Source organism: Neorhizobium sp. S3-V5DH, assembly GCF_004343065.1.
In the GTDB taxonomy this organism is placed as follows: domain Bacteria; phylum Pseudomonadota; class Alphaproteobacteria; order Rhizobiales; family Rhizobiaceae; genus Neorhizobium; species Neorhizobium huautlense.
In genome coordinates this window covers 1-57,671 of record NZ_SMCL01000011.1, presented here as the reverse complement: position 1 = coordinate 57,671, position 57,671 = coordinate 1, and the positions used below count along the sequence as shown (strand labels likewise).

Sequence of the window (57,671 nt, the reverse complement as noted above, 5' to 3'; positions counted from 1 at the left end):
TGGTCGATGACGGGCTGCATCGCACTTTGCTCCGCGGCAAAGGCCGGTGAGCCGAAGACATCGTCGTAAAGCGCCATTGCCGCTTCATAGGCAATGGCGGACGCCACGCCTGGCGTGGTGGCGCCCTTGACCAGCCGCAAGCTGCAGTCGGCTAGGTGATCGATCGTCGAGGGCTGCAGCTTGAGCACGGGGCCGGCGAGTGCCAGGACCATCTTGTGGATCCGCAGCGTCTCTTCGCCATGCATCGAGATCCAGAAATATTCCCAGCGCTCGTTCTTCTCGAGCCAGTAGCGATGGTTGTGCGGCACGAGCAGGAGGAAGGTGTCGCCGGCTTGCAGCCGATAGTTCCGGTTCTGATAGCGCAGCCGGCCGGAGCCGCTGATCGTGTGTTGCAGGACCGTGAAAGGGATCTGGCCACGCTTTCTGCCGTCCCAGTCATAGACCTCGTTCTGGCGCACTTCATAACCGGCGCTGGTCGGCATGGCGTGCAGCCGCTGGCGGCCCCGCGGGAAGGAAACCGTTCTCATCGACTGTCCGTGGGCGATCAAATCCTGCAGCACAAATTTACCCTCAAAAGCATAATACTTCTCTGGCGACCCCTACCGAATTGCGCATAATCCACCGCATCGGAGGAAGGGGACCGCGGCCGGACGTCAAGCCGGGAGGACCAAATGCTCAAAACGAGGCATTTCCGGGCCGCGTGCGTGAGCGTGCCGTCTATCCACCTCTGCGCCACTCCAATCTAGCATTTCTCGGACCAGGGTGAAGGACATGAGTTTCAAAATCGCTATCATCGGAGCAGGCAGTGTCGGCTTCACCAAGAAGCTGTTCACCGACATTCTCTGCGTGCCGGAATTCCAGGACGTGGAATTCGCCCTGACCGATATCAGCGAACATAATCTGGAGATGATCAAGGCGATCCTCGACCGGATCGTCGAGTCCAATCGGCTGCCAACGAGGGTTACCGCGACAACTGATCGCCGCCGCGCGCTGGAGGGTGCCCGCTACGTCATCAGCTGCGTGCGCGTCGGAGGCCTGGAAGCCTACGCGGAAGATATCCGCATCCCTCTCAAATACGGCGTCGACCAGTGCGTCGGCGATACGATCTGCGCGGGAGGCATCCTCTATGGCCAGCGCAATATTCCGGTCATTCTCGACTTCTGCAACGATATCCGGGAAGTCGCCGCCCCTGATGCCAAGTTCCTGAACTATGCGAACCCCATGGCGATGAACACCTGGGCTGCCATCGAATATGGGAAGGTCGAGACGATCGGTCTATGCCACGGCGTGCAGCATGGCGCCGAGCAGATTGCCGAGGTGCTTGGAGCCAAATCTCTGAGCGAGCTCGACTACATCTGCTCCGGCATCAACCATCAGACATGGTTTGTCGATCTGCGCCTCAACGGCCGTAGAATAGGCAAGGATGAGCTGGTCGCTGCCTTCGAGGCACATCCGGTCTTTTCCCAGCAGGAGAAGCTGCGCATAGACGTACTGAAGCGCTTCGGGGTCTATTCCACCGAAAGCAACGGCCACCTCTCGGAATACCTGCCCTGGTACCGCAAACGCCCGGACGAGATTGCCAGGTGGATCGACATGTCCGACTGGATCCATGGCGAGACGGGGGGCTATCTGCGCCACTCGACCGAAACCCGAAACTGGTTCGAGACCGAATTCCCGCAGTTTCTCGCTTCCGCCGAAAAACCGCTCGATCCGGCCAAACGTTCGAATGAGCATGCCAGCCACATTCTCGAGGCTTTGGAAACGGGCCGGGTCTATCGCGGTCACTTCAACGTCAAGAACAGTGGTGTGATCACCAACCTGCCCGCTGACGCGATCATCGAGTCGCCGGGCTTTGTCGATCGCTTCGGCATCAACATGGTTGCCGGCATCACCCTGCCGGAAGCCTCTGCGGCGACCTGCATTTCGTCCATCAACGTCCAGCGCATGTCAGTTCATGCGGCCATCAGCGGCGATATCGATCTCCTGAAACTCGCTGTCCTGCATGATCCGCTGGTCGGTGCGGTCTGCACGCCAGAGGAAGTCTGGCAGATGGTCGATGAGATGGTCGTGACGCAGGCCCGCTGGCTGCCGCAATATGCCGATGCCGTCCCGGCGGCAAAGGAGCGGCTCGCCCGCAGCACGGTGAGGACGCGCGATTGGGCGGGTGCGGCACGCCGCAACGTGCGCTCCATCGATGAACTGCGCGCGGAAAAGGAGACGCTGAAACAGGCTGTGTGAAAATGCTTCGGCAAAGCCGGCTAGGACCGGATCTTCGGGAGGAAGGTTGTCGCCCGGAATTGGCTTTGCGATCGTTCGAGGAGAAACGGAGACGCTGCGGCGCTCTGAACAGGAGGGAGAGGCGATGAGCAATTTCAAAACTGCCGGCATGCTTGCCGGACTGGCACTCGGTGTCTCGGTCGGGGCGATGAGCGCCCATGCATCCGAACCGACAACGCCGCCGGTTCCGCCGCAATTTCCGGCGGAAGGCAAGATCAAATATGTATCGCGCGACTCCATCGTGGAGTTCAAGGCGCTGTCCGAATATCACGAACCGGATTGGCTAACGAAGAAGTTCGTCTCCGCCGGGAAGCTGCCTCCGGTCAAGGATCGTCTGCCGAAGGAGCCGCTGGTCTTCAAGACGGAGAACATGCCGGACGGCGCGGGTATCTATGGCGACACATTGCGCCATGTCATCGGCGGACGGCCGGAAGGCTGGAACTACGGCGCCGGTCAGACCCAGGGCTGGGGCGGCATCGACATCGGTCTCTCGGAATGCCTGACGCGCACGGCGCCCTTGTTCCAGGTCGAGGCGAAGGATACCGAGCCGCTGCCCAATCTCGCCAAAGGCTGGGAATGGTCCTCCGACGGCCACAAGCTCACCATGCATCTCGTGGAGGGCGCCAAATGGTCCGACGGCGATCCCTTCGACGCAGACGACATCATGTTCTATTGGGAAGACGAGGTCATCGACCCGAACGTCTCGCCGCTCGGCGGCGGCGCATCCCCGGAGGCCTTCGGCGAGGGAACGACCCTCAAGAAAATTGACGCATATACCGTGGAGTGGACCTTCAAGGAGGCCTTCCCGAAGCAATATCTTTACACCATGGCCTATCCCAACTTCTGCCCCGGGCCGTCGCATCTTCTCAAACCGCAGCATCCGAAATATTCGAAAAACACATACGACCAGTTCAAGAACGCCTTCCCGCCAGAATTCCTGAACATGCCGGTGATGGGCGGCTGGGTGCCGGTCGAATACCGGCCGGACGACATCATCGTGATGCGGCGCAACCCCTACTACTGGAAGGTCGACGAGAAGGGAAACCAGCTGCCCTATCTCAATGAGCTACACTACAAGCTTTCGACATGGGCGGATCGGGATGTGCAGGCAGTCGCCGGCTCCGCCGATATTTCAAATCTTGAACAGCCCGAGAACTTCGTCGCTTCGCTGAAGCGCGCTGCCGAAAAGACTGCACCTGCACGCCTTGCCTTCGGACCCCGGCTGATCGGCTATAACATGCGCATGAACCTCTCGGGCAACGGTTGGGGGGATCCCGACGAGCGCGGCCAGGCAATTCGCGAGCTCAATCGCAACGAGGACTTCCGCAAGGCGATCACCATGGCGGTCGACCGCAAGGCGATCGGCGATTCCCTCGTCAAGGGTCCGTTTACCGCCATCTATGCGGGCGGCATTTCTTCCGGCACGAGTTTTTACGACCGCAACTCGACTGTCTATTATCCCTACGATCTTGAGGGCGCCAAGGCCCTGCTTGCCAAGGTCGGGCTCAAGGATACAAATGGCGACGGCGTCGTGAATTTCCCGGCCGGCACGGCCGGTGGCAGGAATGTCGAGATCGTTCTTCTGGTCAACAACGGCTACGCGACCGACAAGAGTCTGGCGGAAGGTGTCGTCGGCCAGATGGAAAGGCTGGGCATCAAGGTCATCCTCAACGCGCTCGACGGACCCAAGCGCGACGATGCCCATTATAGCGGACGCTTCGACTGGGCAATCCAGAGAAGCACGCCGGAACTCGCTTCGGTCGTGCAGAATACCGAGCAGCTTGCCCCTGTTGGCCCGCGCACGAGCTGGCATCACCGTGCAGGCAAGGACGGCACGCTCGATCTCATGCCTTACGAGAAGCAGCTCATCGAAATCGTCAGCAAATTCCAGACCAGCCAGAACAGCGATGAGCGCGTCAACCTGATGAAGCAATATCAGAAAACGGCGACGGAGCATGTCGATACCATCGGCCTTACCGAATATCCGGGCGCGCTGATCATCAACAAGCGCTTCTCGAATGTCCCGCAGGGCACGCCGATCTTCATGTTCAACTGGGCCGAAGATTCCGTCATCCGCGAACGGCTCTGGGTCGCGGCGGACAAACAGGGCAAATACGAGCTTTTCCCCGAGCAGTTGCCTGGAAAACCCGGCGACAAAGGCCCGATGAATTAACCGAGTCCCCCTCCCAGTGAAGCAACCGGCCGCGCGTCGTGACGCGCGGCCGGAAAGATCCCGACAACAGGCCGGCTGCGGCCATCAGGAGAAGCGAACCGTCCGATGCTACGATTCCTGCTCGTGCGTATAGGCTCGGCGATCCCCGTCCTCGTCATCCTGAGCGTGGTGACCTTCGCGATCATCCAGGCGCCACCCGGTGACTATGCCGACTATATCCGTTCGCAGCTCATCAATCAGAGCGGCGCCTCCTTTGCCCAGGCGGAGGCCCAGGCTCAGGCATATCGTGCCGAGCACGGCCTCGATAAACCACTGATCATGCAGTACCTTAACTGGATCAAGGGCATCGTCACCGAAGGTGATTTCGGGCATAGCATGTATTACAACAGGCCCGTCGCGGATGTTGTCGGAGAACGTCTGCCACGCACGCTGGCGCTGGCGCTTGTCTGCCACCTCCTCGCCTCGCTGCTCGGTATCGGCTTTGGGATCTGGGCGGCGACGCGACAGTATAGCTGGATCGACAATCTGCTTTCGGGCATTTCCTTCCTCGGCATGACGGTGCCGCGCTTCCTGATGGCGCTGATCATCGTTTACCTGCTCGTCTTCCAGTTCGAAGTCTCGGAGATAGGCAGCTTCTTTTCACCCCAGTATGGCGGAGCGCCGTGGTCCTGGGCGAAATTCGTCGATCTCGTCAGCCATGTCTGGCCGGTCGTGGCGATCGCCACCTTCGGCGGGCTGGCCTACAATATGCGGGTCATGCGGGGCAACCTGCTCGACACGCTGAATGCTCAATACGTGGAAACGGCGCGCGCGAAGGGCTTGTCCGGCGGTGCGGTCATCATGAAGCATGCCGTCCCGAACGCACTGCATCCGCTCGTCATGTATCAGGGAGTCGCCCTCCCCTACATGCTCACCGGCGAGATCGAGACGGCCATCATCTTCGCCCTGCCGACCGTCGGTCCCGCCATAGTCGGCTCGATGGCGATCGGAGATGTCTACGTCACGGCGACGTTCATGATGGTGCTGTCGGCGACGCTCATCGTCGGCAATATCATCGCCGACCTGCTGCTCGTCATGCTGGACCCGCGTGTCCGCCAGTTCGCGGGGGCCTGATATGCTCGCTTTCGATACCGCACCGACATCGACGCAAGAGGAAACAGTGAAGCACGGGCCGGACGGCAACGAAAGCTACATGGCCCTTGTCTGGCGCCGGCTGAGGCGCTCCTGGACAGGCTTGATGGGTCTCGTCCTTGTGGCCCTGCTGATCGTGATGGCCGTCTTTGCGGATTTCTTTGCGCCGATGGACCCCAAAGCCACCCATGTGGGCTTTGCGCCGCCGCAGATGATCAGTTTCCATGACAAGGACGGTAACCTCGCCTTTCCGCCGCGCGTCTACGCGCTGGCTGAATCCGACGAGCTGGATCCGGTTACTTTCCAACCGGTCCTCGGGCCGGATTACGACAATCCGCGCCTGCTCGGCTTCTTCGTAAAGGGCGCCGAATACAGGCTGTTCGGCCTCATACCTCTCGACCGGCATTTCTTCGGCACGGTCGACGGGCAACCGGTGCATTTCCTCGGCACCGACAAGTTCGGCCGCGACGTGTTATCGCGGGCAATCGTCGGCTCGCGCATTTCCTTGATGATCGCGCTCGTCGTCGTTGGCATCGTGACCGTTATCGGCACCACGGTAGGCCTGGTATCCGGCTATTTCGGCGGGACCTTCGACGTCTGGGTGCAGCGGTTTGTCGAGCTGGTACTCGCCTTCCCGCAACTGCCCCTCTATCTGGCCCTGACTTCGCTCATTCCGATCACCGCCCCCACCAACGTCTTTCTGGGCTTCGTGATCATGGTGATGTCGGCATTGGGCTGGGCGCAAATGTCGCGCGAGGTGCGCGGCAAGACGATGGCGCTGGCGCGCGTGGACTATGTGCGGGCGGCGATCGCCGTCGGCGCAACCGACCGGCGGATCATCTTCCAGCACATCCTGCCGAACGTGATGAGCCACGTGATCGTCGCGGTCACCCTGCACATCCCGAGCGTGGTCCTGCTGGAATCCTTCCTGGGTTTCCTCGGCTTTGCGGTGAAGCCGCCGCTGATTTCCTGGGGCCTGATGCTGCAGGATACGGCAAACTATTCCGTCATCGGAACCTATCCGTGGATCCTGGCGCCTGTTTTCTTCGTGCTAGTAACCGTCTTCGCATTCAACGCGCTGGGCGACGGACTGCGCGACGCAGTCGATCCTTATTGAGGTGATGACAATGGCTCTTTCGCTTGTGAATTCCCTCGCCCCGCCGCTCCGGCACGATCACGATCAGCGCATCGACAGACCGATCATGGATGCCCGCAATATCGGGGTGAGCTTCAAGGTCGAGCACGGCAATGTCCAGGCGGTGAAGGACATTTCCTTCCAGCTCTATCGCGGAGAGACGATTGCCATCGTCGGCGAATCCGGTTCGGGAAAATCGGTGACGGCGCGCACCGTGATGGGACTGTTATCCAAACGGGCCGTTGTTTTGCCGAAATCGAGCATCGACTACGACGGCAGCAATATCTTGAAGCTTCCGGAACGAGCCCGCCGCAAACTGCGCGGTAACCGCATCTCGATGATCTTCCAGGAGCCGATGAGCTCGCTCAACCCGATCTATTCGATCGGGAGCCAGCTTGTCGAGGCGATCCGCGTCCACCGGAAGACGAGCCGCAGGCAGGCCGAAGCACGTGCGCTGGAGCTTTTGAAGCAGGTCCAGATTCCCGATCCCGAGGCGCGGCTGAAACAATATCCGCATCAGCTTTCCGGCGGCCAACGCCAGCGCGTGATGATCGCCATGGCGCTTGCCAATGAACCGGACGTGCTGATTGCGGACGAACCGACGACCGCGCTCGACGTGACGGTGCAGGCGCAGATCCTCAATCTTATTCGCGATCTTCAGGAAAAGTTGCGGATGGCGGTGATCCTCATCACCCATGACCTGACGGTGGTGCGCAAGTTTGCCGACTACATCTATGTGATGCAGCATGGCGAGATCCGCGAGCACAATACCAAGGAACAGCTCTTCGCCAATCCGCAACATCCCTATACGAAACATCTGCTTGCCTCCGAGCCCCGAGGCCGCGCCAATCCGCTTCCGGAAGGCTCTGACGTGATTTTGAACGCGAAGGGCGTGCGGGTGTCCTTCATGCTGCGTCACGGCGGCTTTTTGAAGCCCGACCTGCGTGAGCTGGTGGCCGTCCACAGCCTGAACCTGGTGCTGTGCCGGCACGAAACGCTCGGCCTCGTCGGAGAATCCGGTTCAGGCAAGACCACTTTCGGACAGGCACTGGTGCGGCTCAACACGCCGCAAGCAGGCGAGATCACCTTCGACGGGCAGCCGATCCACCAGCTCTCGCGGGCCGGCATGCGCCCGTTGCGCTCGCGCATGCAGATCGTCTTTCAGGACCCCTTTGCCTCGCTCAATCCACGCATGACGATTGGCCAGATCATCGAGGAGGGCCTGGTCGTCAACGGTCTTGGCGTCACCAAGGCCGAGCGCCTCGAGCGCGTGCGGGCCGCGCTTTCCGCAGCCGGCATGCCGGGCAATATCCTTTCGCGCTTCCCGCACGAATTTTCAGGCGGCCAGCGCCAGCGTATCGCGATTGCCCGCGCCATCGCACTGGAGCCCGAATTCATCCTGCTCGACGAGCCGACCTCGGCGCTCGATCTCTCCGTTCAAGCGCAGATCATCGAGCTTCTGCGCAAGCTGCAGGACGAGCGCGGCTTGAGCTATCTCTTCATCTCACACGATCTGAAGGTCGTGCGCGCCCTCTGCCACCGGGTGATCGTCATGCAGCACGGCAAGATCGTGGAAGAAGGTCCCGTCGACGAGGTTCTCACCCATCCCAAGACCGCATACACCGAACGGCTGGTCAAAGCCGCTTTCGATGTCGCCTAACTGCCGAATGCCGGAGGTTTACATGGCAGCTCATCCCAAGATCGCCTTCATCGGAGCCGGATCCACCGTCTTCATGAAAAATATCGTCGGTGACGTTCTTCAGCGTCCCGCGCTGTCGGGCGCAACCATCGCGCTGATGGACATCAACCCGCAACGGCTGGAGGAAAGCGCCGTCGTCGTCAACAAATTGATCTCGACGCTTGGCGTCCAGGCAAAGGCAGAGACCTATTCCGATCAGAAAAAGGCGCTGGCGAACGCGGATTTCGTGGTTGTCGCCTTCCAGATCGGCGGCTATGAGCCCTGCACCGTCACGGATTTCGAGGTGCCGAAAAAATACGGCCTGCGGCAGACGATTGCCGATACGCTCGGGGTCGGCGGCATCATGCGCGGGCTTCGCACCGTGCCTCATCTGTGGAAGATCTGCGAGGACATGCGTGCTGTCTGCCCGAATGCGATCATGCTGCAATATGTGAACCCGATGGCGATCAATACCTGGGCGATCGCGGAGAAATATCCCGACATAAAACAGGTCGGCCTCTGCCACTCGGTTCAGGGAACCGCGATGGAACTGGCGCACGACCTCGATATTCCCTACGAGGAGATCCGCTACCGTTCGGCCGGCATCAACCACATGGCCTTTTTCCTGACCTTCGAGCACCGCCAGAAGGACGGCTCCTACAGGAATCTCTACCCGGATCTTCATCGTGCCTATCGCGAAGGCCGAGCGCCGAAACCTGGCTGGAACCCGCGCTGCCCGAACAAGGTGCGCTATGAGATGCTGAAGCGGCTTGGCTATTTCGTTACCGAGAGTTCGGAGCATTTCGCCGAATACACGCCCTATTTCATCAAGGAGGGCCGCGAGGATCTGATCGAAAAGTTCGGGATCCCTCTTGATGAATACCCCAAGCGCTGCATCGAGCAGATCGAGCGCTGGAAGGGGCAGGCGGATGCCTATCGCAGCGCCGACAAGATCGAGGTGGAGTCATCGAAGGAATATGCCTCATCCATCATCAACTCGGTCTGGACGGGCGAACCCTCGGTGATCTACGGCAATCTGCGGAACAACGGCTGCATCACCTCGCTGCCGGAAAATTGCGCGGCGGAGGTGCCCTGTTTGGTGGACGCTTCCGGAATACAGCCCACCTTTATCGGAGATTTGCCGCCGCAGCTCACCGCGCTGATGCGAACCAACATCAACGTGCAGGAACTGACGGTGCAGGCGCTGATGACCGAAAATCGCGAACACATCTACCACGCCGCGATGATGGATCCTCACACCGCAGCCGAATTGGATCTCGACCAGATCTGGTCCCTCGTCGACGACCTGCTGGATGCTCATGACACCTGGCTACCGGATTGGGCGCGCTCCACCCAGAAGGCTCGGGTTGCCTGAACCGGAATCGATTGGCGACTCTCCCGCCCTGCCAAAGTCCTCCGGGAATGGAACCAGGCCATAGCAAGGCTGGAAAGTCGATACCTCCCAGTGACCGCCAAATGATACATGCACTCTCCCTTGTAACAGGGAGAGTGCATGTGAAGTGGTTCGTCGGTTCTCGCTATCGTCACGCAGGCCGTTCGGAGGCGCTTGGCCGCCACTTGATGAGATGCTTTTCGGCGATGTCCAGCATGCTGTCGATAATCAGCACAAAGATCGCGAGGATCAGGATGCCGGCAAAGACGCCGACCGCATCGAAATTGCCTTCCGCCTGAGCGATTAGATAGCCAAGCCCGGCGGAGGAGCCGAGATATTCCCCGATGATCGCCCCGACGACGGCAAAGCCGACCGAAGTGCGCAGCGAAGACAGGATCCAGCTTGCCGCCGCGGGGAAATAAACGTGACGAAGCAGATCCGACCGCTTGGCTCCCAGAATGCGGGCGTTCGACAGCACCACCGGGTTCACTTCACGGACGCCCTGCATGGCGTTGAAGAAGGTGACGAAGAACACCAGCGTCACGGCGAGCGCCACCTTGGACCAGAGACCGAGGCCGAGCCAGAGGACGAAGATCGGCGCGAGCACGACGCGCGGGATCGCGTTCAGGCCCTTGATGAAAGGGTCCAGAATGCGCGCCGCCGAACGGCTGAGACCGAGCCAGACGCCTGCCGCCACGCCAAGTGCCGTTCCGACCAGGTAACCGAGCACGGTTTCCGTCAAGGTGATGGCCACATGGCTATAGAAGCTGGCGTCCATTATCCAGGATACCACCTGATTGAAGATGTCGACCGGAGCCGGGAAGAAGAAGACATCGATGACCCCGATGGTGACACCGAGTTGCCAGCCGCCAAGAATTGTTATCAGCAGCGCGACCTGAATGAGACGTTCAGTCATGGCGTTCATAGCTTTTCTCCACTTCGCCGCGCAGCGACGACCAGATGTTGCGGTAAAGATCCATGAAGCGCGGATCGAGCTTGATTTCAGCGACATCGCGCGGACGTTCGAGATCGACGGGGAAGCTGTCGATCACCCGCGAGCGTGGCCCGGCGGCAAGCACCACGACCCGATCTCCGAGCGCGATTGCCTCCTCAAGGTCGTGCGTGATCATCACCACGGCGCGGCGCTCTTCCTGCCAGAGACGCAGGAGTTCGTTCTGCATCAGGTGCCGGGTATGGATGTCGAGCGCCGAGAAGGGCTCGTCCATCAGGATGACCTTCGGGCCGGTGATCAGCGCCTGCGCCATCTGTACGCGCTTGCGCTGCCCGCCTGACAACTGATGCGGATAGCGGTGCTCGAAGCCCTTCAGTCCGACTTTCGCCAACCATTTCATCGACTGCTCGCGTCGCTCCGCAGTGCCCACACCTTTGAACATCGGACCGAGTTCGACATTCTCCAGCGCGGTCTTCCAGGGAAGCAGGGCATCCTGCTGGAACAGATAGCCGATATCGTTCTGAACCCCGCGTACCGGCTGACCGTCGATCGCGACGGTACCGCTGGAGGGTTTCAGCAGCCCGGCGATTGCGTTGAGAATCGTGCTTTTGCCACAGCCGGTCGGTCCCACGATGGCGAGAAACTCGCCATCGGCAACGCTCAGATTCACATCCTGCACGGCCACATAGGAGCCGAAGGACATGGTGACCGCGTCGATTGAGACCATCGGCTTTGCCTGATGCGGACTTTCCGTCGGGGGGGTGGGTTTTAGTACGGCCAATGCCATCTTCTCCTCCTGTCAGTTGGCGGCGACGTTCGGGACCTTGCCGACGAACTCGTTCGTGTAGGTTTTCGTAAGGTCGATTTCGGCCGCGGCGACTTTTTCGTTGAAGCTCTTCAGGACGGCGAGCGGAGTCTTGATGTCTTCCTCGTCCATGCGGCCATCCTTCGAAAAGATCGCCTTCGCATTCTCGACCGCCTTGATGTAGGTATCACGATCGCCGGAGATGAACTCCTTCGGCAGCTTATCGACGATCTCTTCGGCAGAGTGGCTATTCATCCACTCGAGCGCCTTGACCGTCGCATTCGTGACCTTCTGGACGGTTTCCGGATTGTCTTCGATATAGCTCTGTGTGGCATAGAGGACGGAAGTCGGATAAATCCCGCCATAGATCGCCTTGGCACCTTCGTCGCTGCGCCCGTCGATCAGGATCTTGCCGACGCCTTTGGCTTCGATGAAGGTTGCTGCCGGATCGTAATTGACGAGCAGGTCGACCTTGCCTTGTTCCAGCGCCGCCACCGCCGCGGAGCCGGAGCCGACACCGATCAGCGACACGTCATTTGCGGACAAGCCGTTGCGCTGCAGGTAATACCGAACGAAGAAGTCTGAAGACGAGCCTGGCGAGGTGATGCCGATTTTCGCTCCCTTGATTGTTTCCGGTTTTGCCGGATCAAACTTGCTGTCCTTGCCGCCCGCCAGCACGAGCCCGGAGTTGCGGGCCAGTTGGACGAAAGCGACAACTGCCTTGTTCTGGGACTGCATCTGGATGGTATGGTCGTAAAAGCCGACTGCGATATCCGTCGAGCCGGCCACAAGCGCCTGAAGCGTCTTCGATCCGCCCGATGCGAAGTTCTCGACGGTCACCTCCAGGCCTTCCTTTTCGTAAAGGCCGAGCCCCTGGGCGACCGGAAAAGGCAGATTGTTGAGGTTGTAAGAGCCGACACTGATGCGGACCGGATCTGCCAATGCGGAACCGGCAAAAGCGACAGTTGCCGCGAGGGCGAGCATGAATTTGCGCATGATATTCTCCTCCTGTTGGTGGCGCCCTCCTGGCGGCCACGGTTATTATGCCGCACAACCCAGTTGCGTGACAGGTTTTGCGAAGACTTGTCCGTCAAACAGCCGCCTGGCTGTTCGAAGAATCCCGGCAACGACTTTGCCGTCTCGTTCATAAAGCTTGACGTCCAGGTGGCCGCTCGGGTGCTCGATCGAGAGCACCAGCGGCGGCTTCTGCGTGCCGACGAGGAGCGAGGCAACGGTGCCCTCTTTGATGCACGCGGTCGCGATTCCCACCGCCCCTGTGGTCGCGAGCGACGGGTGACATTGATGCGGCATGAAATAGCGCACGTTGATTTTTCCTCCGGAGTTCGGCCTCGATATGAGGACGGGCTTCGGCGTCACCTGATTGCGCACGTCGCCAAGGCCCATCCGTTCGCCGGCTGCTATGCGCAGCATTTCCAGCCGTGCCAGCAATTCCCTGTCAGCATTGAGTTCAGCCGCTGTCTCGAAGCCGGTCGCGCCGACGGAGACTGCTTCGATCAACATAATCGGCATTGCGCAGTCGATGCAGGTGACAGCCACACCGTCGATCAGGTCCACTGGCCTGCCGGTGGGAAAGAGCTGTCCGGTGCGAGCCCCGGCCGCGTCCATGAACGTCAATGCGATCGGCGCAGCACGACCGGGCACGCCGTCGATCGCAGCATCACCGAGATAGGAGACGCTGCCGTTTGGAGTAGGAACTTCGGCGTCGATCAGCTTGCCGGTGTTGACGTTATGGATCCGGACGAGCGTCGTTTCTCCACGAACGGGGACAAGTCCGGCTTCGATGGCGAACGGGCCGACCGCAGCCAGCATATTGCCGCAATTCGGCGAGGTGTCGACGATCTGTTGATCGACACGCACCTGCGCAAAGAGATAGTCGACATCGGCGCTTGGAATACTCGATGGCCCGACGATCGCCACCTTGCTCGTGACGGGGTTACCGCCGCCAATGCCATCGATCTGCAGCGGATGACCCGAACCCATCACGGAGAGCAGGATTCGGTCGCGCTCACGAGTATCGGAGGGAAGATCGCGGGCCAGGAAGAATGGCCCCTTTGAGGTGCCGCCTCTCATCAGTACGCAAGGGATCGCGAGCAGATCGTTCATCGCTTGTGCTTCCATTGGAATTATGTCATCGCCGTATCAATCGACGCTGTTTGATCCAATTATCGGAATATGCGTTTATTTGTGAAATGCGAAGAATCGGAGGATTGATGCAGGATGAGCATTAATTGCGAGATACTTGATCTTCGAGCCTTCCTGAGCGTCGTGGAGTTGGAGAGCTTTCATCGCGCGGCCGACGCTCTGCATCTGTCACAGCCGGCGCTGAGCCGCCGCATTCAAAAACTGGAGCAGGTTATCGGAGCACCTCTCCTGGAACGGACAACCAGGCATGTGTCCGCGACGGCCCTCGGTACGGAGCTCGTGCCGCTCGTCCGGCGCATGCTGGAGGAGTTCGACGGTTCTCTGTTTGCGGTCCGTGACGTCGGACCCAATCGAGGCGGACTGGTGACGATCGCATGCCTTCCCACGGCGGCATTCTACTTCCTGCCGACCGTCATCCGACAGTTCAACGAAGAGTATCCGAACATTCGCTTTCGAATCCTCGATCTGCCGGCGACCGACGGTCTTCAAGCCGTGGCACGCGGGGAAGTGGAGTTCGGCATTAACCTCATGGGCACGTCGGATCCCGATCTGACCTTCGAGCGGCTTGTGGAAGACCCTTTCGTGCTGGCAGCGCGCAGGGATCATCCCCTCGCGGCCAAGCCTACGGTCGGGTGGGCGGACCTGGAACCCTATCATCTGATCACGGTTCATCGATCGAGCGGCAACAGAACGCTGCTCGACGCGGCACTGGCAAAATCAAACATCAAGCTTCGCTGGTTCTACGAGGTGACCCATTTGTCCACCTCCCTCGGATTGGTGGAGGCGGGCCTCGGGATTTCGGTGCTGCCACAAATGGCAACCCCGCGAGACGATCATCCGTTCCTGATCACCCGGCCCATCCGCAATCCCGAGATATCCCGCACGATCGGCGTGGTTCGCCGCCGCGGCGGCACCTTGTCGCCGGCGGCAGAGCGATTTCTCAAGATGCTGATGGGTGTATGGGGAGGTGATTGAGAAACGCGAAGAGCGCGACAGCCGCAAAACCAGAAGTCTCATGTGACCATAGCCTCTTTTTCCGCGCACCGCGAAAAAAAGCAAAACCGATGAAAAAAAACCGTTGGCCGATCGTCTTTGGGTCTGGAACGCATGCCGCGCATGCGCCGGAACCGGGATGATCGAGAACGAGTTCGTGCCATGAAATCTCATCTTCATGCATTGCAGGGAAGACCAATTCTGCCGCGCTCCTTCTCCGGCCCGGCCTCATCCGCACGAAATCAGAAGCAGTTCGAAGTCTCCATTCTTCGACCGGAAGCCAACAGGGCCAAAACCCGGCAACCGGATCACTGTCGGCACAAGCCGCGCTGAAAGCCCGCAGCCGCCGGCTGTCAACGGGCAAGGCCAAAACGGAGCACCATTGCGTGATCGCTATATGCGCGATGGGGATGGAGAAGCATGCAATCGTCAAGGCAAGCGGCGGAAACGGCGACATTCCAAAGTTTCGCGAACTGCTATCTTCGCGAAGTGAACCCCGGCACGCCCGTCGTGCATCGCACGGCCACCGGAACGGTCGACGGTGTGGAATGGTCGCTGCCGCGTCAGCACATGCTATTGCGCGCGGAGATCGTGTCGGCGTCGATCTGCGGGCCGCAATATTTCGGCAGGCTTTGGTCGCGGGCGATTTCCGAAACCTCCTGGCGTCAGATCGAACCTCTGCCAGCTCTCACGGCTCTCATTCACGAAGCCTACCGCCGAATGGACGGGGGTGAGCGCGATGAGCTGCGTACGTTCGAAGTGGAGCTGCTGGCGCGGGTTTTGGACAGCTATCAGCAGATGCACAATTATATCGAGAGAGCAGAACGGGGATATCGAGAAGAGGATCATTTCATAAACGCCGAACAGTCGCTGGTGTTCGGCCACTGGCAGCACCCGACGCCAAAGAGCCGGCAGGGCATGACTTATTGGCAGCAGGAGAGTTATGCGCCGGAACTGCGCGGGCACTTTCGGCTCCACTATTTCGCCGCCAAGGCAGATCTTGTGCGCCAGGCTTCCGCAGGTGTGCTTCAGACCGACGCAATAGTGCGAGGCCTGCTCGGGCCGTCAAGCGAAAGCCTTCATATTGGCGCTGATGAATGCCTCATCCCCATGCATCCGCTTCAGGCGGAAGCGCTGCTCCTCCAACCCGATATCCAGGCGCTGGAACAGAGCGGCAAGCTGCGGTCCATAGGTCCTCTGGGGCTCCCTTTCACGGCGACTTCCTCGGTACGGACTGTCTACAGCGACGGCGCCGACTGGATGGTAAAATTCTCGCTTCCCGTGCGGATTACCAATTCCGTCCGCATCAATCGTCGCCAGGAGCTCGATGCCGGTGTCGCCATGGCGCGGCTCATGCAGCGCATCCGCCTAGTAGAACGGGTCACCGACTTCCGCGTCATCCACGATTCCGCCTATATCACGCTCGACCTGCCGGATCGCGAGGAAAGTGGCTTTGAGGTCATCCTTCGCGAGAACCCGTTCCGGGGCAAGAAGGGACTGGGCGTCGTCACCGTAGCCGCGCTGACCGCCGATCCCCTCCCCGGCAGGCTTTCGCGATTGGAGCGGATCATCCGCGAACTGGCGGTCAGAGGGGCGAGCGGGGTCTCCGACATTGCGCTCGCATGGTTCAATCGCTACCTCGCCTGCGCCGTCGAGCCGCTGATCCGGCTCTATGACGATCACGGTGTGGCGCTCGAAGCCCACCAGCAGAACAGCCTTCTGGATATTTCGTCAGGCTACCCTTCGGTCAGCTATTACCGCGACAATCAGGGCTTCTATCTCTCCGAGCGTCATCGCGGCCAGCTTGCAGGCCTTGTCCCGGAAACGGAGACGATCGCCTCTCTCTATTTCGCCGATGGTGAAATCCGCGACCGCTTCGCCTATTACCTGATCGTCAACCAGGTGTTTTCCGTCATCAGCCGCATGGGGCATGACGGTCTCTGCGACGAGGGCACGCTTCTTTGCGCGCTGCGCGCGCATCTCGAAGAGTGCGCACGAACCATGCGCGGTGTCGGCAGGGAGTTTGCAAGGCATGTCCTCGATCTTCCGACCATCACCTCCAAGGCCAATCTGACGACCAGGCTGTTCGACGTGGACGAACTGCAATCCAGCGGCAGCACCTCTCTCTATCGCCCCATCCCGAACCCGCTGAGGGTTCCAGCCGCGCTCGCCGCATCGAGGGTTGACCATGCCATTGCCTCTTGAAGAACCGGGCCGGGCCCGCGACCGGGTCATCCGCCAGCTCGTCGCTGCGCTGCTCTTTGAAGGCCTTGTGGAAGCGCGCACCAGCATCAGCAATGGTGAAATGCAATTCGATTGGTCGCTTGGCGGGAAGAGGTTCCGCTGCCGCGGCGAGATCGGGGCGTTCGGACGTATTCGAATCGCGCCGGGTTCCGTCGAGATGCTGGGCTCCGGCAATCATTGGGAACCCGCCCCGCTTTCCGCAATCGTTCCGGATCTGCCCGGGACAGGCGTCACGCGCGGCAGACTGTTCAGGGAACTGGAACAGACGGTCATCTTTTCCGATTGGAACCATGACCATATTCCTCCGAAGGATCGGCGCGGGATGTCCTTTGCGGCGCTGGAAGGCGCGTTGGACGAAGGGCATCCCTACCACCCGTGCTTCCGTGCGCGGCTGGGGTTTTCGCTCGCGGACCACGCGGCCTACAGTCCGGAAGCGGGGCAACCGTTTCAACTTGTCTGGCTGCTGATTGCCCGAAAACATCTCCGCCTTGCGCTTCCGGAACGTGAAGAGGACTTCTGGCTCCGGGAGCTCGGCGAGGAGACATGGGCGGATGTCGAGGCAAAACGGCGGGCGTTACCTTTGCCGGCCGAAGATTTCGGCCTCGTGCCGTTGCATCCATGGCAATGGAAGGATCTCGGTGAAGCCATCGCTGCGGGTTGGATCGCCGCTGGCGAGGCCCATTATCTCGGTGCAATCGGCGATCGGTATACGGCAACTCAATCGGTTCGCTCACTCATCAATCTCGACCGACCGGGGGCGGCGAGCGTCAAGCTGCCGCTGAACATCGTCAACACCTCCTCGCGCCGCACGCTCGAACCGCATTCGGTCTGCACGGCGCCGGTGCTGTCAAGTTGGATCGCCGAGATCATCGCCGGTGACCCGGCGTTTCAGGAACGATACCCGCTTACCATCCTGCAGGAATATGCCGGCCTCATTGCCGATGCCCGCGGGCCGTTCGCCGGCCAGATCGGCGCAATCTGGCGGCAGAATGCTGAAGCGACCTTGCAGCCTGGTGAAGCCGTCGTCCCCTTCAACGCCTTGATGATGATCGAAGGCGACGGCAGGCCGTTCGCTGACGAGTGGATCACGCGTTTCGGCCTGATGCCTTGGATGAACAGGCTCCAGGAGGTTGCCATCCTGCCCGTATGGCATCTGCTCGTCGTGCACGGCATAGCGGTGGAGGCGCATGGCCAGAACATGCTGCTGGTGCATCGCGACGGTTGGCCGGTGCGGCTCATCCTGCGTGATTTTCATGAAAGCGTCGAATTTTCCTCAAGCTTCCTGCGGGAGCCGGACAAGGCGCCGGATTTCCTCTCATTGAACCCGGTCTATCGGGACGCCGAACCGGACCAATATTACTGGACGGACAATCTCGATTCGCTGCGAGAACTCGTCATGGATACGCTTTTCGTGTTCAACCTCAGCGAAATCTCGCATCTCCTCGACGTCTGCTACGGCCTGCCGGAGTTTCGCTTCTGGGAAAGGGTCGAAAAGCTGCTGGCAGCTTACGCGGAGGATTGGCCGGTCCAGAACCGCCTGGCTGAACTCGGACATGACCGCCCGTTCATCCGAACCGAATCCCTGGTTACCCGAAAGCTTCTGGCGCAAAAGCCGGAATATCACCACGAAATTCCGAATGCCCTGGGCCGCGGGAATAACCGAACGAAGGAGAAAGCCATGATCCAGATCGATGGACGGCTCTACGACCGTACCTATTTCGAGGAAGCAGGAGATCGGATCGGCAGGCAGGTCGGCCTTAATGGGGGAAAAGCCGGTCGCTATGCCGTCTGCTTCGGCAACACGGCCGAATGGCTCTCCTTTTTCTTCGCCATCCGCAAGGCGGAAGCCAGTGTGCTGCCGATCCATCCCGGCACGCCTTATCCGGCCGCGCGCAAGCTCGCGATGACCGCAAATTGCGATCGGCTTTTCTATAACAGCCTGACGGCGGAAGTGCTGGAGGCGCAGGAAGAAGCGCTAGGACCTGGCCGGCTGCTGCATATGAGCTCCGGCACGACAGGGGCTGCGAAATGCATCGCCAGAAGCTGGAACGATATCGACCGGGAGGTTAAGAGCTATGTTTCAACCTTCCGCGAGCCGGAAGGCATGACGCCGGTGATCGCCTGCCCGACGACCCATTCCTATGGCCTGATCTGCGGTATCCTTGTTGCCCTCAAACGCGGGCAGGTTCCCGTCGTGGTGGAGACGGGAAACCCGAAACATCTCCTCAAGGTGTTGCGTGAGATCGATCGGCCGCTGCTCTATTCGTCGCCCGCGATCCTTCATACGCTCTCCCGGCTTCTACCGGAGGGGGAAAGGCTTTATGCCGCCATGACATCCGGTACGCTGCTGCCCGACCCATGGTTCACGCAGATCCGCGCGAGGAGCGAGCATCTCTTCCAGCAATACGGCTGCTCGGAATCCGGCTGCATCGCGATCAATCCGGACATGCGCGCCGCCGCGGACATGGGCTTCGTCCTGCCGCACCTTGAAATCTCGACGGGGACAAGCGCCGAAGACGCCGGAGAGATCGTTGTTCAAAGCGACGGCGGCGCGGCGATCCACACCCGCGACCTCGGTTATCGGCGCAAAGACGGCATGCTGGTTTTCATGTCGCGCATGGACGACATGATCAACGTGTCTGGCCTTAACGTCTATCCCGGTGACGTGGAGGACGCGGTGATGGCGATGCCTGATGTCACGGACGCCGTTGCCTTCCGCAAGACCGACCGTTTCGCCGGCGAGCGGGTCGCCCTCCTCTACAGCGCCAGCCGGCCCGTGTCGTCGCGGGACATCCGCGAATGGTGCAGCCGCCATCTCGCAAGCCACCAGTTGCCCATGGAGATGGTCCAGGTCGGCGAGATTCCCCGCCAAGCCAACGGCAAGATCAGTCGCCGCGACGTCGCGGCCCGCCATGCTGCGGGCGAGTTCGCAGTTCTCGGAGCAGGAGTTGTCTCATGAATCGCGACGAAATTCTGGAAGCCGTCCGTACGGTGCTTTCCGAGCAGATGGCTCATCCGCATATGCAGGGCTTTGCCCCGGAAGCCCGCCTCAACGAGGATCTCTATCTCGATTCCGTGCTCATCCTGCAGATATTCCTCAATCTCGAGCTGGAATACGGGCTTGCCATGCCGGAAGAGGCAATCGCCCGACAGGAACTCGCCACGGTGGCCGATCTTGTCGCGCTCTATACGCCAAAAACCGCCATTCCGTCATTTCCGATGACCGGTGGATCCACGGATGAAGGCGTCCATGGCGAGGCCTATTATGACATCAAGGTTCATTGCTTCGTCAGTTGCGTCTGCGACGGGCTGAAGCGCAACGGCCTCGATCACAGGCCTTTTTACTTTGGCGTCTGGGACGCAAAGTTCACGATCAGCGATCGGTTCGAGCTTCTCTACCATTCGCCGGAAATCACCCAGGATTTCTTCCGCGACTGGTTCTCCCGACTTTACCGGGTCCCGATCCGTGAATGGTACGATCCGAGGGTATCCAAGCTCGAAAATCTCGCGACTCTCATCGAACTCGTCGAAACCCGCCCTGACACCGGCTCGGTCATGGTGATGCTGGATATGTTCCACCTTCCCGAGCGCGAGAACAAGTTCAACCAGAACCCCTTCCCTCACTACCTGATGCTGCAGAAGACCACGGATCCGGGAAAATGGTTCGTGCACGATCCGGACTATCGTTGGGAAGGAGAGATCGAACGGGAGAAGGTGATCCACGCGATCCAGCAGCCGACCGTAGGCGGCGGGTACGTTTTCGACAACGCGCTCGCTCGGCAGCCGGAGCCAGACGACTTGAAGGCCTATTTCGAGGCTTGTTTCGTCGCCCACCGCAACCCGCTCGCAGATGCGGTTCGCGCCATCGTCACGGCGCATCTTGAGGGCCGCGACGGACTAAGGCTCGCCGAACTGGCCTTGGCGGTTCGGGAATTGCCGGTGATCACCATCCGCAAATATGCCTATGAGCACGGCTTCGCCTTTTTCTGGCGCGCCCTGAAGCTTCCAGCCGCCGAGTTCGAGACCTGGTGCGAGGAGATCGAGGCGCTCGTCCAGGCTCTGAAGAACCTGCACTATGCCTGCATGAAGCTTGCTCAGACGGAGGACCGAGCCCAGTCCGACGCTGTCTTCGAGCGGATTGCCGAGGCTGACCGGCTGGAACGCAAGCTGAAAGATTGTCTGGGGGAGGTCTTTGCAATGTGGTGCGGTCAGCAGGAAGCAGACACTGCCCCGGACCTGAAGAGGGCAATGGCATGAAACTGTCCATCTGCAGCATCAGCTTCCGCCATCACCTGATGTCGCTCGGTGAAATGGCTGCCTGGGCGCGATCAGCCGGCTTCCAGGGCATCGAACTTTGGGGCGTGCATGCCCGCAATCTTGCCGCTCATCCCGAGCGGAATGGCGCTTGGCTTGAGGACTATGGCCTATCCGTGCCGATGATCAGCGACTACCTGCCGCTCGATGCGGATGCGCGCTCGGTGCGGCAAAAGACGAACGAACTTTGCCAATTGGCCCGAAATTGGGGAACTTCGAAGATAAGGACCTTTGCGGGCAGCACGGCAAGCAAAATGGCTTGCGCCGAAGAACGAAGCCTGATTGCGGACCGGCTGCGCGACGTTTGCGACGTCACGGCAAATTACGGGATTTATCTGCTTGCGGAAACCCACCCGAATACGCTTGCGGATACCTCTGCCTCGACGCTGCAACTGATCTACGAGGTGGACCATCCGTTCTTTGCCATCAACTTTGACGCGCTGCATGTCTGGGAGGGCGGAGACGATCCGGTTGCCATACGCCAGCGGATGGGCGCCGCGATACGCCACTATCACCTGAAAAACGTCCGTCATCGCAAGGATCTCGGCGTTTTCGAGCCTGCCAACGTCTACGCGCCAGGCGGCGACCGCCGCGGGATGACATCTCTGTTCGAAGGCGCTCTCGACTATTCTCGTTTTCTCTCCGATCTTATCGGGGATACAGGTGCCGAAGCCTCGTTGGAATGGTTTGGAGACGACTGCCTGGAAATGCTGCGCAACGACTTGACGAAGGTACGGCAATTGGCAAGCAGGCAACCCAAGAGCGCCTCAAACCACCATCGTCTTGAGGCAAGCCTCCCGAATCTCTGATCCCCCTCGTGCTACCCAGAAGCGCGCCGCTTTGGCGATCTCAGCGACGCTGCATAATATGACTATTGTTATCATGTTTTTGATGCTAGATGGACCCGCGAGCGCGATAAAGCGTGCTCGCGGCGCAGGCTCAGATACATCCGAAGCTGCGTCCGGTCTTCTACGGGGCACCTGACAAGCCGATCAATGACGCTGAAAATTGACGATCGACATAGTCTTTACCTAACCCATCGCCCCGCGCTGGTCGACTATGCAGCGCGCATTCTCGGCTCACGCGAGGCAGCAGAGGATATTGTCCAGGAGGCTTATCTGCGATTGGCGCCCGGTAAGATGACGGGTGAAACGGCGCGGCAGACGATTGCCTATCTCTATCGAATCGTTCGCAATCTTTCCTTCGACGTCTTGAAACGCCGCAAGATCGAATATCGGGGGCAAGCCAACGAGGCGCCGTTCTGGACAGTGCCGCAGCCTGTCGAAACACCGGAACAGACGGTCATGTTCTGCGACGAAGTTCGCATTGCCGCCGAGGTGCTCAACTCGCTGCCGAGCGAGATTCGCACTGCGGTGGAGATGTATCGCTTCGGCGGGCATACGCTTGATAGTATAGCACAACATCTCGGTATCTCGGTGGCGACCGCACACCGGCATGTGCGCACAGCCATGATGAAGATCGCCACGGCGCTCGACAGAAAAACTATCTGAAACCCACATTGCGCGAAAAATCCGGACCGATCGATCGTTCCTACGAAAGGAAAGAAATTTCGGGTACAAGCAGCGAGATATCCGAAGCAGGTACGACTTGACGCGGCACGACGAGACAGACGAGAGCATTCTGGAAGAAGCCATGGACTGGTTCCTGCGCTTGCGCGAGCCGTCTCGTTCACCCGCTGACCAGCGCGATTTCGCTGCCTGGCTCCACCGGTCTCCGGCGCATCGCAATGCCTGGATGAAAGCGTGCAAGACCTGGTCGCTGATGGGCGCGACCAAGCCTGCCGACGAAAGGCGCTCGCACGAGACGAGCCGAACGACAGTGCCTCTCCCCCGCCGGCGAAGTGCTTGGGGGACCACAGCGGCGCTCGCACTGGCGGCCTGTCTTGTGCTGGCTTTCGCCGGCCCCCCGCTTCTCCTTCACTACCGGGCGGATTTCACGACAGGCACAGCCGAGCTGCGCAAGATCACGCTGGAGGACGGCACGGTGGTCCAACTCGGCCCGAGGAGTGCGATCGATACGGCCTTCACCAAAGGCACACGTAGCGTGACGTTGCTCGCAGGCGAGGCCTTTTTCGACGTCAAGCACGATCCGGCGCGGCCTTTCACAGTCGATGCCGCAGGCGTCAAGGTCACGGTGCTGGGCACGGCATTCGACGTTAACATGAAACCGGGAGATACGACCGTCGAGCTTATGCGAGGCGTGGTCGGTCTCACGGTCAAAGGAGCCGCACATCCGTTCGAGCTGTCGCCCGGCGATTCCGTCACCGTCGGTCATCGAGAAGGCCGGATATCGCGCAGCCGGATTGCACCCGAGGACATGGCGGCCTGGCGAAACGGCCGCCTGTTCGTTAACGACGTGAGCATCGCGTCGGTGGTCGAGGAATTGCAGCGGTACCATTCGGCGTGGATCAGCATTCCAAGCGCAGAGCTCGCCGATCGCCGCGTGACAGGACTCTACGATCTCTCGGACCCGGACCGGGCGCTCGAAGCGCTCGTCCAGCCGTTCGGCGGCAAGATGCACCGTATTTCGCCCTACCTGCGCGTGCTTGCCCTCTTCTAGGCTGTTAAACTTTCATAAAAATTTTCGCAAGCGGTGAAAAAACCGCCGTCTGCAGTCGTCTCTACCCTGAAACGCTGGCCGGGGGGCTTGGCGAATAGTTTATAACAGGAGACGGGGCGGATGGGCTTTCCGGCAAGTAGGGTTTTGTGTGGAGCGGAGACCAGGGGCAGGAACAGGGCGTTCGCAGTGCGCTTGTTGGCAACGGTCACCGCCGCAGCGATTGCCGCAAGCTCGATCATCGTCAGCCCTGTCCTGGCACAGACAGCGACGCGCAGTTTCGATATCCCGGCTCAGCCGCTGGCCTCGGCTGTCAATGCTTTCGGCCGTCAATCAGGGCTGCAGGTTACGCTCGCCGCCTCGACCTCGCGCGGCATCAATGCCAAGGCGGTCAGCGGCAACCTCACTCCGGATCAGGCGCTCGCTCGCATGCTGGCCGGTACCGGGGTCAACTATCGGATCGCCAACGGGACTGCCGTGATCGGCGCTCAGGCGTCTTCTGGCGGCGACCTCCCGGTCGAAGGCGCAACCACGCTCCGACCAATCGTTCTGCAAGGACAGACGGGTGCGGAAGGTAACGTGGGCGAAACGGTCATCGGTCCGGAGCAGCTGGAACGGATCAATCCGATCGACATTGCCGATGTTTTCCGTGAAGAGCCCGGCGTGCAGGTGGGCAGTTCGCTGCCCATGTCCCAGAAGGTCTATGTCCATGGTGTTGAGGAAACCAATCTCGCGGTCAGCATCGACGGCGCGCGCCAGAACAACAAGGTCTTCCACCACAATGCCACCAACCTGATCGACCCCTCGATCCTCAAGGCGGTCGACGTCGATGCCGGCATCGCGCCGGCCGATGCCGGCCCCGGCGCGCTTGCCGGCTCAATCAACTACGAGACCAAGGATGCGATCGACCTTTTGGCGCCTGACCAATCGATCGGCGGCTTCGTCACCTCCACCTACAATTTCAACAGCGACACCGTCACGACGGGCCTTTCCGCCTATGGCAAACACGAAGGCTTTGAGTTCCTGGGCTATTTCACCTTCGGTAAGGGTGACGAGTTCGTCGGTGGAAACGGCGAAGAGGTCCGCGGCACAAAAACAGACCTTTTAAGCGGCCTGGGCAAGATTGCCTATGAAACCGATGACGGGCACCGCTTCGAAATCAGCCACGACCGGATCGTTGACGATGCCGCTCGCCCATTCCGGCCGAACGTCGGTTCCATTCCGAGCCGTCCGGCCTGGGAACCGCGTGTTCGCGATATCCGGATAGACCGCCAGAATACGGTCCTTACCTACACTGACACATCCCCGGAAGGTTGGTGGGATCCGACGTTCATGCTCGCCTACAGCAAGACCGAGGTGGATACGCTTGGTTACTCATGCCCTCGAGGCTGCCCTGCCCCATCGATTCCGATAACCTATCCGTCGATCGGCGAGACATCGAGCTTCAACGGAAAATTCCAGAACAAGTTTTCCTTCGACATGGGCAATATCGTGGCGGGTGTCGACTTCTACAGCGATCGCGCCAAGCTCGATGCGGAGAGTGCAGTGCTCCGCTTCTCCGATTCGGGCCGAGAGAAGGCCACCAATGTCGGCATCTTCGCCCAGGCGCGATTGGAGCCTTGGGAGCGGACGCGGCTTTCCTTCGGAGCACGGGCAGATCACCAGTGGTTCACCGGCGTCGACGGCTCCGAGTTCGACAATGGCGGGCTGAGCGCCAACATTTCCGGCGAGTACGACCTGACCGATTTCCTGACCGCCAAAGCCGGTTTCTCGCATGTCTGGGCAGGCATTCCGCTCGCTGAGAACTTCATCATCAATCCCGCGTGGGACTATGGGTCGGATGGACCGGACGTCGTCACCGCCAACAACTACATGTTCGGCCTCGAAGCCAACTACGAAGGTTTCACGGCCGAGGGCAGCATTTTCCGGACCGACATTTTCAACGCCCGCGACGCCAGCTACAGCCCGGCCGCCGGTGGAGCCGTCATCAGCCGCGACGTGGAGTCCAGGGGCTTCGAGATCGGCCTCGGCTACGAGTGGACCAGCAGCTACGTGAAGGTCAAATATGCCCATATCGACGTCGATATCGACGGCGCCCCGGCCGATACCGATGCGGGCAACTATCTGGCAACTCCCGTCGGCGACATCATCACCGTCACGGCTGCACATACATTCGCCGACTGGGGCCTGACCATCGGCGGCGATATCGAGCTTGCCCCGAAATACGACCACGTTGCGGCGGGTATGCCGGATTACAAAGCCTATGAGGTCGTCAATCTGTTCGCCGAATGGAAGCCGGAAACGCTGCCGAACTTCAGCTTCCGGGCCGAGATGAAGAACATCTTCGACGAGACCTATGCCAATCGGGCCACCTATGGCCAGGAGTTTGGGACCGTTAATCCGCTCTATGAACCAGGCCGCAGCTTCCTGCTGACCGCGAAGGCTACATTCTAGGCGGGTGATCGCTGTTCACGTCGGCGTGTAGCGGCGGCCTTTCCGGTTGCCGCCATACGCGCTTCGCGATAAGTGGAAGATAATAGTCATATTAAGGAGCGACCGTTGGTGCAGGCAATCGCAGAATGGCAGACCGAACACGGCGCGAAATATCTCGTCCAGCTCTGCAAACATTTCGCCCACAAGATCGAGACCACCTATTTCGAAACCCGTGGCGAATGCCGCTTTTCCTGCGGAACCGCTGTGTTGGACGCCGATCCCGAGAGGCTGAAGATCGTGGCGATCGCGGCGGACGACGAGCAGCTCTCGGAAACGGAATCGGTGATCGAGAGGCATCTGGTTCGCTTTGCATTCCGGGAAAACCTGGAAGCGTTGCAATGGCAGGTTCAGGATAACGGCTGAGACGCCAGGAACGACGGGGACATGGTGAGGCGATGAATCTCGGGATGATCGCGGCGGCGGCCGCTTTTGCTTTTTCTGCGCTGTCGGCGCATGCGGCCGATATCAACACTGCCAAAGGTCCTGTTACCATCGCGAGGACACCGGAAAGGATCGCGGTCTTCGATATCGCCGCCATCGACACGCTTGACCGGATCGGCATCAAGCCGGCCGGCGTGCCGGAAAATCTCTATCTTTCGCCGTTGAAGACTCTCAAGCAGGATGCGGAAGTCGTCGGCGACCTCTTCGAGCCGGATCTCGAGGCGCTGAGCGTGCTTTCGCCCGACCTCATCATCGTCGGTGGACGATCCTCTACAAAAGCGGATGCTGCTGCCAGGGTGGCGCAGACCATCGACATGACGATGGATGGCGACGATCTGGTGGCCGAGGCCAAGGAGCGGCTGGCCGCGTATGGCGCTCTTTTCGGCAAGCAAGTGGAAGCCGAAAGGGCTGCAGGCGAGCTGGACGAACAGATCAAGGCCGCAAAGGCAGCCGTCGCCGGCAAGGGCAAGGCGCTCATCATCATGACCAATGGACCGAAGGTGACGGCCTATGGTCCCGGCTCGCGCTTCGGCTGGGTGCATGCCGCGCTCGGCCTGCCGCCGGCCGTTCCCGACGTAAGGGCGGCGGACCATGGCGAAGCGATATCCTTCGAGTTCATCAGCAAGGCCAATCCCGATTGGCTGCTGGTTCTGGATCGCGCCTCGGCGATAGGTTCCGGCGAACAGGGCGCCAAAGCGACGCTTGACAACGAACTGGTCGCCCAGACGACCGCGTGGAAGAAGGGACAGGTCGTTTATCTGCCGGCCGCGGAATTCTACATCGCCGCCGGCGGGATCCAGTCGATGCAGCGCGTGCTGGCAGCCATCGCCGAGGCCTTTGCCGCCGCCAGATGAATACAGCCGCTCGCCAGAACCCGTCACCTATCGGATTGGCCGCGGGTTTCGTACTTGCGGTTCTCGTCATGTTGAGCCTGTTCGTCGGCGTCATCGACATGCCCTTTCGGCGAGTGTTTTCCGACGCCGGGGCGCTGGAACTGCTGCTAATCAGCCGCCTGCCGCGAACGCTGGCGGCTCTGCTTGCCGGATCGGGTCTGGCGATCGGCGGCCTCATCATGCAGACGCTCGCCCGCAACAGTTACGTCGAGCCCTCGACAGCCGGTACTGCACAGAGCGCCGAACTTGGCGTGCTTCTCGTCACGCTGCTGTGGCCTTCGGCAAACCTCTTCATAAAAAGCATCGTCGCGACCACGACCGCGCTTCTCGGTACGTCGATCTTCCTGATGACGGCGCATCGGCTGCCGCCGACCCAACCCTTTCTGGTTCCCCTGTTCGGCATCGTCTATGGCGGCGTCATCGGGGCAGCGGTTACCTTCGTCGCCTGGCAGGCCGACCTGCTCCAGTATCTCTCAGTCTGGACCAACGGAGATTTCTCCGGGGTGCTACGCGGGCGGTATGAACTATTGTGGGCCGCCGCGGCCATGCTGGTGGTCGCATGGATGATCGCCGACCGATTGACGATCATGGCGATGGGCCGCGACGCCAGTATCGGGCTTGGCATCGATTATTCCCGCATGCTGCAACTCGGTCTCGTGATTGTCTCCGTCCTCTCGGCCCTTAGCACCGTGATCGTCGGAATGATCCCCTTCGTCGGCCTCGTCGTACCAAATATCGTATCCCGGCTGATGGGCGACAACCTGCGCGGTACGCTGCCCGTCGTCGCCATGAGCGGTGCGATCCTGGTGCTTGGCTGCGACATCCTCGGCCGGCTGATCCGCTATCCCTACGAAATACCCGTCGGTACGGTCGTGGGCTGCGTCGGCGGCGGCGTCTTTCTCTGGCTTCTCTTTCGACGGCCGGCCCATGCCTGACCGTCGGCTCCTTTGTCTCGGCGCGGCCGCGATTGTCTGCATCGTCGCCTATATGACAATCGGACTGCGCGGCAATATCGGCTTCGTGCTCTTACTGCGCGCAACGAAACTCGCGGCCCTGCTGCAGGTCAGCCTGTCCATCGCCCTGTCGACGGTGATCTTCCAGACGGTGACCAACAACCACATCCTGACGCCCTCGATCATGGGGCTCGACGCGCTCTATCTGTTCGGGCAAATGCTGCTCGTGTTTCTGCTGGGCGGGCTCGGCTACTCGGCGCTCGATCCCCAGCTGAAATTCGCCGGCGAAGTGATGCTGCTCATGGGCCTGGCGACCGCTCTCCTGCTGCCGATGCTGAGGCGCCGCACGGATATGGGGCTGATGCTGCTTGCGGGCGTCATCTTCGGCATCCTTTTCCGCAGCCTGCAATCACTCTTGGCCCGCCTTGTCGATCCCAATGACTTCGCCGTGGCACAGAGCGCGAGCTTCGCCAACTTCAACGATGTCCGCACCGACGTGCTGATCTTTGCAACAATTCTGACCGCCGTGGCCGCGGTGATCGCCTGGCGGGCGCGGCATCTCCTGGACATCGTGGCGCTCGGCGCCGACAGCGCGACCGGACTTGGGGTCGCCTGGGCGAGAACGGTCGCCGGCCTTCTACTGCTCGTCTCGTCGCTGGTAGCCGTATCAACCGCACTGGTCGGGCCGATCGCCTTCTTTGGTCTCCTGGTCGTCGCCATCGCGGAGCGGGTTGTCGATAGCCGGCGCCATAGCATGCTGATGCCTGCAGCGGCCTTCACCGCCGTGATCATCCTCGTCGGCGGCCAGACATTCTTCCAGCATGGGCTCGACAACAGTTCCACGCTCGGTGTCGTCATCGAATTCGCCGGCGGCCTTGCCTTCCTCATTCTCCTCTTCCTCGGGAGCCGCAGATGATCCGGGTGGAAAAAGTCTCGCTGAAACACGGTTCGACGAGGATCCTGCACGATATCTCGCTCGAGATCCCGAAAGGCGGCATCACCGCGCTGATCGGTCCAAATGGGGCTGGCAAGTCCTCGCTCCTCTCGCTGATCGCGCGGCTTCAACCGCTGCAGACAGGAAAGATCAGCGTCGAAGGCTTTCCGGTCGACATGACACCGAACCGGGATCTCGCGAAGATCATCGCGATCCTGCGTCAGGACTCGATCGTGACAAGCCGGCTGCGTGTCCGCGAACTCGTCGGTTTCGGCCGTTTCCCGCATGGACGCGGCCGGTTGACGGAGGAGGACCAGAGGATCATCGACCAGTCGCTGCAGCAATTCGACCTGACCGATCTTGCCGGCCGGTTCATCGAGACCCTGTCCGGCGGGCAACGTCAACGGGCCCTCGTCGCCATGGCTTTCGCGCAAGGTACCGACTATCTGCTCCTCGATGAACCGCTTAACAATCTCGACATGTATTTTGCCCGTGAGCTGATGCGGTCGCTGCGCAAGATCGCCGATGGCAAGGGCAAAACCGTCGTCATCGTGCTGCACGATATCAACCAGGCGGGGGTCTATGCGGACCGCATCGTGGCGATGAAATCCGGCCGCATCATTGCCGATGGCCCGCCCTCAGGACTGCTCACCCCGGAAACGCTGCATACCATCTTTGGATTCGGGATGCGGGTGGAAACGATCGACGGCATTCCGATCGTGGTGCATCTTCGTTAAGCAGCCATTCCCGAAGCCTGACAATTCCACCGGCCTGGGACGCGTTCAAGATACTGATGCTAATCGGGAGTCGCTTTCAGATCTTCACTCGCTCCGGCTACTCTCAGATGTCCTTTGCCAGCCGCAGCGCATCATATATGGCAGCATGCGTATTGCGGGCCGCCACCGCATCGCCGATGCGGAAAAGCTGATAGGAGCCAGACGCGTTGCGTTCGATCGTTTGCGGTGCGCCGGAAAGCAGCTCGTCATAGGAGACCTCGCCCAGGTTTTTCGAACCGGGCTTCAGCTCGAAGTATAGATCATCCAAGGGAATGGTCCCGTGATTGACGACGATCTGATCAACCATCCGCTGCCTGGAAACCCCGACGTAGTCACTGCCGATGTGGGCGATGAGCTGGTTGCCACGCCTCTCCGCCGCTTCCAACCGATAGGTGACCGTGAAAGTCACGTCGAGCTTTTGAAGCGACCGCATATAAGGCACAAGGTTCATCGCCATGACCTCCGGAGCGAATGAACGGTCCGGCGTCATGATCTCGACCTTGCCGCCCGCCTTGGCGATAAATTCTGCGGCCTGCAGCCCTGCATGGTCACCCGCGTCGTCGAAAACGAGCACGTTGATGCCGGGCTTCACGTCGCCCGAAATGATATCCCAGGAAGAAACGACGAGTTCGTTGCCCTTCGAAAGCACCTCGGTATGCGGCAGTCCGCCGGTTGCGATGATGACAATGTCGGGATTTTCCGCCGCAACCGTGTCCGCTTCCGCCCAGGTGTTGAAATGGAAGGTGACGCCGAGCTTTTCGCATTGGCTCATCCGCCAGTCGATGATGCTGATCATTTCCCGCCGACGTTCGCTCTGCGCCGTCAACCGGATCTGGCCGCCTGGATCGTTCGCCGCCTCGAAAACCACGACGTGATGGCCACGTTCGGCCGAAACGCGTGCGGCCTCCAGGCCTGCCGGCCCTGCCCCGACGATCACCACCTTCTTGCGCAGGGCGGCTTTTGGAATGGTGTGCGGCATGGTCTCCTCGCGACCTGTCGCGGCATTATGGATGCAGAAGGCCATGCCGCCCTGGTAAATGCGGTCGAGACAGTAATTCGCGCCAACGCAGGGACGGATGTCGTCTTCCCGCTTCTCGATGATCTTTCGCACGATGTGCGGGTCGGTCATGTGCGCACGCGTCATGCCAACCATGTCGACCTTGCCCGCCGCAATGGCATGACGCGCTGTGGCGACGTCGGGGATTTTCGCGGCATGAAAGGTCGGGAAGTTCGTGGCCGCGCGGATCTCGCCGGCGAAATCGAGGTGCGGAGAGTTCGCCATTCCCTGGATCGGGATAACGTCCGTCAGGCCGGGATCCGTATCGATATGGCCGCGGATGACGTTCAGGTAATCGATCAGCCCGCTGTCCTTCAGACGTTTCGAAATCTCGATGCCGTCAGCTTGTCCGGTACCGCCCGGAAGACATTCGTCGGCGGTGTATCGGACACCGAGAATGAAATCGTCGCCTACCCTTGCGCGGATCGCCTTGAAAACCTCCAGACAGAAGCGCAAGCGGTTTTCAACGGATCCGCCATAGGGTGCATCAAGCTCATTTGTGAGCGGGGAAACGAACTGATCGATCAGGTGGCCATAGGCCTCCAGCTCGACGCCGTCCATCCCGCCTGCCTTCATGCGCTCGGCCGCATCAGCGAAGTCCTTGACGATGCGCTCGATATCCCAATCTTCGAGCTTCTTCGGGAAGGCGCGGTGCGCAGCCTCGCGATGATGGGAGGGGGCCACGACCGGCAGCCAGTCACCCTTGTCCCAGCGCGTGCGGCGGCCGAGATGGGTGAGCTGGATCATGATCGCTGCCCCCTCCTCGTGCACGGCATCGGTCATCTGCCGGATCCACGGTACGATTTCGTCCTTGTAGGCGAGCAGATTGTTGAAGACCGGGGGGCTATCCTTCGACACAGCGGCGGAACCCGCCGTCATGGTCAATGCCACGCCGCCCTTCGCCCGCTCGACCGTATAGGCCCGGTATCGCTCCTTCGGCATGCCGTCCTCCGGATAGGCCGGCTCGTGCGATGTCACGATGATACGGTTGCGCAAGGTCAGATGCTTCAGCTTATAGGGCTGAAGGAGTGGATCGTTCGACATGCGCGGGCTCCGGCCTAGGGATGTTCGCGCAAAGTTAGGTGGGAATGTACATATATGTCAACGATGAAAACAGTAGTGTCTTTTGCCTGGGCAGATATGTACATTCGGCTTGTAGCTCTCGCTTGGATTGGTTAGGAGGATTTATGGATCAAGCGACAAGTGACAGCGGCTGGCGGGGCTCCTACGAGGGGTGGCTCGAAGCTGCCTACGTTTCTCTGCTCGAGTCCGGTGTGGATTCGGTGAAGATCCTGCCGCTTGCAAAACGGCTCAAGCTTTCCCGGACGAGCTTCTATTGGTTCTTCAAGGATCGCGAAGAGCTGCTGTCCGCGCTGATCTCGCGCTGGCGAGAGAAGAACACCGGCAACCTTGTGAAGCAATCCGAGGCCTATGCGGAGACACTCGCCGAAGCGATGCTGAACGTCTTCGACTGCTGGCTGAACAAGGAGCTTTTCGATTCCCAATTCGAATTTGCCGTCCGCAGCTGGGCGCTTCAATCGCCCGAGATCCTGGCTGACGTGCAGCAGGCCGACCAGGTGAGAATGGAGGCGCTCAGCCGAATGTTCATGCGGTTCGGTTGCGACGAAGGGTCCGCGGATGTTCGCGCGAGAACGACCTATCTGGTACAGATCGGATATATCTCCATGCAATCCAGGGAGGACATCACCCTGCGCATGAAACGCATCCCCGGATACGTCGCGATCTATACCGGCCAGGCGCCCCAGCAGCGGGAACTCGACCGCTTTTTCGCCCGGCATGGCTACAGACAATAGCCCCCGCGCCGTAAAGGGAGGTCAAGACGACCGATCAAAGCGGGAGATGCAATCGTCGTTCATGATCCCGATGCGGCTGCAGCGTATTCCTTCTGCAGTTCCAGCTGCACCGCATTCATGAAGAGGCTCGCCTGATGGGAGATTTCTTCCACAGATGCGCCTTGCGCTGAGAGTTCCGCGGAAAAAAGCGTCATTTCCGATCGCCAGAAAAGGTTTGCTTCTTGGCCATGGAGTGTCCGAAGGGCTTGCGCGCAACGTCTCACTTCGGCCGCCCGCCGGTCGGCGGGGAATTGCATCAGGGTCATGCCGTCTCCGTCATTGCCAAACGAATCGCTTGGTGTGGCAGAAGACTGGCCGCCAGTCCTTCACAAAAAGTGAACCTGCCCATCGGTCAGCCGATCGTAACCGTCGAGGCGATCCAGGGAGCCGGAAATGTCGATCCTACAAAAACACCTTGAAGTAATCGACGCGCATTTCCGTCAACCTGTCCTCATCCTTCAATGGCTGCGGGAAAGGCACGTCGGTGCGCAGGGCGAGCGTCAAAAGCGGCCAGAAGATGTCATGTTCATCGTTGAGTTGACCTGAGCGGGTCAACCGCCAGTCGGCAGGCCTGCCCGTTTTCTTGTCGATCACCGGCTTGCGTTCAAAGAAGGGAACGCAACGGCTGTCATCGATGAGCATGCCGTAGCGATAATATCCTTTTGTCATGTCCACCGGTGTATCGACGCCGGTACTCCTGCTGTTTTCTCCCGGCTGTCCCCATTCGTGCATATAGGTTCCGTAGACAGTCGGCTCCCATCCCTTATGCTCCACAATGTCCAATTCGATGCTGGTCTTGGGGGCCAAGATGCTCTTGCCGTTCAACATCCAGAAGGCGGGCCAACTGAGGGGATGCCGTGGAAATATCATGCGGGCTTCAAAATAGCCGTTGCGCCATCCTTTGAGGATCGTGCCGTCTTTCATCGCCATCTGAAGATTGCCGGAAATCCACTGGAACTCTGCTAATGTATTTCCGTAGTATTTCCGGACGTTCATCGTGCGACCGATGTATTTTGCCGATAATTTTAAAGCTTTGCCGCGTTCTGCGACGGGGTCGTCGACGATGGCATAGGGATCAAAACCCTCTTCGCCGCCTTTTTTGGCGAAGGCCGAGCGCCCATAAAAGCCGGTGTCGGATGTGGTTGCCTTCGGGCCTGCGTTCCAAATTGACCAGTCAAGCGTCTCGAAATTGTCTTCGAAGACGAGTTCGCGCCCCAGCGTAGGATCGTCATCTTTTTCAGCTGCGATTAGCTTCCCAGCACAGGCCAGATCGCATCCGATAAACGCTGCGCCATGTTTCAGGAGACTGCGCCGCGACAATGAAGGCAACATGGCTGATCTCCCTGGTTGAAATGCTGCTTATGAGGGCTCTTTGGCTGCGGCGCGCAAAGCCTCGGCGTGTATGTCAACCACCCGCTCGGGGCTGTAGCGATCTATAAACTTCCGGCGAAAGGCGGCATGCGACCTCTCCGCGGCCAAGTTGTCGCAGTAATATGCCATGGCCTGCACCAGTGCTTCGCCGCCGCCTGTCGGCACCAGACGGCCAAGCCGGGTATCGACGAGGATATCGCTGGGTCCAAATTCGCAGTCAGTTGCAACAACAGGCAGGCCGAATCTCAAGGCTTCGCATATGGCAAGCGACCAGCCCTCCCAGCGCGATGTCGATACATAGACGTCGCTACTGGCAAGCGCCGGCTGCGGATTGACCGGATGATGTTCAATGGAAACAGCATGGGCCAATTGCAATCGCTCGATCTCGGTTCGCAAGGCCGTTTCGCCGGCACCATATCCAACGATCTTCAATCTGACATTGGAGCGGATCTTGATCAGCTCCGCAAAGGCGGCAAGAAGGATATCTTGTCCTTTTTGAAAGGCAAAGCGCCCGACATTGACGAAGGTGACGGGGCCGGCACTATCCGTAACGTCATTCGCGGTATACTCGAAGTTCCGAACCGGGTTGGGAACCCAGACCTGCGGCACCTGACTTCGAAACATGCGCTTGAAGGCGTCCAACTGCCTTGGTGATGTTCCGAAGACGTAAGATACCCTTTTGAGGAAATAAATCCGCATCAGGAAGAAGAGTATTTTTGCCTTGGCATGGCTGCGTTCACGCTGAGGGTTGCCATGCAGGTGAATTGCAAAGCGGCGATCAAGGCCAATGCACGCAGCCATGCATATGACCGTAGGCTCGATCTGCGGCACCACCACAAGCGCGTAGCTTTTCGCTCTGACGACGCCCCTGAAAGCGCGGATGAGGCCAAGGCGGGATTTCACCACCCGGTCAATGATATTGTAGCCGCGAGCATCCAAAGGACGATTCTTATGAATCGAGGTGTAAAGAACGTCGATCTCGAAGTCCTGCGAATACCTGTCGGCCAATAGCGAACAGACTGAATCGATCACTCGCTCGATCCCTGCAAACGAACTCGTGCCCGGTTGTATGTAAAGGACCTTCAGGCGTCCCATTCGACCCTGATCGTTCCGCTGACGATGACCGGCTGTAATATCCATTCGTTTACATCCTCCGGCCCAGTCGGCAGCAGGGTTGAACCGCCCGAGGTGCCCACGGGTTGTTAGATTGCACGTTAACAGGCGACCTGTCCGGAAAACGAACAGGCGTTCTCAGAACACGGCTGACCGTGATCGGACGGACATCATCCGAGAATAAAAATCTTAGTACTTAACCAATAACGTCATAGCTCGCCATCCAGGTCTGACAAGGCAATGATGATTTCGGTCATTAATATTTGTGCGTTTCTATGGACGTATTGCGATGCACTTGCTATGCTGCTTTGCAACATAGACTTAACGGAGAAGGTTTGCAAGATGATAAATCAACATCCACTTCTCAGCGTTATCATCACTTGCTACAACTATGAGGCCTATATTGGGGAGTGCATAAGGAGCGTTATTTCCCAAGACTATCAAAATCTTGAGATCGTCGTGGTCGATGACGGGTCAACCGACGGCTCCTGGGAAGAGATCCAACAATTCGAAGGCCAGATCGTTGCGCTGCGGACTGAAAACCGCGGCCAGCTCAAGACCTCTTTCACCGGTTTTTCGCTATCCAGAGGCGATTTCGTATATTTCCTCGATGCCGACGACCTGCTTCTGGAGGGAGCCCTCACCCAGATCGCCGGCTATCTGCGGCCCGACGTATCCAAGATACAGTTCATGCTCGCTCCCATCGACAAGGACGGTAGATCGATCGGCAACCCCTTCCCCTCTCTTCAGCGGTCCGAAGATTCCGTTCCCCTCATCCAGTCGATCCGTTCAAGAGGCTATTACGAAACGCCGCCGACATCGGGCAATATCTACAGGCGCGATGTCTATATGGGCCTCGGCGAGATGACCTATGAGCGGGGTATCGATGGAGTGCCCTATCTTCTGGCGCCATTTGTGGGGCGGGTCGTATCGTTGGATGAGGTTTTGGGAAAATACCGGATCCACAATTCCAACCAGTCAGCGTTTTCGGTTCTAACGTCCACACGGATGAAAGGCTATATCGACCGCTTCGTGGGGCGCCTGCACCACCTCTCGCAGCTGGTTCAGGAGCGCTGCGAAACGGCGGAGAAGATCGAAGTTCGCGATGACTACGCTTACGTGATGGAGCTCAAGGCGATGAGCATGGTTGTCGATGGCAAGCGGCCCGATATGCTTCAGACCAGAGCCTATATAGGCGCCGTCATGCGCGAAAACTCAGGTAAAAAACGCCTGGCGCTTTCTCTTTTCGCAATCGCGCTTTTTATTTTGCCAAACAATCTGGCGCGTAAGGCGGCGGCGATACGGATCGATCCGTCGCGATCCAGGCAATTGCGATCGCGCTTGAAGCGAGCTTTTTCCATCTAATGTGCAAGCGGCGAACAACGGATGATCGTTTATCCGGCCAGTCGCGCGAGGCCGCTTGGAAGCGCTGATCGATAGACGTCCAACGTCTCTCTTGCAACGCGCTCGATCGTCAGCTTCTCTATCTTGAACTGACTTTTTTGCTTCCAGACCTTGATGTCTTCGGGCGCGTCCAGGAGTTCGATGATCGCATTTGCAAGCGCTTGCGGATTTCGCGGCGGCACGAGCATGCCCGCCTCACCGTGCTCCAGCAATTGCGGTATCCCGTCAACCGCCGCCCCGATTACCGCACATTGGGCTTCCCGGGCTTCGGAAAGAACGAGGGGCGCTGGGTCTGCGTGGGAGGGAAGCACGAAGATATCGGCAGCCCGCATATAGGGGTATGGGTCGCTCACCGAGCCTGCAAAGGTGACGGCGGCGGCACATTTCAAAGAAGCAGCCAGTTGCATATAGGTTTCGCGAAACGGGCCGTTGCCAACGATATACAGGTGAGCTGCAGGAAATTTCTCGTGGACCACGTCGAAGGCGTGAATGAGGTCCGGCAGACCTTTTCGCGGGTGGAGACCGCCAACAAACAAGATGCTTGGCGACCTCAGCGCTTTGGGCTCCTCGACACGCTCCAAAAAGCGGCTTGATCCGATAGTGCCGTTAAGCACCACCTTCAATTTAGATGCCTTCACACCCCGCCGCCGCATCGAAGCACCGACGACATCGCTGACGGCGATAACCCGTGTCCCGAGCCCCATCAGCGTTGCACTTTTCTCGAATTCATTATGAACCGTGGTCACCAAGGGTATGCCCTTGAGTTTGCAAACCGGAAAAGCAAGGACGGCGCTCGTCATCATGTGAGCGTGAATGACTTCAATGTCTAAAGCACGCGCTTGCCGATAAAGGCCAAACAGGGATTTGAGGAGTTTTGCCGGCTTCCTCTCATGGTCGATCGTCAGGGTTTCGATACCCTGCGACTGAAGGAGACCGTTGAAGTCGCCACCTCCGCTTGCCAGGTAAACCTGATGCCCAAGCCTTGCTTGCGCACATGCAAGATCGACCGCCGCATGAACGTTGCCGTTAAGTCGCCTGGTATGATTGAGGATATGCAGAATTCGCATTCGTCCACCTCCTTCGATCGAGTTCAGCCCTGACTTTTCTTGAACGAAGACGGCACCGGGTGCCGCTTGGCCAAGGCAGACGCGCTATTAGTTGCCGTCAATTGCGACTTCGACGTCTATCGTGGAGACCCTCGCGGTCGGCTGATAGTTGAAAGCGCCCTGCCGGCCCATTGACTCAATCCCAAAGGCCCGCAACCTTTGAATGGCATCGGCGGCGCTGGCGGCTGCTCCCTTGCTGTAGATCGGATAGGCATTCGTCAATGTCTGGCTGCCCTCGAGCTTCAGATCCCCTAGAAACAGGTGATTCTGACGGGCGTGCAGCCGGAAATCAGTTTCCGCTTGTTCTGGGGATGTAACGGCACCAGCGATCACCTCTACCGCAAAATACTCCCGGTCATTCACCCGCCCGTAGAAATCGGAATAGACCGTGAGCCGTTTCCAAGCTCCCTCGTAAGAAAAGTTGTAGATAATCGATTGTCGAAAGCCGCGGTCACCGGAAAAGGAAAAATAGAGCGTAATCAAGGTAATCGTGTTGAGACCGCAGGACGTCGACGTTCCACACAATTTCTCTGCAACCTCGATCGGGACGGTCGAGACGATCCTGGTTGTCGTAATGCTCGAATCGCCGAGGTGAAGTTCGAAGCCAAACACCGTCTTGCAGATCTGGTGCATCTCGGCCGAGAGCTTGAAGCTTACACCGGAGCTTTCGAGCTTATCTACTGACGGCTGATAGAGGGTTGCAAACCCTTCCCTGGGCCGAGCCATCTGACGGTTCTTCGCACGCGGCTTCTTTCGAGTGAGGAGCCGCCGCAAAAGGTTTTTCAACGAGGCGTATTCTGCAATCCAGAGCATGCGTTTTCGCGCAAGCTCCAGATCGATTTTGTCGGCAGCGACCCCATAGAACCGCCGCATATAGGTTTCTAACCCAGAGCGGTGGAGCAGGTATGCGCCAACCCAGAAGCGGGCGAAATCTTTGGCATTGTCCATCCGCCTGCAAAAAATGCGAGCGTAGAGCACCGAAGCGAAGATTCGCGCAACGCCGAGTGGGCCGGCACCGATAATGTCATCGCGGATCGATATCGGATAATGGGTAATCTTGCCTTGCGGGTTGAGCCTTCCCCAACTCGGCTTGATTGGAATGTAGCGCGAAAGAAGCTCCGGGAAGTGCCGCAGCAAGGGGGAGTCGTCCTGGAAGATCAGGCTCCCCACGTCGAATGTATAGCCGTCTGGCGAGGACCAATCCAGGTGGTTGCCTCCGACCCGATCGTAGCTATCCACGACTGCGACACGATTCCCTTGGCTCGTTAATATCGAGGCAGCAACAAGCCCTGAAATCCCCGCTCCTAATACGATGACATCGTATTGCTGCATTGCGGAATATGGCATGGCTCGCTGGCTTGCATCATGCATCTAAGCGCCCCCGCACTCGGCTATCCACCACTTCTATAACAGTATACCTCCTTTTCGAAAGCTGTCGAGCCGGGATTTAAGGCAGATATGATGACAGTTTTCACGGAATTACTTCTGCAACTACTTCTTTTTTGCGGCGCACTCACCTTAATTTTCACTTGTCATTTATTATATCTTGCTGGTAAGGTTCGGCGTGGGCCTATCACTGATACAATTTTGCTGTTTCGCTGGATAATTCTTGTCGCCAGCGGGGCGGAACGAGATTATTCGACGGTGAAGGATTGTCCCGTGCTGCAACAAAACCTTGATTGTCTTCAGCGAGCTTTAGGTCACATAGATCTGATCTCGACCGATGTCTTCGACACCCTGTTGCTGCGGCTTCCGAGATCTCAGCGGTCCCGGATTATCGAGGGCGAACGGCGATTTGCGCGGCTGTTGCGGCAGAAAGGCATACGCGTGAGCGCCGAGCATCTCTTTCGGATCCGTCAGCTTGCCGAAAAACTAGCCTATCGAGCTTTGGACGTCGGTGGCGGCCTGGGCGAGGTTCGACTTGTCGACATCATCGCCCGACAGATAACGCTGCTCGGATTTCCTGCTTCAACGGTGGACGAGCGTCTTTCGTTGGAAGTTGCGATTGAAAAGACTTGCCTGACGGCGAACGGGCCTCTGGCGATGGCGCTGCGGCAGCAACGCGCCGCAGGCATTCGTATCGTGGCTGTCTCCGATACCGGTTTGCCGACCGGTATTCTAAAGGAACTTATAGACCATTTTCACGGACCTGGACTGATCGACGCCATCTATTCGAGTGCCGATATCGGCGCCACAAAGCGGCACGGCGGTATGTTTCCCGCGGTCTTGGCCCAAGAGGGAGTAGCTCCAAACAGGGTCTTGCATATCGGCGACGATCGGCTCGCCGACTTTGAAGTTCCTCGTCAGATGGGAATCCATGCCGCGCATCTCCCGAAGGGGCGTATCAGACGGCTGGCCGCCCGTGCCGATGGCGCGCGAATGGAGGCGATCCGGGGAGTCCAGCATCATCTAAAGCGATCAGGCGAGAGAGTTCCTAACCTTGAGGACAGAGCCGCTTTCGGTCGTGAAGTCTTCGGACCCATTGTTGCTCAATTCTGCCTTGGCATTTGGCTTTATGCATCCGAGGCTCAGGTCCGCGGCGACGCAGTTCTCCTCTTTTGTGCCCGGGGCGGGCTCGGAATACGGCAAGTGTTGGAGCGGTTGCTCGCCCGCCTTGAACTTCCATTGAATATCCGGCGCGAGAACTTGCTCGTTTCCCGCCTGGTCGCCGCCCGCGCGGCGCTCATGGTCCGGCATCCGGCCGTGCTCGACGAACTGGGGCGGGAATTCGAGAGGAAGAGCTTTGCTGATGTGGCAAGAGCTCTCGGTGTTATGCGTTACGATCTTCCATCGGAATGGCTTGAGGATTTCCGGGCGAACCGTTTTTTTCAAAAACTCGACAGGCCGGAAGCGCAAGCTTTGGTCGAAGACATAGCATCGCAAAACAATCTGTTCATGAGCCATTTGGATATCCTGACTAAGGGAAAGTCGCGGGTCATCCTTTGTGATACGGGGCTTTATGGTAGCACGCAGCGCCTGCTGGCCGCGGGTCTTCCTGGCTTCCGTTTCGAAACGATTCAATTCGCACGTTCCAACTACAAGGGCTTCAGTGAAGATCACTTTCCCAGAGTGTCGGGGCTTGTCGTCGAGGAAAATCTCTACAACCCGCTTAAAGTCGAGACCGTCATCCTACGTTATTGGCAAATCATCGAGAGCCTGTTTGAGCCGAATATCCCCTCCGTTCGTCAGTTCACGCGAACCACCGACGGCAACATCACGAGCAATGCCGGCGAGACAGCCTACGGTCGGCTCGACGCAGCCAAAGGCAATGCGCTCTTGGCCGGCGTGCTGCAATATGTCGATAACGCGGTGAGCGGCTTACAGATATTGCAGGATTCCGAGGTCGCCTGGCGTCGTCTAAAACGGGCTATTACCTATCCCGGCGCCTTCGATATGCATGCTTTGGGGGTTGGCGCGCGTTCAGTGGATTTCGGGCGTCAGGAAAATGTCCACGTGCTCCACCACGCAGAAGCACACGATACGGTCCAGAAGCTCGCTGCGATCAAGTCCCAGCTTTGGCGGGAAGGCGCGATCGCTCGTGACTTCCCCCGCTTGAAGTCGGCGCTCTTACCGGCACTTGAACTTGCCCATATCGTTCGGAGGGTGTCTGCACGGCGGAGCGGATGAAAGGCGTTGATGGCGCGCCTGCGTGGATCGGGTGGCCCATGGCAATTTCATCAAGCAAAGGATGTATTGGCGTCCGGTGCAGAGGCTTTTTGGGAGCCTTCGGCATCGGCAAACCCGTGTTGCGAGCCATCATATGGCCGCCCGCGGATGTCGGAGTGACAAATGCTGACGGCAAAGGCGATCAAGGGTGCAGGATGGCTCGTTTTCTCACGCTTCTTGGCGCGGATAATCGACTTCTTCACGCTTTTGCTTCTTGCACGCATGCTCACGCCCGGCGATTTTGGCCTTGCTGCCCTGGCGATATCTCTTGTTGCCGTCGTGGACACGGTGCTGGAGGTGCCGGTAACTCAGGCTTTGATACGGCTGCCGACAATTGACAAGTCCGATCTGGACACGGGCTTTACCATCGGCTTGCTGAGGGGAGCCTCAATCAGCATCCTGGCGCTGACTGCAGCCTGGCCGTTTTCTCTGATCAATCATGAACATCTGCTCCTTCCCCTTATTGCCGTACTTGCCATTGGTCCCTTAGCCCGAGGCGTTGCAAGTCCAGCTATGGTCAATTTCGCTCGGGAACTCGGCTTCCGGCAGACTTTTATCGTGGAGCTATCGGGAAAGCTCACCGCCAGCGCTATCGTCATTGTGATCGTTCTGTCCGGAGGCGCTTATTGGGCTATCGCCGCGAATTTCGTCGGGGTCTCCGTTGCGTCGACAATCGCCTCTTATATTCTCGCTCCCTACAAACCGGCTCTTTCTCTGGCGCGACTGCCTCATTTTGCGGGGTTCATCGGCTGGTTCAGTTCTGCCCAGTTCATCTCGGCGTTAAATTGGCAATTCGACCGGTTCCTGATCGGCGGACTTGCCGATCGCACAACGCTTGGCCGATACGCGGTGGCAAGCGACGTCGCCGTGTTTCCCACTCAAAGCCTCATCGGCCCGGCCATGCAGCCGGTCATGGCGGCCTTCTCACAGATCAACAGCGACCGTTTACGTATTCGGCAAGCCTTTCTCAAAGCGATCCGTTTCGTCATGCTCATCTCTGCACCGGCTTGCGTCGGAATCGCCTTGACCGCGGATCTTGCGACCAATCTCCTTCTGGGACCGGCCTGGCACGACGCTGCCCCCCTCCTCAGCCTACTGGCACTCGCCGTGCTTCCCGTCCCCTATTTTCAAACCCTCTATTCGGTCAGTCTCGCCTTGGACCGGCCCCAGGTGATATTCCGCCTGAACATTGTCGACCTTACGTTCCGAATCGCATTTATATCACTCGGCTTCTATATCGGCTCCGCTGTCGGGGCTGGTTTCGCTCGGATAGCCCTGTCATGCGTGATGGTGGGATTCTATTTGAACGAGACGCGTCTCCTGCTCGGACTGAGCTTGCTTGTGCAGTTGTTCAACCTATGGAAGATTGCCGTTGCGGTCGCGACCATGGCCATCGGCGTCTGGCTTCTGCGCGAGGCCATTGACGACAACGATTATCCGTGGCTGCTGGAGCTCGCCGTCACAATCGCCGCCGGTTGCGCAACCTATTGCGTCACACTGCTTTTGCTCGGGATGCGCGTGATCTTGAGGGGCGGTCGAATTGAATTGGTCGACCCATAACAAGGTTGCTGCTGCGACAAACTGCTAGGCCGACCGGTTCCCCGAAAATCTCACAAAATGGAATTGGCGGCTGGCCATATGCGACCAGCCGCCACCTCTTATTCTGCAAGGGTTAACCCAGCCGCCATCGCGCGCGGTTGATCACAGTGCCAGCGACATTTGCGCCGGCACCTCGAAGCAAATGCACTGATTCCGATACGTCCTCGATCGTGGTTTGCCCGGCACGCGCCACAATGAGGACCACATCCGCATATGTAGCCAGCGCCAGGGCGTCTGTTGAATAGCGAAGAGACGGGAGGTCCAATATAACATCACCTCGGGAACGGGCATCATCGAGGATTTGACGAACGCGGGGATTGCGAAAATCCGCGAAAAGATTGGCGTTCACATCCTCTGAATGAATCGAAAGTACCGAGACTCCTGCAACTTCCTCGAAAACAAGCTGATCGGGGGAGAGCCCGGCAAAGGCAGCACCCGCCAATGACGAATTCGGCGACATCCGCTGGGCGCCTTCAACCCGACTGTCTTCTCCATCGAGAGGCTTGAACAATGTGACGTGTCGATTGCTTCGGCTGATGAGTTCGGCAAGCCCTCGGCACAGCGTCGAAACGCCGGCATCCGGCGTCCATGCTACCAGCGCGATGGCGATGCTCTTGTCGCTGCGAAGGCTGGTACAGGCAATTTCAACAGATGTCCGAAGGTCGTGAATCGCCGCCACAAATTTCTGCTGCTGAGAGTTGGTTATGCGCCAAGGAATGCCATCGACCCCTGCAACGTAAGGGATGGAACCAAGGCTCGGAAGACCTAGCTCGCTGGACAATTCCTTGCCGTCCCGCACTGTTCGGTTGAGTGCCAGCTTGACTGCGACCACGCCAAAGCCTCCCAACAGGCCCAAAACTCCCCCAAGCGCAACGATCAGCGATTTGCGGGGCGCGGACGGTCCAAGCGGCGGTAGCGCTGCTCCAATGATACGGGCGTCGGCATCTGGAGTGGGGATAGCTGGCAGCGAGCCGGATTGCATCGCTTCGCGGGCGGCGTCCACCTGCCGAGCCAGGCTATCGAGGCGGCCTTGCAACGCTTCAGTTCCGGCCCGAGCAATCTGTTCCTTGAACGCGATCACTTGAAATATGTAACCGGATGCGGCGGCGTTCGCGACACGTGCCGGCAGTGCTGGATCGGATGACGAATATTCAATCTCGATGACAAAGGATTGGCCTACCCTCCTTGCCGTAATTCGATTGGTGAAGTTGAGATAAGCTGCCATTTCCCCGTCGTTCACGGGCACCGTACGCGGGCCAGGCGGATCCCCGACCTGGCGGCTTCCCTTCTCGATATCGGCTGTCCCGGCCGTTTTCAGCCACGATGTGATGTTTTGCGTAAGGCTCTGTAGTAATCCCGGCTCCTGCGGTCCGAGTTCCGGACTGGTTTGAAGATCAAGGCTGTCGAAGACTGCCGACAGCAACCGCTCCGAACGTATCGTCTGGAGTTCACTGTCGGCGCGGTTGAGGTCGAGACTTTGCTGGGCGCCGTACTCACCGGCCGATGCAGCCGAACGGCGCGGTTCCAGCAAGAGCGTTGTGGTTGCCTTGTAAATCGGCGGAAGCGAATGGGCATAGAACCCTGCAATGAGCAATCCGATCGAAAGGCAAGCGAAAAGGCTGAATTTGTAGCGCGCGGCCAAAACGATGAGCGCGCGCAGCAAAGCAATCGGCCCGTCCGTGCTCTCGTCCGACGGGGCCTCGTTCGCCCGCCATAACCGTGATGTCACATCCAGAGGGCGGGGTCGATTGAACATATTTTTCGGCTCCTAACGCTGATAGCTGTTGTTGTTGACCGTTTGCGGAGATGCGATAGCCGCTGCCCGCTCCGGCTCCAGGCGTCCGCGCAGGACGTCGGCGATTGCACGCAGATTACCCCTGACCCTTCCTTTCCGGTCGATGAAGGGTTCGGGCCATACCGCACGGGTGACGTTGCTGACGGTGTTTCGAAAGATTTGGCCCATCACTTTCGGGAGAGGCATCGTGCCTTTCCCCATCATGTACAAAGGATTGATGACCTGCGAGTAGCCAAGACGCTCGCCGCTGACCCTGCCACTCTTCACGCCCATATGGACGCCCAAGGCGGTCGCAGATTTGACGAGACGCCCGCCGCGTTTGGCAAGTGTGGCGGCAAAATCACGATCTTCCAGCCAGCCGTACAAGACGAGACGCTCATCGAATCTGGTCTCGCCGATCGCTGCGAGCCTGAAGGCCATGTTGCAGCCATAGGGACTGTAAGGTTCGACCCAAGTGGATCCCGGTCTGCTCTGTTCAACCAGCCGGACGGCATCTTCAAAGGTGATTCCGGGTCCTTTTATCCCGTCGGCGATAACGTGGCCGGTAAAACCGACTACATGGCTCTCATCCCGAAATACCTGTACGGCAGAGGCCAACCAGTCCTCGCCGGCGACGAAATCATCGTCGAAGAATGCAACGATCTCGGTTCCGCCTGCAACGTGATCGAGAGCCGTGTTGCGTTGAGCCGCCAGTCCGGCTGGCCCAACTAGAACCTGCACATCTCGCTCATTGGCGAGATCGCCGGCATCCGTAACGTCAACGCAAGAGACGATGACCGTATCTGGCTTCAGTTTTTGAGTGGCAAGCAGATGACGAACGGTTTGCGTCACCACGTCCGGGCGTCCGCGTGTTGCAAAAATTGCCGTCACGTGAACTTTTTTGACGTCCGAGGAGCTCTGACGGGAGACACGCACCTGCGGCTGCCTCAAGAGTTCAAGATAACTCTTTGCAGTCTGCTCCCAAGAAAATCGCTGGACCTGTTCAAGTCCCTTGCCGATGAGGTCCTCGCGAAGGGTTCGCGACGCCTTCAGCTCGCAGATATGATGTACCCACTCCTCCGGCTCGTAGGGGGAGGCAAGCAGCGCCGCGTCTCCGCAAACTTCCGGCATGCTCGCGCAGTTGGAAGCGATAACGGGGCATCGCCTTGCCATGGCTTCAATGATCGGCAATCCGAAGCCTTCTGCAAGTGATGGGAAGGCAAGGCAAAGGGCTCCATCGAGTAGAAAGGCAAGATCATCATCCGACACGCGCCCAAGGGCGTGGATGTTCGATCGCCGCTCCAGGTTCTGTGTCTGGAAGACGCCATCGCCCCCTCCGGCGATGAGGAGATCGATGCCGGCGTCGTCGAGCTGGGGAGCAATCTTTGTCAACAAGGACAGGTTCTTGTGGCGAGCGCGCGATCCGAGCGCCAACACATAAGGGCGTCGCCTCTCGGACGCCCACCGGCTGGAAGATATTTTCGCACGGGTTGGATCCCATTTCAGGGCGTGCTCATGCCCATTCGGCAAAACGGCAATCTCGCCGAGCGAAATCGGCAAGTGCCTGACAAGTTGCCGGGCCGCAGCGTGTGAGACGGTCGCAATCCGCGTTGAACGACGAACAAGAATGGGCTGCAGGCTACGGTAAAGGAGCCGGAAACTTCGGCTATAGCTCTCCGGTGCGGCATAAATATTGGCGTCGTGAATGCAAAGAATCTGGTCTGATTTTAGGGCAGGCGCGGTATTGCACAGGTTGAGAAGTCGTTTCTCATGGCTCTGAACGGGCAGCTCAAATTGTTCCCAGGCTTGGCCGTTGAGAAGGCCGTTCTTTTGAGACATTTGAAGCCCTGCATCTGCAGCGCCCGCTGGACAGAGCAAGACAACTTCGCCAGCCGTCACCAGTCGGTCAATCGCCGCGACCAGGTTATGGGCATAACGCTGAACACCGGTCATGGTTTGCGTCAGGAACCGGCCGTTGATTGCAAATTCCGCCGATGTCATTGAGGGTCCCTTTTAGTCGCTGCGGCACAGGCGGCTTTGTGTCGAAAAGGAAGAAGCTCTAATACATTCGGCACAAATCACTCCCGTTAAACCTGCATATTGTAAGCATTTGCTGACGTTTAGGCCTGACATTCGCATAGACGCGGCTGTGCCTCGCGCCGGCAAGCTGCGGACCTGAACATAAAATCTGCTAGAGTGATTCAGGAAATTTCGCGTAAAGCTAGTAGCTGCCCCGAGACTTCAGGACCGCCGGAATTGTCTTGAGAATGATGAGCAAATCGCCGAGAAGACTTTGCTCCGCGACATAGCGGACATCGAGCAGGACCCGTTCTGTGTAACTGGTATCGCTCCGCCCGCTCACTTGCCAGAGGCCGGTAAGGCCGGGCCGAACGCGTATATAGTCGGCAAAGTGGTTGCCATAGAGGTCCGCTTCGCTAGCCACGATCGGGCGAGGCCCCACGAGGCTCATTTCCCCCCGGATGACGTTGAGAAGCTGCGGCAGTTCGTCGATGCTGCTCTTGCGAAGAAGTGCGCCGAATGGCGTAATCCGCGGATCATCTTTTAGTTTGCGCGCAACATTCCATTCTTTCTTAAGGTCGGGATGGGCGGCGAGGTGACGAGCAAGGACGTCATCTGCATTCCGAACCATTGTCCGAAACTTCAGACATGGGAACATCACACCGTTCTTTCCAATCCGCCGATGGGCAATGAAGATCGGTCGACCCTGCAATATCAGCAAAGTTGCAGCGAGCATAATTATCATTGGCGCAAGAAAAAGTAGACCGATCAATGCTATGGTTGCGTCTATCGAGTATTTTAATGTCGCCGATATGCCCCCCGCCGCGTTTCTTCGAAATACATCAGAGCTCTTGGAGGACCTACGATTTGAACTCATAGGCGGCTTATCAAAACTGTCCATATTTCGACCGAGATCAATCCCCGTCATCTGCGTATTCCCCTTATAAGACTAACTATGGGTATGTGCAGACAATGCCGCGAGCTGGCATGCATGAAGACGTTAACAAGTATTAAACGGTTTGACAATAATTTTATTGCGATGCAGTATATTTGAGTGCATCGCGGGAAAAGGATGTCGCATACGGCAGCCTTACTAACCCTAAATATATGAATCGTTGTTGCTTTAGCCTATAAACAAGCAGAAGGCCCGCATTGCACGCCATAGATCGATTGTACTAGTTCCAGGAGCATGGCGTGCGGGTAGCGATCATTCACTATTGGCTGGTAGGGATGCGCGGTGGCGAGAAGGTTCTCGAGGCGCTCTGCGATATCTTCCCTGAAGCCGACATTTTCACCCATGCCTGCGATCTTTCGGCAATCTCTCAAAAGCTCAAGAGGCATCGGATCCAGACCACCTTCATCGGAAGGCTTCCTTACGCCAGCAAGATGTATAAACGCTATTTGCCGCTGATGCCCATGGCTCTCGAGCAGCTCGATCTGAGTAGCTACGATCTGGTGATAAGCAGCGAATCTGGGCCGGCTAAGGGAATTATACCGACGTCGCCAGCATTACATCTTTGTTATTGCCACTCGCCGATGCGGTATATCTGGAACATGTACAATAGATACTATGACAGTTCCGGCGCCTTTACGCGATTGATGATGCCGCCCATGGCCCATTATCTGCGGACATGGGATGTCGCCACTGCCAATCGGGTCGATGATTTCATCGCAAACTCCAGCACGGTCGCCCAGCGGATCAGAAGCTACTATCGCCGCGACGCTGCCGTCATCCATCCTCCGGTAGACACTATAGCCTTCCAACCCGTGCCGGCGGCCGATCTCCAAGACCACTACCTCATGGTCGGGGAGCTCGTGAGTTACAAGCGGCCGGATCTCGCGGTGGAAGCATTTAACCAGATGAAAGCCAAACTGGTGGTGATCGGCGGCGGAGAGATGCTCGACCAGTTGAAACGTCTTGCCGGTCCGACTGTTACAATCCTGGGCGCACAGCCATTTGATGTTCTCAAGTACCACTATGCGCGCTGCCGGGGGCTCATCTTTCCCGGCGAGGAGGACTTTGGGATCGTCCCAGTCGAAGCAATGGCCAGCGGCCGGCCAGTGATCGCTTTTGGTCGCGGCGGCGCAACCGAGACTGTCGTGAACAATATGACTGGGACCTTTTTTCAGTCGCAGACATGCGAGGCGCTGATCGACGCCGTGGAGCGCATGGAGGGTCAGGATTTCAATCCTGCGGATGCTGTTTCCAGGGCGGCGGAGTTTCGGCGCGACGTCTTTGTCGATCGCTTCCGCAACTACGTCGCGCAGGCGACCGGCCTGAGACTGGCTGCCTCTGCATGATCGCGCCATCCATCAACGTGGAGAACGGGTTTACAATGCCAAACATCCTGGTTGCCTCATCCGACCGTGAACGGACCCATACGGCCTCTTCAATGAAAAGGCCGGCCTGTCTCTCAAGGACGCTCCTGTCCCTCCTGATGGCGTTCGGCACAGCAGGCCTAGCCCATGGCGCCGACGATTATCAGATCGGCCCGCAGGACACTTTGAAAATTCGCGTCTTCGAGTGGCGGCCCAGTACCGGCAATGCCTTTGAATGGGTACCGCTGACCGGTGATTTTGTTATATCGTCGGCCGGCAATTTATCGCTGCCTATTGTGGGAACGGTACCCGCAGCAGGAAAGACGCTGGAGGAACTGTCGGAGGCAATCAGCGAGCGGCTGCAGAACCAGGTCGGCTTGCAGAAACGCCCGAATGCCTCGGTCGAAATTTCCTCCTACCGGCCCTTCTTCGTGGCGGGTCTTGTGGCTACTCCCGGCAAATATAACTTCACTCCCGGCTTGACCGTGATACAGGCGCTGAGCATGGCGGGCGGCATCGGCCCCGCCGACGCCAATGTGATTGGACTACAGCGCGATGCGCTGTCCGGTCGAGGTGATCTCAGGGCTCTCGAAGCAGAACGGTTAGGTCTGATCGCACGCCAGGCCAGAATCGACGCCATCTTGAGCGGCGCAACGGCAATTGCGTTTCCCAGTGAGTTGACCAGCCGAGGGGCCGAGCCTCAGGCCGCCAGAATGATGCGGGAAGAACAGGGTCTGTTTGACGCGCGTCAGCGCTCGTTGAACAACGAGGTGGAATCCTTGAACCGCGCGAAAGCGCTGGCTGTCAACCAGATCGACGCCCTGAAGGCCAAAGCGGCCTCTCTTTCGAAACAGATCGAACTTGCGACAAATGACTTAGGTTCCGTCAACAAGCTGATAGCCCAAGGGCTAACCGTGTCGGCGCGACAACTCGGCGCCAGCCAGAACGTAGCCGAACTTGAGAGCCGCAGCCTGGATGTCTCGCTTGCGCTGTTCAGGACGCAGCAGGATCTGGCAAAGCTCGACCAAGACATTGCCTCCGTGCATAACAGATATCGCGTCGCTTCATTGACCGAATCTGCTGAACTACGCGACCGGTTCGCGTCGAATGCCGAGAAGATCCGGACCGCCCAGGATCTCCTGCATAACCTGGAGATCCGGGCACCTGCTGCAATCGCTTCATTGGCGGAGGAAAGCGATGGCCACACTTTCCACACAAGGGTCAATCGGGTCGTTGACGGGAGTATGCAAAGCTTAATGGTCAGCGAAAACGACCCGGTCTTGCCTGGTGACGTATTGCGCGTTGAACGCGGAGATAAAAAGAAAGGCGCGCCCAGTCCATTCAACAGCAATTGATTTACAACGAGATGGTGTGCCCTCATCGAATGGACGACCCGTAGCGCCTGTTCAGCCGCCACTCTGAGCAGAAATTAAGCTTGCCTCGCCGTGCCGGATAAATAATGATACCCGACACGTGTACTCGAAGAGGTCAAAGCAACCTTATGGGCTGGGCACTCGCCACCTGTTTGCTGATCGGCGCAATCTGCGCTCTGCGAGTGCCTATTCTTGTTTTCGCATTGATCGCCTTCACCGTCATGCTCATCTATGCCGTTGTGAGCTATTCAGGCGGCTCAACTGCCTTGCAGGCCGTCGGATGGGGGTTTGTATTCGCGGCTGTACTTCAGACTGGGTATGTTCTTTCCTATTGGCTGATATATTTGCTCTATTCAAGGCGAGCTGCGAGGGATCGTGTGGCACCGTCAGGAAAGATGCATTCGAAATATTCCCGCGACTGACGGGTGTCACTTTTGCGCAACGTGCTCCCCGCTTGCTTCTGACAGTCGGCTTTCATGGGATTGTTTCGCCAACATCGCAAGCGCGAGTTCTTCCGCCTTGTCCATGCCTGATCGAAAACGGTAGCCGGTAGCCTCCAGACGAGCGGTCGAGAAGCGCATTCGCCAAAGCGGATTTCGCAGCGGCAGCGTGCGGAATCGTAAAAAGTCGTGCAGCCAGTCAACTATTCCCGGAACATTGACCGTCCAGTATCGACGATCGCCGGTTGCCGCAAATGCCTTTCTCATGAAATCGATATGGCGGGGATCTGGACGGCCGTCTTCCGCGAAATTGTAAACGTCGACACTGCCCGGATTGCCGACCCCTGCCAAGCCCCGCTCCATAAACCAGATAAGAGCATCGGACAGGTCCTCTACGTAAAGATGATGAGAATGGCGATGGGACGCAAGCAGGCGTTTGATGACGTTCCAGTCGCGGACGCCGATGATCTGAGAAAGATCAACTACGACGGCGGGACGCAAGATAACGTAACGGGCTTTTCCAGCAACACGCTTAATTGCCAGCTCCCCGGCAAGCTTGGTTCGGCCATATGCCCGGACATAGTCGAGTGCCCAATATTCCGATGCGACATCGCGGTCGGGGGTCAAAACTGGCGAATCTTCGTCAACCGTCACGGTAGAACTGCTGCCATATACCGCGACTGAGCTCGTATAGCAGAAAACCCGGATACCGGCGTCTTCTGCCGCCCGGGCGAGTCGCTCGGTCGCCTCGGCATTAACGCCGATCATGCGCTGCATGTTTCCGAGCTCGGCAGCCAGGTGCAGGACGGCTCCGCACCCCTCCACCAGTTCGGCGAGATCACGGTCGGTGGCGAAATCGATCCTGCGCCAATCTACGTTTGCGGGAAAAGGGCGGGAAGGCATTAAAGCTTTCGAGGTTGTCGCGCGAACAGAATAACCCCGTTCCACAAGATCGGCGACGACCACGCGGCCAATCCGTCCCGTCGCGCCGGTGACCAGGATGATCTCACCCGACATTGGCCCGAACCTCCACCGGCGTAGATCCGATCCTGACCATTTTGAGATGGTCCGCCAGTCTGACGGCCATCGCAACGATCATCTGGGTTGGATTGCAATGCCCGACCGTTGGAAAGACGGAGCTTCCTGAGACGAACAGGCCGGAAACCCCATGAACCTCACAGTTGACATCCACGACTCCTTGTCGCGCGTCGTTTGACATGCGGGTTGTACCAGTCGGGTGGGCGACATCGACAAAGGTAGCGGGAATTGGCGCCTTGTCCTTCACCCATTCAGCAAGCCTCGGCTTGGCAAGCCCGATCCTTTCGAATTCGGAGGCGATCAATTCCGCCATGCGGTGCATGGTGCGAGCCTCATAGGGATGGCTCCGCCAATCTACCTTAGGAAGTCTCATTCCCAGTCGGTCGCGACGCTCAGACAGTGTAATCCGGCTGTCGGGATCTGGAACCTGCTCGCACATGCAGTCGAGAGACAGTTGCTGGAGTTTCCTTGGGAGCCCGTTACGGGCTCCAAAATAGTCGATCGCGCCGCGCAGCAGCAGGGGGGCGTTGCGCAGAACGCTTGTTGCGTCCTGTGGCAGGCGAGGTTTTCCTGCGGAAAACCGTCGCAGCGCGTCCCACGGATCGTCGGGGGAAAGCACCTCCCCAAGCCACCCCGCACAATTCAAGAGCTGCTCCCGCCGTTGCGTTTCCGGGCTCAGCCTTAGACCGGCCCGGAAAAAGTGGCCCTGAACGTTGTAGCGACCGAAGCGCCGTTGCAAGCTCGCGGAACCCCTGAGCTCGAAAAGACCGGTGGGGCCACGAAGATGGTCCATCAGGTAGCGTCCGACCTGGTCATGGTCATTTCCCAGACCGGCGCGGCCCTGAGGCCCGGAATTCAGCAGAATCCTCGCATTCTCAATGCCTCCCGCGCAAAGCACGACCGTCGTAGCGGCAAGTGTGTGGCGGCGCCCGTCCAGCGTTGCATACTCAAGTCCCTGAACGGACATTCCAGATTCGACGCTTAGAACCCGCAAAGCCGTCGCGCCAGTGACCAGCGTGACGTTGTTGCCCAGTTGATCACGCAGATGCCGCCCAAAACGCATATATTCGAACGGGTAGGATTCGGCGATGTCCCGGCTGAACTGCCAGAAGAACGGGAGCAGGAGTGAGCGGTCGACCTCCGATACGGGTGCTGCGCGATTGGCGATGCTCCAGAATCTATCGTCACTGAAGCCGCGCCCTATCGCCAAACCTAAATGTTCCGCGCTTCTATCCAGATAGGGGTCGATTTCCTCCATGGTGAGCGGCCAACCGGAATGGGGGATCCAGGCCCGGCTTTCGAAGTCGATTTCGTCGAAGCCTACGCAACGCCCGCCCCAAGTGTGGGAGCTACCGCCGAGGATCCGATTGCGGACCGACCATTGATCCTTTGCACGAGGCCGCCCGACATTTTCTATTTCATTGAGAGCATCGATGCTTGGGTTTCGCTCCGTGCCGCCACTCTCGAGAACCACGATAGTCATCCCGGAGTCGGACAATTCGCGAGCCAGAGTGGCCCCTGCCGGTCCCGTGCCGACGATACAAAGATCGCATCGCAACAGAGGAAGTATCGAGGTGGTAGATCCGGAGTGTAACTCGATGGTCGCCATTTTGATTAGCACCTTTGCTAATAGTCTCGCGTAAGCAGGATCTGAACATTCAGTATCGAGCGGATGCGCGTCAGCAGGCTCTTCAAGGTCCAGCTTGCCACGCTGGTTGCACCTTCTCACGATAACGTCCTGCCAACCGCGTAGTCAGATTGAATTTCGCGCCTTGAGGCCCTCCCCGCGAAGCAAAAGAAGCGGTGCCGGGCCGCTATCGCTTGCAGGGCGACTTGCGGCCAATCCCGCGAGAATGAAAAATAGAAGCCCTAGATCGACGGTCGGGCCGGCAACCAGGGAGCCGACCAGCAGGCAAAAACATCCGTTGCGGGCAGATAGCTGTACGTCGGATATGAAAGAGCGCGGCGGCCGGTTGCCGGGCCTGAGAGACGTCAGCGCGAAAAGACAGAAGAATAGCGTACCTGGAACACCGACATTCGACAAAAGGGCAATCGGGAAACTGGAGGTGCGGGCAGTTCCAAGACCGACGCCAAGGCCATAGGTATCTGTAAAATTCTGCAGCCCGTAGCTATTCCAGGCACCGCGGGCAGCGGCCGAACTTGAGGTCGATTTGCTCAGGACAAGAAGGTCGACGTAGTTGTGAACCGTCGCATAGATGCTCTCTTGCAGGAGGATAAGAAGGCCGGCGAGCATGGCCAAAAGCGGGGCAAAGATAACAATGATGGTGCTGTGGCTGCTGCCAGTGCTTAGTCCACTGCGCAAGACAGCAGTCATGTATAAGATCAGCAGGCAAAAAGGTGCCGCAACAAGACCCGTCGAGGAGGTCGACAGAATAATGAGGCAGAGGGATGCGAGCGCGAGGACGCCTGACCAGTTTTCTCTGCGGCGACAAAGCCACATTGTGCCTGTGAACCCGAATATGCCGAGTGTCGTCCCTGCGAAGGCCGAAGCCTCAGGCCAAGAGCCTACGATACGCTTCATTCCGTTGACTTTGTCGTTCTCGTGAAACGTGTATTTGGCATTGCGGATAAACTGGAGCCAGTCCTGGACCCCGATTGAACTGCTCAGCAGGTCCAGAATAGCGAAGGCGACGTTGAAAGACGCATAAGCGATCAGTCCAATCACAAGCGCCTGAAAGCCCTTCGCCGTCGATCCAAGGGTAACGATCATTGCAAAACAAGCGAGGTCCGCGACCAGATAGATGGTTTGGGTGAGATTGCTGGAAACAGGTCCCAGCCGAACGACACCACTGCTGAGTGGATGCTCGGAAACACCGAGAGGAACGATGAGGCTGGCATCTGCAAACATCCTTGGCGAGAAATAGGCCGTGATCGCACCATAGACGACAAGGCATGCGAGCCAGAACCCGGGCTGACCGAAGGAAAGCGTATTAAAAACCGCTCTTGGCCCCTGCCGACGGCGGAATGCCGCGACTGCAACAAAGAAGAGGAAGAGATGCGCCGGTTGGACACTTGCTGAACCAAGGACAAAGGCCGCTGCGGCCCCGAGGAGTGTCATGACGACAAAGGCCTTGATTGTCGCGTCCTGTCCCAGTGCCGCGCAGTAGAACCCCAGCAAGATGGTGAAAACTCCAATGGGTTCAACTGCCATCGCCCGCGGCCCTGACTGGGATTGCTGTTCCCTTGATGGACGCTGGTACCTCGCGCTTGCCGGTAATCAGCGTTTTGAGCTTCAGGGCATGTTTTTCAACCGCATGCCAGGAAAATACCGCGAAGAGCAGAGTAACGGGAAGCGAAACGGCGATATTGAAATACCACTCGCGATATAAGGGAAACAGATGAGAAGCCGTCTGCTGAATTGGAAAGGAATAGAGATAAATGCCGTAAGAGTAGTCGCCGCTTCGGATCAGCTGATGCCTCGGCAGTCCCGTCAGCCCGACAGCCACCGTAACGTAGGCAATTGGAAAAGCTGCGAAGAAAGGCGCGTAGGGAAGATTGAGCATCACAAATGCCAGTAATGCGGCTATAACCGTCCGGAGCCTGGTGATGATGATGCGATCTCTGTAGATGAACAGGACAACGCCGGCGAGAAAGCTCAGGAGCAGGACCCGTCCCGGAAGCGCACCATCCAAGGGAAGATCAGCAGCGCCGCGATAGAGGTCGCGCCCGAACACGGCAAGATGGGCCAAGATTACAGCTGCCAAGAGAAGCCGACGCCAGAAAACCACTCCCGTAGCGGCGAGAACCGTAAGCGCGATGTAACATTCAAGTTCGTATGGGATCGTCCATAGCGATACGTTTACCGCCTGAAAGAACGGGTTGTCCCGAAATACACCGGGCAGCAGATAGTGAATGTGCCCCATGATATTCCAGAAATACGAGAGGAACTCCGGATCCGAAAAGTAGACCCGAAGCGGCAATGTCGTAAAAATCGGGCCAAGCAGTAACGCACAAAGAGTGACTTCGACGGCGAGCGCAGGAACGAGCCTTAGCGCACGCAGTCCAAGAAAGCGGCCGAGGCTGCGAGTGCGAAGCAGACTCGCGCTGACCAGAAAGCCGCTTAAAGCAAAGAAGGCCGGGAGGACAAAGGTGATCATCCCCCGCAATGGCGGCTCGAAAAGGAACACCTCTCCAGCCTTCCCATAGGAAACCGCAAAGCTGTGTATGCACAAGACTGAAATTGCCAGCGCTATTCTGAGGTAATCGAACCCGCTGGTGGCGCCACTGTCAAACCGTTCGCCAATCGACATAATATTCTCCTGGGACGCGCATCAGTTGATGCTAGGGAATACTGCGCTGCATTGCACAATAACTCTGATGCCCAGCCTTGCAAAGTTAAAATTTCATTAAAGCTGCGAATTTTTCCTTTTTAGTTAAACGAGACACGAACCCTTCTGGCTAACTGCCAGAATATTCGAGTATTTTTAGGTTTTTCAGCCATTTCAAAGAACCGCCTTCTGCCGAAATATCATCCATTCTGGCTACTTCACTATAGACCTTTTGGACTATATTGACGCATTTCACTACATTCGCACTTGCAAAAAGGCTTTTGCCGTGGGAGGCTCGTGCGGGCAACGGGGAAATAGACCATGAAGCGTTTCCTGAAACTCATGTATGCTCCCTGCATCTATCTACGCATGCTCGCGGCTACACTTGCCTTTTCGATCATAAGTCTTGTTCAGACGAGCTCGATTACGATTTCCCTATACTATGGCATTATTTGCCTGCTTTTGATGCAGGCCGGGTATCTCGGGGGTGTCCTGTTCATGATCTGGCGCGAACCTCGCTCTATCGATCAAAACGCGGATGCTCCAACCGCGCTCTGATTTCGGCTGGGGCCGAAAACTTCGTTCTGGAAAAAACAGTATTCCAAAGAGTTCTCATGAAATTTGGAACGAGTGGACTTCGTGGGCTTGTCGAGGATCTGGCGGGACGGGCGTCGGTTGTTTATGCGCAGGCTTTTGCGCGGCATCTTCTGGAAACGGGTGCTGCGAAGCCGGGGGGACTGGTGCTGGTGGGGCGGGATTTTCGTGCCTCGAGCCCGGGCATTGCCGCGACCTGCATCGGCGCGCTTTCCCGTGCCGGCCTGTCGCCGGTCGACTGCGGCGCGTTGCCGACACCGGCGCTTGCGCTTTACGGGCTGAAGCTCGGCGCCGCCTCGCTGATGGTGACCGGATCGCATATTCCAGCCGA

Annotated in this window: 44 protein-coding genes and 1 pseudogene (1 of these 45 running past the window's edge); 27 read left to right on the top strand and 18 right to left on the bottom strand. The window is 58.6% G+C overall.

Features of this window, described 5'->3' with window-relative positions:
- Positions 1-527: the 5' portion of an AraC family transcriptional regulator gene (locus EDE09_RS16260; protein WP_245505163.1), read on the bottom strand. Its footprint begins 316 nt before the window's first position; the window shows 527 of its 843 coding nt (coding positions 1-527); the start codon lies at positions 525-527; its stop codon lies beyond the left edge, outside the window.
- A 244-nt stretch (positions 528-771) separates the two neighbouring features.
- Between EDE09_RS16260 and EDE09_RS16255 the strand changes: the two genes are divergently transcribed.
- The 6 genes from EDE09_RS16255 (at position 772) to EDE09_RS16230 (ending at position 9,769) form a co-directional block, all read left to right on the top strand.
- A complete protein-coding gene (locus tag EDE09_RS16255; RefSeq protein WP_132411704.1) occupies positions 772-2,238 on the top strand; it encodes an alpha-glucosidase/alpha-galactosidase in 1,467 nt (488 codons plus the stop codon).
- A gap of 124 nt (positions 2,239-2,362) precedes the next feature.
- Positions 2,363-4,450 carry an ABC transporter substrate-binding protein gene (locus EDE09_RS16250; protein ID WP_132411702.1) on the top strand — a complete coding sequence of 696 codons (2,088 nt, stop codon included), beginning with the start codon at positions 2,363-2,365 and terminating at the stop codon, positions 4,448-4,450.
- Between the two features lie 105 nt (positions 4,451-4,555).
- The gene (locus tag EDE09_RS16245) at positions 4,556-5,563 is read left to right on the top strand and encodes an ABC transporter permease (RefSeq protein ID WP_105372406.1); all 1,008 of its coding nucleotides are present in this window, start codon (positions 4,556-4,558) and stop codon (positions 5,561-5,563) included.
- A 1-nt stretch (position 5,564) separates the two neighbouring features.
- A complete protein-coding gene (locus tag EDE09_RS16240) occupies positions 5,565-6,698 on the top strand; it encodes an ABC transporter permease (protein WP_132411700.1) in 1,134 nt (377 codons plus the stop codon).
- A 10-nt stretch (positions 6,699-6,708) separates the two neighbouring features.
- Positions 6,709-8,376 (top strand): ABC transporter ATP-binding protein, encoded by a 1,668-nt coding sequence (locus EDE09_RS16235; RefSeq protein WP_132411698.1) that lies wholly within the window; start codon positions 6,709-6,711, stop codon positions 8,374-8,376.
- Positions 8,377-8,398: 22 nt separating this feature from the next.
- Positions 8,399-9,769, top strand: a complete 1,371-nt coding sequence (locus EDE09_RS16230; RefSeq protein ID WP_132411696.1) for an alpha-glucosidase/alpha-galactosidase — start codon at positions 8,399-8,401, stop codon at positions 9,767-9,769.
- Between the two features lie 169 nt (positions 9,770-9,938).
- Here EDE09_RS16230 and EDE09_RS16225 read toward each other — a convergent pair whose 3' ends face one another.
- The 4 genes from EDE09_RS16225 to EDE09_RS16210 are packed head-to-tail and all read right to left on the bottom strand — an operon-like array spanning position 9,939 to position 13,668.
- Positions 9,939-10,712 (bottom strand): ABC transporter permease, encoded by a 774-nt coding sequence (locus EDE09_RS16225; protein WP_132411694.1) that lies wholly within the window; start codon positions 10,710-10,712, stop codon positions 9,939-9,941.
- Complete coding sequence (locus EDE09_RS16220; protein WP_132411692.1) at positions 10,696-11,526, bottom strand: ABC transporter ATP-binding protein; 831 nt, start codon at positions 11,524-11,526, stop codon at positions 10,696-10,698. Before EDE09_RS16220 ends, EDE09_RS16225 begins: the two co-directional genes overlap by 17 nt.
- A gap of 12 nt (positions 11,527-11,538) precedes the next feature.
- Complete coding sequence (locus EDE09_RS16215) at positions 11,539-12,540, bottom strand: ABC transporter substrate-binding protein (RefSeq protein ID WP_132411690.1); 1,002 nt, start codon at positions 12,538-12,540, stop codon at positions 11,539-11,541.
- Positions 12,541-12,585: 45 nt separating this feature from the next.
- Positions 12,586-13,668 (bottom strand): 4-oxalomesaconate tautomerase, encoded by a 1,083-nt coding sequence (locus EDE09_RS16210; RefSeq protein WP_132411688.1) that lies wholly within the window; start codon positions 13,666-13,668, stop codon positions 12,586-12,588.
- Between the two features lie 114 nt (positions 13,669-13,782).
- On the opposite strand from EDE09_RS16210, the gene EDE09_RS16205 reads away from it, so the two are divergent.
- From EDE09_RS16205 to EDE09_RS16145, 13 genes are all read left to right on the top strand, one after another.
- Positions 13,783-14,682, top strand: a complete 900-nt coding sequence (locus EDE09_RS16205) for a LysR family transcriptional regulator (protein WP_132411686.1) — start codon at positions 13,783-13,785, stop codon at positions 14,680-14,682.
- A gap of 438 nt (positions 14,683-15,120) precedes the next feature.
- Positions 15,121-16,905, top strand: a complete 1,785-nt coding sequence (locus EDE09_RS16200; RefSeq protein WP_132411684.1) for an IucA/IucC family protein — start codon at positions 15,121-15,123, stop codon at positions 16,903-16,905.
- The gene (locus EDE09_RS16195; RefSeq protein WP_132411682.1) at positions 16,889-19,903 is read left to right on the top strand and encodes an IucA/IucC family protein; all 3,015 of its coding nucleotides are present in this window, start codon (positions 16,889-16,891) and stop codon (positions 19,901-19,903) included. The genes EDE09_RS16200 and EDE09_RS16195 overlap by 17 nt, the downstream gene beginning before the upstream one ends.
- Positions 19,900-21,201, top strand: a complete 1,302-nt coding sequence (locus EDE09_RS16190) for a DUF6005 family protein (protein ID WP_132411680.1) — start codon at positions 19,900-19,902, stop codon at positions 21,199-21,201. Before EDE09_RS16195 ends, EDE09_RS16190 begins: the two co-directional genes overlap by 4 nt.
- Positions 21,198-22,067: a sugar phosphate isomerase/epimerase family protein gene (locus EDE09_RS16185; RefSeq protein ID WP_132411678.1), complete on the top strand. Its 870-nt coding sequence runs from the start codon at positions 21,198-21,200 to the stop codon at positions 22,065-22,067. Before EDE09_RS16190 ends, EDE09_RS16185 begins: the two co-directional genes overlap by 4 nt.
- A gap of 186 nt (positions 22,068-22,253) precedes the next feature.
- Entirely contained in the window at positions 22,254-22,769 is a 516-nt protein-coding gene (locus tag EDE09_RS16180) for a sigma-70 family RNA polymerase sigma factor (protein ID WP_132411676.1), read from the top strand.
- A gap of 97 nt (positions 22,770-22,866) precedes the next feature.
- A complete protein-coding gene (locus tag EDE09_RS16175) occupies positions 22,867-23,838 on the top strand; it encodes a FecR family protein (protein WP_245505162.1) in 972 nt (323 codons plus the stop codon).
- A gap of 186 nt (positions 23,839-24,024) precedes the next feature.
- On the top strand, positions 24,025-26,289 hold the full coding sequence (locus EDE09_RS16170) for a TonB-dependent receptor (protein WP_245505161.1): 2,265 nt from the start codon (positions 24,025-24,027) through the stop codon (positions 26,287-26,289).
- Positions 26,290-26,397: 108 nt separating this feature from the next.
- The gene (locus tag EDE09_RS16165) at positions 26,398-26,691 is read left to right on the top strand and encodes a DUF2218 domain-containing protein (RefSeq protein ID WP_348631322.1); all 294 of its coding nucleotides are present in this window, start codon (positions 26,398-26,400) and stop codon (positions 26,689-26,691) included.
- Between the two features lie 32 nt (positions 26,692-26,723).
- Positions 26,724-27,623, top strand: a complete 900-nt coding sequence (locus EDE09_RS16160) for a siderophore ABC transporter substrate-binding protein (protein WP_132411670.1) — start codon at positions 26,724-26,726, stop codon at positions 27,621-27,623.
- Positions 27,620-28,597 carry an iron chelate uptake ABC transporter family permease subunit gene (locus tag EDE09_RS16155; RefSeq protein ID WP_132411668.1) on the top strand — a complete coding sequence of 326 codons (978 nt, stop codon included), beginning with the start codon at positions 27,620-27,622 and terminating at the stop codon, positions 28,595-28,597. The genes EDE09_RS16160 and EDE09_RS16155 overlap by 4 nt, the downstream gene beginning before the upstream one ends.
- Complete coding sequence (locus EDE09_RS16150; protein ID WP_132411666.1) at positions 28,590-29,531, top strand: iron chelate uptake ABC transporter family permease subunit; 942 nt, start codon at positions 28,590-28,592, stop codon at positions 29,529-29,531. Before EDE09_RS16155 ends, EDE09_RS16150 begins: the two co-directional genes overlap by 8 nt.
- On the top strand, positions 29,528-30,286 hold the full coding sequence (locus EDE09_RS16145; protein WP_132411664.1) for an ATP-binding cassette domain-containing protein: 759 nt from the start codon (positions 29,528-29,530) through the stop codon (positions 30,284-30,286). Before EDE09_RS16150 ends, EDE09_RS16145 begins: the two co-directional genes overlap by 4 nt.
- A 103-nt stretch (positions 30,287-30,389) precedes the next feature.
- Here EDE09_RS16145 and EDE09_RS16140 read toward each other — a convergent pair whose 3' ends face one another.
- Complete coding sequence (locus tag EDE09_RS16140; protein ID WP_132411662.1) at positions 30,390-32,426, bottom strand: NADH:flavin oxidoreductase; 2,037 nt, start codon at positions 32,424-32,426, stop codon at positions 30,390-30,392.
- A gap of 143 nt (positions 32,427-32,569) precedes the next feature.
- Between EDE09_RS16140 and EDE09_RS16135 the strand changes: the two genes are divergently transcribed.
- Positions 32,570-33,196 (top strand): TetR/AcrR family transcriptional regulator, encoded by a 627-nt coding sequence (locus EDE09_RS16135; protein ID WP_132411660.1) that lies wholly within the window; start codon positions 32,570-32,572, stop codon positions 33,194-33,196.
- 59 nt (positions 33,197-33,255) lie between these two features.
- Here the strand turns inward: EDE09_RS16135 and EDE09_RS16130 are convergent, their stop codons facing one another.
- The 3 genes from EDE09_RS16130 to EDE09_RS16120 form a co-directional block, all read right to left on the bottom strand.
- Entirely contained in the window at positions 33,256-33,492 is a 237-nt protein-coding gene (locus tag EDE09_RS16130) for a DUF6074 family protein (RefSeq protein WP_245505176.1), read from the bottom strand.
- Between the two features lie 145 nt (positions 33,493-33,637).
- Entirely contained in the window at positions 33,638-34,567 is a 930-nt protein-coding gene (locus EDE09_RS16125; RefSeq protein ID WP_132411658.1) for a family 16 glycosylhydrolase, read from the bottom strand.
- A 27-nt stretch (positions 34,568-34,594) separates the two neighbouring features.
- Positions 34,595-35,746: a glycosyltransferase gene (locus EDE09_RS16120; protein ID WP_132411656.1), complete on the bottom strand. Its 1,152-nt coding sequence runs from the start codon at positions 35,744-35,746 to the stop codon at positions 34,595-34,597.
- Between the two features lie 315 nt (positions 35,747-36,061).
- Here EDE09_RS16120 and EDE09_RS16115 point away from each other — a divergent pair, with 315 nt between their 5' ends.
- Entirely contained in the window at positions 36,062-37,084 is a 1,023-nt protein-coding gene (locus tag EDE09_RS16115) for a glycosyltransferase family 2 protein (RefSeq protein WP_132411654.1), read from the top strand.
- A 29-nt stretch (positions 37,085-37,113) separates the two neighbouring features.
- Here the strand turns inward: EDE09_RS16115 and EDE09_RS16110 are convergent, their stop codons facing one another.
- Together EDE09_RS16110 and EDE09_RS16105 are read right to left on the bottom strand one after the other, a co-directional pair.
- Positions 37,114-38,190, bottom strand: a complete 1,077-nt coding sequence (locus EDE09_RS16110; protein WP_132411652.1) for a glycosyltransferase family 4 protein — start codon at positions 38,188-38,190, stop codon at positions 37,114-37,116.
- A gap of 87 nt (positions 38,191-38,277) precedes the next feature.
- Positions 38,278-39,600 carry an NAD(P)-binding protein gene (locus tag EDE09_RS16105; protein WP_132411650.1) on the bottom strand — a complete coding sequence of 441 codons (1,323 nt, stop codon included), beginning with the start codon at positions 39,598-39,600 and terminating at the stop codon, positions 38,278-38,280.
- 288 nt (positions 39,601-39,888) lie between these two features.
- Between EDE09_RS16105 and EDE09_RS16100 the strand changes: the two genes are divergently transcribed.
- On the top strand, positions 39,889-41,856 hold the full coding sequence (locus EDE09_RS16100) for a hydrolase (RefSeq protein ID WP_132411894.1): 1,968 nt from the start codon (positions 39,889-39,891) through the stop codon (positions 41,854-41,856).
- A 162-nt stretch (positions 41,857-42,018) separates the two neighbouring features.
- On the top strand, positions 42,019-43,455 hold the full coding sequence (locus EDE09_RS16095; protein WP_132411648.1) for an oligosaccharide flippase family protein: 1,437 nt from the start codon (positions 42,019-42,021) through the stop codon (positions 43,453-43,455).
- A 112-nt stretch (positions 43,456-43,567) separates the two neighbouring features.
- Here EDE09_RS16095 and EDE09_RS16090 read toward each other — a convergent pair whose 3' ends face one another.
- The 3 genes from EDE09_RS16090 to EDE09_RS16080 form a co-directional block, all read right to left on the bottom strand.
- Entirely contained in the window at positions 43,568-45,157 is a 1,590-nt protein-coding gene (locus EDE09_RS16090) for a Wzz/FepE/Etk N-terminal domain-containing protein (protein ID WP_348631321.1), read from the bottom strand.
- Positions 45,158-45,262: 105 nt separating this feature from the next.
- Entirely contained in the window at positions 45,263-47,269 is a 2,007-nt protein-coding gene (locus EDE09_RS16085) for a glycosyltransferase (RefSeq protein ID WP_132411644.1), read from the bottom strand.
- Positions 47,270-47,489: 220 nt separating this feature from the next.
- Positions 47,490-48,215, bottom strand: a complete 726-nt coding sequence (locus tag EDE09_RS16080) for a sugar transferase (RefSeq protein WP_132411642.1) — start codon at positions 48,213-48,215, stop codon at positions 47,490-47,492.
- A 302-nt stretch (positions 48,216-48,517) separates the two neighbouring features.
- Between EDE09_RS16080 and EDE09_RS16075 the strand changes: the two genes are divergently transcribed.
- Both EDE09_RS16075 and EDE09_RS16070 read left to right on the top strand, forming a co-directional pair.
- Positions 48,518-49,588 carry a glycosyltransferase gene (locus tag EDE09_RS16075; RefSeq protein WP_132411892.1) on the top strand — a complete coding sequence of 357 codons (1,071 nt, stop codon included), beginning with the start codon at positions 48,518-48,520 and terminating at the stop codon, positions 49,586-49,588.
- Between the two features lie 137 nt (positions 49,589-49,725).
- A complete protein-coding gene (locus EDE09_RS16070) occupies positions 49,726-50,961 on the top strand; it encodes a polysaccharide biosynthesis/export family protein (RefSeq protein WP_245505175.1) in 1,236 nt (411 codons plus the stop codon).
- A gap of 446 nt (positions 50,962-51,407) precedes the next feature.
- Here the strand turns inward: EDE09_RS16070 and EDE09_RS16060 are convergent, their stop codons facing one another.
- From EDE09_RS16060 to EDE09_RS16045, 4 genes are all read right to left on the bottom strand, one after another.
- The gene (locus EDE09_RS16060; RefSeq protein ID WP_132411640.1) at positions 51,408-52,436 is read right to left on the bottom strand and encodes an NAD-dependent epimerase/dehydratase family protein; all 1,029 of its coding nucleotides are present in this window, start codon (positions 52,434-52,436) and stop codon (positions 51,408-51,410) included.
- On the bottom strand, positions 52,426-53,940 hold the full coding sequence (locus EDE09_RS16055; RefSeq protein WP_245505160.1) for a GMC family oxidoreductase: 1,515 nt from the start codon (positions 53,938-53,940) through the stop codon (positions 52,426-52,428). Before EDE09_RS16055 ends, EDE09_RS16060 begins: the two co-directional genes overlap by 11 nt.
- Positions 53,941-54,210: 270 nt before the next feature.
- Positions 54,211-55,629 (bottom strand): hypothetical protein, encoded by a 1,419-nt coding sequence (locus EDE09_RS16050; protein WP_132411636.1) that lies wholly within the window; start codon positions 55,627-55,629, stop codon positions 54,211-54,213.
- On the bottom strand, positions 55,619-56,728 hold the full coding sequence (locus EDE09_RS16045; RefSeq protein WP_132411635.1) for an acyltransferase: 1,110 nt from the start codon (positions 56,726-56,728) through the stop codon (positions 55,619-55,621). The genes EDE09_RS16050 and EDE09_RS16045 overlap by 11 nt, the downstream gene beginning before the upstream one ends.
- Positions 56,729-57,067: 339 nt before the next feature.
- On the opposite strand from EDE09_RS16045, the gene EDE09_RS16040 reads away from it, so the two are divergent.
- Positions 57,068-57,304 (top strand): hypothetical protein, encoded by a 237-nt coding sequence (locus EDE09_RS16040; protein ID WP_132411633.1) that lies wholly within the window; start codon positions 57,068-57,070, stop codon positions 57,302-57,304.
- Between the two features lie 56 nt (positions 57,305-57,360).
- Positions 57,361-57,671: pseudogene (locus EDE09_RS16035) on the top strand (phosphomannomutase); the annotation flags it as partial.

Bases quoted from the DNA above. Each gene is read 5' to 3' on its own strand.
- EDE09_RS16115 (WP_132411654.1), top strand. From the start codon at position 36,062: ATGATAAATCAACATCCACTTCTCAGCGTTATCATCACTTGCTACAAC.
- EDE09_RS16140 (WP_132411662.1), bottom strand. From the start codon at position 32,426: ATGTCGAACGATCCACTCCTTCAGCCCTATAAGCTGAAGCATCTGACC.
- EDE09_RS16060 (WP_132411640.1), bottom strand. From the start codon at position 52,436: ATGTCGGGTGAGATCATCCTGGTCACCGGCGCGACGGGACGGATTGGC.
- EDE09_RS16210 (WP_132411688.1), bottom strand. From the start codon at position 13,668: ATGAACGATCTGCTCGCGATCCCTTGCGTACTGATGAGAGGCGGCACC.
- EDE09_RS16070 (WP_245505175.1), top strand. From the start codon at position 49,726: ATGGCGTTCGGCACAGCAGGCCTAGCCCATGGCGCCGACGATTATCAG.
- EDE09_RS16055 (WP_245505160.1), bottom strand. From the start codon at position 53,940: ATGACTATCGTGGTTCTCGAGAGTGGCGGCACGGAGCGAAACCCAAGC.
- EDE09_RS16230 (WP_132411696.1), top strand. From the start codon at position 8,399: ATGGCAGCTCATCCCAAGATCGCCTTCATCGGAGCCGGATCCACCGTC.
- EDE09_RS16080 (WP_132411642.1), bottom strand. From the start codon at position 48,215: ATGACGGGGATTGATCTCGGTCGAAATATGGACAGTTTTGATAAGCCG.
- EDE09_RS16235 (WP_132411698.1), top strand. From the start codon at position 6,709: ATGGCTCTTTCGCTTGTGAATTCCCTCGCCCCGCCGCTCCGGCACGAT.
- EDE09_RS16130 (WP_245505176.1), bottom strand. From the start codon at position 33,492: ATGCAATTCCCCGCCGACCGGCGGGCGGCCGAAGTGAGACGTTGCGCG.
- EDE09_RS16215 (WP_132411690.1), bottom strand. From the start codon at position 12,540: ATGCGCAAATTCATGCTCGCCCTCGCGGCAACTGTCGCTTTTGCCGGT.
- EDE09_RS16145 (WP_132411664.1), top strand. From the start codon at position 29,528: ATGATCCGGGTGGAAAAAGTCTCGCTGAAACACGGTTCGACGAGGATC.
- EDE09_RS16255 (WP_132411704.1), top strand. From the start codon at position 772: ATGAGTTTCAAAATCGCTATCATCGGAGCAGGCAGTGTCGGCTTCACC.
- EDE09_RS16155 (WP_132411668.1), top strand. From the start codon at position 27,620: ATGAATACAGCCGCTCGCCAGAACCCGTCACCTATCGGATTGGCCGCG.
- EDE09_RS16040 (WP_132411633.1), top strand. From the start codon at position 57,068: ATGAAGCGTTTCCTGAAACTCATGTATGCTCCCTGCATCTATCTACGC.
- EDE09_RS16195 (WP_132411682.1), top strand. From the start codon at position 16,889: ATGCCATTGCCTCTTGAAGAACCGGGCCGGGCCCGCGACCGGGTCATC.
- EDE09_RS16110 (WP_132411652.1), bottom strand. From the start codon at position 38,190: ATGCGAATTCTGCATATCCTCAATCATACCAGGCGACTTAACGGCAAC.
- EDE09_RS16185 (WP_132411678.1), top strand. From the start codon at position 21,198: ATGAAACTGTCCATCTGCAGCATCAGCTTCCGCCATCACCTGATGTCG.
- EDE09_RS16180 (WP_132411676.1), top strand. From the start codon at position 22,254: ATGACGCTGAAAATTGACGATCGACATAGTCTTTACCTAACCCATCGC.
- EDE09_RS16120 (WP_132411656.1), bottom strand. From the start codon at position 35,746: ATGGATATTACAGCCGGTCATCGTCAGCGGAACGATCAGGGTCGAATG.
- EDE09_RS16205 (WP_132411686.1), top strand. From the start codon at position 13,783: ATGAGCATTAATTGCGAGATACTTGATCTTCGAGCCTTCCTGAGCGTC.
- EDE09_RS16225 (WP_132411694.1), bottom strand. From the start codon at position 10,712: ATGAACGCCATGACTGAACGTCTCATTCAGGTCGCGCTGCTGATAACA.
- EDE09_RS16050 (WP_132411636.1), bottom strand. From the start codon at position 55,629: ATGGCAGTTGAACCCATTGGAGTTTTCACCATCTTGCTGGGGTTCTAC.
- EDE09_RS16105 (WP_132411650.1), bottom strand. From the start codon at position 39,600: ATGCATGATGCAAGCCAGCGAGCCATGCCATATTCCGCAATGCAGCAA.
- EDE09_RS16200 (WP_132411684.1), top strand. From the start codon at position 15,121: ATGCAATCGTCAAGGCAAGCGGCGGAAACGGCGACATTCCAAAGTTTC.
- EDE09_RS16250 (WP_132411702.1), top strand. From the start codon at position 2,363: ATGAGCAATTTCAAAACTGCCGGCATGCTTGCCGGACTGGCACTCGGT.
- EDE09_RS16160 (WP_132411670.1), top strand. From the start codon at position 26,724: ATGAATCTCGGGATGATCGCGGCGGCGGCCGCTTTTGCTTTTTCTGCG.
- EDE09_RS16135 (WP_132411660.1), top strand. From the start codon at position 32,570: ATGGATCAAGCGACAAGTGACAGCGGCTGGCGGGGCTCCTACGAGGGG.
- EDE09_RS16125 (WP_132411658.1), bottom strand. From the start codon at position 34,567: ATGTTGCCTTCATTGTCGCGGCGCAGTCTCCTGAAACATGGCGCAGCG.
- EDE09_RS16085 (WP_132411644.1), bottom strand. From the start codon at position 47,269: ATGACATCGGCGGAATTTGCAATCAACGGCCGGTTCCTGACGCAAACC.
- EDE09_RS16045 (WP_132411635.1), bottom strand. From the start codon at position 56,728: ATGTCGATTGGCGAACGGTTTGACAGTGGCGCCACCAGCGGGTTCGAT.
- EDE09_RS16150 (WP_132411666.1), top strand. From the start codon at position 28,590: ATGCCTGACCGTCGGCTCCTTTGTCTCGGCGCGGCCGCGATTGTCTGC.
- EDE09_RS16245 (WP_105372406.1), top strand. From the start codon at position 4,556: ATGCTACGATTCCTGCTCGTGCGTATAGGCTCGGCGATCCCCGTCCTC.
- EDE09_RS16075 (WP_132411892.1), top strand. From the start codon at position 48,518: ATGCGCGGTGGCGAGAAGGTTCTCGAGGCGCTCTGCGATATCTTCCCT.
- EDE09_RS16095 (WP_132411648.1), top strand. From the start codon at position 42,019: ATGCTGACGGCAAAGGCGATCAAGGGTGCAGGATGGCTCGTTTTCTCA.
- EDE09_RS16190 (WP_132411680.1), top strand. From the start codon at position 19,900: ATGAATCGCGACGAAATTCTGGAAGCCGTCCGTACGGTGCTTTCCGAG.
- EDE09_RS16220 (WP_132411692.1), bottom strand. From the start codon at position 11,526: ATGGCATTGGCCGTACTAAAACCCACCCCCCCGACGGAAAGTCCGCAT.
- EDE09_RS16240 (WP_132411700.1), top strand. From the start codon at position 5,565: ATGCTCGCTTTCGATACCGCACCGACATCGACGCAAGAGGAAACAGTG.